Here is a 57,671-nt window from a genome sequence, read left to right on the forward strand (position 1 = left end):
GAGCTTTGTCAAACCTTTTTTTCGGTGACTCCCGAGCCGCGGCGCCGCTGCGCTGACAACAGAAAATATATTATCAAGTTTTCTCCGCTTGTGCAAGTACTTTTTTACAATTTGGGCAAATTCCTTTCACACTCAGCTCGATTTTATGAATTTTAAAGCCTGTTTCCTGGATTAAATAGTCATATAAATCCTGATAATGCGCATAATCCACATCATATACTCGCTGGCAATTCTCACAGACAGCGTGGAAATGATTATTATGAAAATAATCAAAATGAACCGACTTATCATCATAATTCAATTCGCGAATAGGAGTCACTCGTGATAAAAACTTAAGATTATTATAAACTGTCGCAATACTGATATTTTCGGTGGAAGATTGTAAATCATTAAACACATCTTCGGCCGTGGGATGATCATCGTGCGTCAACATATACTTCAAAATAGCTACCCGCTGATCAGTAATTCGGATCTTTTGTTCCCGCAATTGAGTGATGACGTTTTCTAATTCTTTATCAGACACAATAACACCTCCTAGTTGTCTAATTCTGGAGCATCTGTATGATACAAGTTCATTAATGACTTATTGCCATTTTTTGACATTAAGCTATTCTTTTTCTGTTTATTAGTTGCTTTTAACTGTTTAAGAGCTTTGGTTTTAGTATAATTATAATTCTTTTTATTGACTTTTTGGAAATTTTTTAATTTATAAAAGCGCAAGAGATCGCCGGTAATTATTTTGTCAGATAAGGACAGTTCTGTATCTACTTGATTAGATTTTTGTGCTAATTGCTGCTTTTGTTCCGGAGTTAGATTTTTCACAACTTCTCCAGTCTTAGTTTGATAATAAGTGCCATTAACTTTTGTGAAATCTGGCGACACAAAATCACCATTACGAAAAGCAACTAATTGGTTTCGCTTGGGTGCTAATAAATCCGAACCAAATTGAATAGTATTTTGATTAGAAATGCCCAGTAGATTCAAAATCGTCGGTAAAACATCTATTTCACCACCATAAGTATGATTAATACCACCCTGCAATCCAGGCATTTGAATCATAAACGGTACTCTTTGAAATTGTGCATTATCAAAATCGTCAAATTTTTTTAAATTTAATAACTTAGCTACGGCCTTTTTATGGTTCGCAGAGATGCCATAGTGATCGCCATAAAATACAACCATGCTTTTTTTATCTAAACCTGTAGCCTTCAGCCAAGCCATAAATTCGCCGATTGATTCATCTAGATATTTAGCTGTTTGAACGTAGCCATCAACCGTACTATCACCCGTATTGGTTTTTGAAATTGTTTGATTCTTTTTATCCAAAATGTACGGATAATGATTGGTTACTGTAATTAACTTGGCATAAAATGGCTGCGGCAATTGTTGAATATAGTTGGCAGCATCTCTTAAAAAGATCTTATCTTTCATCCCATAGCCAATATTGTAATCTTTTTTCTCTTTAAAATACTTGGAACTAAAGAAATAATCATAGCCCCAAGATTTATAAGTGTTATCCCGATTCCAAAAACTAGGAACATCTCCATGAAACGAAGCCGTAGTATAACCCTTTTGTCCCAAAATTGCGGGAGCAGCCTGAAAGGTATTAGAGGTTCCATCAGTTACCATAGCCGCACCTTCGGGTAAGCCAAATAAAGAATTTTCCAGCATTAACTCCGCATCGGCAGTTTTGCCTTGGCCTACTTGATTAAAAAAGTTATCAAAACTTAAGGTATTATTTGCATGATAAATCTTGTTAATGTTCGGAGTAACCTCTTGATTATCCCATTTGAAATCAATTAAAAATTGTTGGAAGCTTTCCAAATGAATAATAAAAACATTTTTCCCCTTGGCTACACCTGTATATTGAATATTAGGTTCCGTATGATTGGTATTAATATAATTGCGGACTGATTTCAAATCAGAACTATCTGCATTGGCCTTTACTGCGCTGGTTCGGGCAGCTTTGACAGCATCATAGACCGAAAAGGCATTTAAACCTAAATATTTGACAATATAATTATTATCAAAAGTGCGCGTTAATAATCCTGAACGATCTTGTTGGGCCATGGTTAAATTAATTCCGAATAACACTACAGCAATGGCGGAAATAGTCGTTGGAATTTTAAAATTTAATTTTCGAATGTCAATTTTTACTATTTTAAAAACTAGTAAAAGCACCAAAAAAAGCACATCGGCAAACGCAAAAAAATCAGTTGGCTTAATAATTCCCAGGATACTTTTTCCTAAGTTGTTAGAAGCCGAACCAGCTCCTTTAATCAGTGTCGTGGTTAAAAAATCGGAAAATTCGCGATAATATAAAATATTAGCAAAAAGCCAAGTCGAGGTCAGAAGATCAATAATTAAAAGATATACATATGATTTGCGGCCCTTCATGTAAATTGCAATGCTAAATAACAAAATTGTCGTCGCCAAAGGGCTTAAAAACAATAAAAAGCCTTGTAAGCTTCCCTTAACGCCCAAATTAAATTTAGTTAAATACATCAAATAGGTCTTAATCCAAGCTAAAACAATCGTCAAGGTAAAAAAGCCTAATTTGGTATTGCAAAAACTACTTACTTTGTTCCAATGATTCTTCATTTAAAGGTTTTCCTCCACGCACTGGTTTGTGCTGTTGTTCATTAATCGGTTTAAAAGCAACGGCAATAATGCCCAAGAACATGCCTAAATAATAAGTAATAAAGCGCCATAAAAACATTGCTAGTACTAATTTACTAGGGGTACTTACATAATTAGCAAACAAGGTTTTAAAACTATATTCTGCGCCTACAGTTCCTCCTGGAATCGGAAAAATCGAGGTGATCATTACAATCATAATTTGCATAATTAAAACATCCAAAATATTCATTTGACTCACATGCAAAGCTCGTAAAGTAAAATAAACAACCAGATAGTAAAACAAGAGTTGAAGAAATGTCAATCCAGTAGCCACTAACACTTTTTGCTTTTCTCGTTTTAAAACCAAACTTTCCTCATGGAAAGTATCAATTTTAGCAATTAGTTTTTCTGTCCGTCCTTGAACTTTATCCGGATTCATAAAAAAAGCCAATACTTTCATGATACTTAAAACCATGCGCCGCGTAAATTGATAATAAAACATCACCATGAGTAAAAAACCAATTGTCACAATATGGATCACAAATCCACCGACAATTAAAGTTGCTAAACCGGCAAAATGACTAGCGATATTCTCAAACTTAAACGCCATAGCGATAATAAAATTAAGTAAAACTATACTCTGAAAAATAATAAATTTCATTAATAAAACAGAAGTACTGCGTCCCACTTCTACTCCGGATTGTACCAATGCCACTAATTGTGCCGGTTGCCCGCCCGACGAAAAAGGAGTAATGGCATTAAATAACGCTTGAATCCAGGGAATGCGCAATAAATTCCACCAATTATGCAATTCATCGGTCCGATTTTTCAATAATACTTTTAAAACTAAGGCTTCAAAAAAGTACGACAAAAGCATCGAAGCAAAAGCCACAAAAAGCCAGAAAAAATCGAGTGTTTGCACTTGATGCCATAAAGCAGCTAAATTAGTAGTCCGCATTTCAAAAGCAATAACTCCAAAGCCTATTATTAACATTAGAAGTGCTGATAACTGATTCTTCCGACTCATGCTAACCCTCTTAACTTACCAATTTCTGATAATAATTTCGCCAAATTTGGCTTAAATGTTCCTCAGAATAATACTGAGCTCCTGCTTGTGCCTTTTCAGTTAAGTCCTGTAACACTGCGGGATCTTGCGCTAATTTTTTAAGGCAAGTATCCATCGCCTGAAAATCTGCTGCCGGTTGATAATAGCCAGTAATAATTGCTTGATATAAAGTTAAATCACGTAAAACAACCGGTGTATGCGTATTAAATGCTTCTAAGACAGACATTGGAAATAACTCATCATAAGATGGTAATAAAAAAACATCCGCAGCATTTAAATAATCATTTAATTGTGAGCGGGGAATAATATCCGTAAAACGCAAATTAGCCGGAGGTTGAGCAATCATTTTTTGATATCGTTCATATCCATCAGTCATTCTACCAAAAGAAAAACCACCCGCCCAAACAAATTGCAGCTGTGGATTGGCCACGGCTAATTTATAAAAATCATCAATCCCCTTGCGTTTTTGTACTTGTCCGTCACCAAAAACGATAAAATCTTGTGTCTGAAAACCTAATTGCGTACGAATTTTTTGACGCTCACTTGCCGTTACAGGATAAAATTCTGTTTTAGAAACAAAATTGGGAATATAAGTAATTCGGTTTTTCGGTATGCCATAAGCTGTGAGTTTTGGAATAAAGCTTGGATTAACTACAATGATTTGATCCATTCGTTTATAAAAAGCAATCACATATTTATAAACCAGCTGACGAAACAACTTGGGAATTTGTAAACTACCTTCTAAAGTTTCCGGCAAAAAATGAACATAACCTACTTTGCAACCTCTATTTGGTAAAAATGTAGACAAATAAAATTGAGGATCAATAGTATGATAATGACTAATATCACTGGCGCTATAATGGTTGACTTGCACCTCAAAATCATTTTTTAAATAAGTGCGCAATAATCGCATTAATTCAGCATATGCGCTCCCTACGCCTTGCCCTGCTACTTTTTGAGCCGAGGAAAACATCGTAATCTTAATCATTATAATATTGCCCGTCTTTCAATGGCTTATTAGCTAATTTTTTCTTCAAAAAATATTTATAAGAATCGCGATAAAATTCTAAAATGTGATCTCCAAAAGCATCAGAAGAAATGGTATATAGTTTTTTTTGCCGCGGTTGTACAGCATCGAATAAATGCGGATGATCCAGGTACTGAATAATAGCATTGACATACTGTGCAGGCTGATCATAAGTAACGCCTAAAGAGGGATCATCAAATAAATCATTGGTATAAGCATTAGAACGTACGACGCATTTGAGATCGGCCGCCATAGCTTCGATAAAAGTTAGCCCTTGAGATTCAGTATCACTGGCAGATACAAATAATTCCGCCATATGATAATAAGGTGAAACTTGATCATGTGGCACTTCGCCCACAAACAAAACATGTTGTTCAATTTGCAGTTTTTGAACCAATTTGTCTAAATCATCCCGATCGGGTCCATCACCCACAATTACTAACATGATTTCTGGGTATTTTTCAATTAAAGGCGGCATACTTTGTAATAATAACTCAATCTTTTTTTCATTAGCAATGCGACTTAAAGTTAATAGAATTCGCTGTTGTGGTTGTAATCCTAAATCTTGCCGTAATTTAACCGTATCTACCGGCTGCGTAAATGCCGATAAATCAACACCAGTCGGAATAATTTCCATGGGCGTAGTAATACCATAGCCCCGCAAGGTGTTGTAAACACGTTGACTAGGAGCGACCACCCCTGCTAAACCGGAGACAAAGAGCTTGGAAACTTGTTTAACATGATACGGTTTTAAAAGATGGCCATTCAATACATAATGCAGATAATCTTCATACATTGTGTGGTAAGTATGAACACAAGGGATCTTTAAACTGTGTGCTACAAATTTCCCAATTAACCCCAGTGAAAATTCAGTTTGTGTATGCACAATATCTAAATCTAATTCTTTTGCTAATTTTAAGGCATGAAACATTCCACGATAAGCAATACGTCGATCAGTAAATGAAATAAACGGAATACTACTGAGCCGAAAAATATTAGGTTCTAAGGTATTTTTGGAAACATTCGGATCGGTTGTTGTAAAAATATAAACCGTGTTTCCCTTACGTTCTAGATCATTTCTTAAAGTCTGAATTGATGTGGCTACCCCACTAACTTGTGGAAAATAAGTATCTGTAAATATACCAATATTCATTAACTAAGCTCCTCAAATCAGAATAATATATCTTGATTATAGCAAAAGACTAGTTTAAAACCCATGTTCCAATTTAAAAAGCAGTTGCTTGTTAAATTTAACCCTTCATAGATTGAACGATCAATCGCTAATCATTGATTAAATTGTAACCGCCAACTGCTTTTAAAGTTCGTCAGACACTGCCTGAAATATAAATATAACTAATACTTAATTCAATTGTGCTCACCATTAATTATCCAAAGTTTTACGTTCCTGTAATTTTTTATCAATTATTCGTAATACTGCTTGTCGATCCGCTAAATTATCCACAAAATCATATTTATCACAATCAATTTGCATTTTGGGGCCATAATGATAATCTTGATACCACTGCTGATAGCGATCTAGCAAATTATGATAATAATCCACCAAAGAAGCATCATTTTGCGGTTGTTCATACGGCCGACCACGTTTTTGAATATGTGCCAACATTTTATCATAGGAAATCACTAAATGAATTAATAAATCCGGAGCCTTTTTATGAGCGGCATATGGTAATTCTTCCATCATATTATCCAATAACTCATCATAGACTTGTACTTCCTGTTCGGTAGCCCGACCCATCTCTGCATTCATGTGGAAAAAAAGTGCATCTTCATAAATAGACCGATCTAAAACATTATTATCATCAGCTAAAGCCCGTTTGATCGAAGCAAAACGTTTATTCAAAAAATAAATCTGTAACAAAAATGCATATTTTTTCGGATTTGCATAAAACAAAGGCAAAACTGGATTATCATCTACTTGTTCGTAAAAAGCTTGGGTTCCTAGGTGTTCTGCTAGAATATTTGTCAAACTGCTTTTACCGGCGCCAATCATGCCGCTTAACACAATCATCATTTTTTCCTCCCCTAATATACGACTTTTCAATGATAGCATAATGCTTCTAGATATGGTATCCGCAAATTGGAAAAAACTAAATCTTGTATCTGCATCCTACACCAGTTGCTCATTTATCTTTTAGTATCTAATTTAATATTTAAAAAAATTATTATTTCCCAGGAAATAATAATTAATCTGCTGATTACAATAGTTAATTTAGAACATATTTTAAATATTGCCCTGTGTATGATTGCGGAGTAGCGGCGATTTGTTCCGGGGTCCCTACAGCTACTACCTGGCCTCCTAAATCACCGCCTTCGGGACCTAAATCAATTACCCAATCAGCTGATTTAATAATATCCAAATTATGTTCAATCACTACTACCGTATTACCCTGATCAACCAATCGTTGTAAAACCGTTAAAAGTCGTCGGATATCGTCCATATGCAGACCCGTAGTTGGCTCATCCAAGATATAAAAATTGGCACCTTCTGATTGCTTATATAATTCGGAAGCTAATTTCATTCGCTGAGCTTCACCACCAGATAAGGTAGTGGCAGATTGCCCCAATTGGACATAACCTAAGCCCACATCCACAATAGTTTGCAATTTCCGCTTAATTTTGGGTAAATTCCCAAAAAAGGTCAATGCTTCAGCAACTGTCATATTCAAAATATCGGCAATATTTTTATCTTTATAAGTAACTTCCAATGTTTCGGAATTGTAACGCGTCCCATGACAGACTTCACACGGAACATAGACATCAGGTAAGAAATTCATGGCAATTTTTATAATGCCATCGCCTTTACAAGCTTCACAGCGTCCTCCCTTGATGTTAAAGGAAAATCGTCCTTTAGAATACCCGCGCAGCTTGGCTTCGTTGGTTTGAGCAAATAAATCTCGGATATCATCAAAAACGCCAGTATAAGTCGCCGGATTGCTTCGAGGTGTCCGTCCAATTGGGCTTTGATCGATGCTCACTAAGGAACTTAAATGTTCATAACCGGTCAATTTTGTATATTGCCCCGCATGTTGCGAACTATGGTTTAATTTTTGTGCTAAAGCCTTTTGTAAAATCAAATTTACCAGCGAAGATTTGCCAGAACCCGAAACACCCGTCACGGTGATGAATTTACCTAACGGAAAAGCCACGTCAATTTGTTTTAAATTATTTTCTGCAGCGCCAAACACTTTGACAAAATGTCCATTACCTGCACGACGCTGCTCAGGTACCCGAATCTTTTTTTTGCCCGAAAGATATTGACCAGTTAGTGAATGCGGATTAGCTGCAACATCTGCCGGAGTGCCGGACGCCACAATGTGTCCACCAGCAGCGCCGGCACCGGGACCAACATCGATCAAATAGTCCGCTTGGCGCATAGTATCTTCATCATGTTCTACTACAATCAGCGTATTACCTAGATCCCGCATTTTTTTCAAAGACCGGATCAAGCGATCATTATCCCGCTGATGTAACCCAATCGAGGGTTCATCTAAAATATATAAGACACCTGATAAATTAGACCCAATTTGCGTGGCTAACCGAATCCTTTGAGCTTCACCGCCGGACAAAGTACCTGCTGACCGTGACAAAGTTAAGTAATCCAGACCAACATTTTGCAAAAAAGTCAACCGATCAATTACCTCTTTTAAAATTGGTTGTGCAATGACAGTTTTTTGCGGAGATAACTTAATGGATTTAAAAAATGGTAATGCTTTTTTGATGGCCAAATCCGATATTTGCGCAATATTTTGACCGTTAACTTGAACACTCAGTGCCCGCTCATTTAACCGTTGTCCATGACAGGTTTGACACACAGATTCAGTCATATATTTGCGCATGATATCACGCATAAAGGCACTGGAGGGCTTCCGATACCGATGATCAATATTCGGAACTACTCCTTCAAAAGTAGTTTCGACGTCGCGAACTTTGCCAAAATCTTTGGCAAAATGAAATTTAAATTGTTGTTGGGAATCACCATACAGCAAAAAATGCTGCTGTGCTTTTGTTAATTTATTAAAAGGAGTATCTAAATCAATCCCCTTTTGCTGGGCTACTTGGCGTAACAATTCCGGGTAATACTGGGAATGTTCCTCATTCCAAGGAACCAGTGCCCCCTGATTCAAACTAAGATTTCGATCGGGAATGACCAGGTCTAAATCAACTTCTAGTTTACTGCCCAGACCATCACAATCCGGACAAGCCCCAAAAGGAGCATTAAACGAAAATAATCTCGGTTCTAATTCACCAACGGTAAAACCGCACAAGGGACACGCGTAGTGTTCAGAAAAAATGATAGGTTCTCCGTCTATTACATCAGCTGTTAAATAGCCCCCCGACAATCTTAAAGCCGCTTCCACAGAGTCAAATAAACGGGAACGAATTCCATCTTTAATAACAATTCGATCAACTACGACTTCAATCGTATGTTTTTGATTTTTGGGGAGTGTAATTTCTTCTGCGATATCATGACGCTCACCGTCAATAATTACGCGCACATAACCTTGTTGAGCAATCTTTTGTAGAATCTTTTTTTGTTGCCCGCGTTTTCCCCGGACAACGGGTGATAACAATTGAATTCTGGTTTTGGGAGGTAATTGTAATAAGCGATCCACCATTTGTTCAACTGATTGACTGCTAATGATGGTCCCATCGTTGGGACAAACCGGTGTTCCCACGCGGGCCCAGAGCAATCGCAAATAGTCATTAATTTCTGTAACTGTGCCCACGGTAGAACGTGGATTTTTAGAAGTCGTTTTTTGATCAATCGAAATTGCGGGGCTTAAGCCGTCAATGGAATCTACATCGGGTTTATCCATCTGTCCTAAAAATTGGCGTGCGTAAGAGGATAAACTTTGTACATATCGCCGTTGTCCTTCGGCGTACAGTGTATCAAAAGCTAACGAGCTTTTACCCGAGCCAGATAAACCAGTAATGACTACTAATTTATTGCGCGGAATTGCTACGTCAATATTTTTCAAATTGTGTGACCGAGCACCATGAATTACGATTTTATCATTATCCATTAACTAATCTCCGCTTTTAATTCTAAAATTGTATCTCTCAAGGTAGCTGCTTGTTCAAAATCTAATTTTTTAGCTGCTTGTTCCATTTGAGTTGTTAATTGTTCTAATAACGCCTGCTGATCTTTCACTGTCATATCGGCAAAATCTAAATCATCGCTAGCTATTTGTTCAGTTTCATCTGCCGAATCGACCGCTTGAACTGCACTAATAGCTGCACGAATAGGTTTTTGAATCGTTTTGGGAGTAATATGATGCTTTTCATTAAATTGCATTTGTAATTGGCGCCGACGTTTAGTTTCGGCAATCGCTACCTGCATCGACTCCGTCAAACCATCCGCATACATGATCACATGTCCATGTTTATTTCTGGCTGCTCGCCCAATCGTTTGAATAAGTGGCCGTTCACTACGCAAAAAACCTTCTTTGTCCGCATCTAAAATGGCAACCAATGAAACTTCCGGCACATCAATACCTTCCCGCAAAAGATTAATCCCAATTAATACATCATATTTTCCTAAACGTAAATCACGAATTATTTCGGTACGTTCTAAAGTTTTGACATCACTGTGCAGATAGGCGACTTTCATTCCCAGATCTTTTAAATAATCCGTTAAATCCTCAGCCATTTTTTTAGTTAAGGTGGTGATCAAAGTCCGTTCATGCTGTTCAATTCGCGCATTTATTTCTCCCACCAAATCGTCAATTTGTCCCATAATCGGACGGACCTCGACATCAGGATCCAATAAACCTGTCGGTCGAATGATTTGCTCCACAACTTCGGAGGTTTGCTGCATTTCATAAGGCCCCGGAGTGGCCGAAACATATAAAATTTGATGCACATGCTTTTCAAATTCTTGTAGAGTTAAGGGACGATTATCTAAAGCACTAGGAAGACGGAAACCATAGTCAATTAACATTTGTTTACGGGCCCGATCACCGTTGTACATACCGCGGATTTGAGGCATCGTGACGTGTGATTCGTCAATCATAATATTAAAATCATCGGGAAAGAAGTCGAGTAACGTATAAGGTGGTTCACCTTGGGCACGGCCTTCCATATGCCGCGAATAATTTTCAATTCCCGAGGTATAACCCATTTCGCGCATCATTTCGATGTCATAATTTGTCCGCTGCTCTAATCGTTGCGCTTCCAAAAGTTTTCCCTGATTTTGCAACTCAGCGACACGCATTTTCAATTCTTGAGTAATTCGCTTTAAGGCTGCGGTCATTTGTTCTTCATTAGTCATGAAATGAGTAGCCGGAAAAATCGATACTTGTTCCCGTTCACCAATAATTTCTCCGGTTAAAGGATCCATTTCCAAAATACGATCAATTTCATCGCCAAAAAATTCGACCCGCAAAGAATTATCATCACGCGAAGCTGGGAAAATATCCACGACATCACCGCGTACCCGAAATCTTCCCCGTTGAAAGTCGATATCATTGCGTTCGAACTGATTGTTAACTAAATCTCGTAATAGTTGGTCGCGATTTACTTCTTGTCCTGTTCTCAAGGAAATCACATTGGCTTGATATTCCCGTGGATCCCCCAAACCAAAAATACAAGAAACGGACGCCACGACAATAACATCGTTACGCTCCAATAAAGCTGAGGTGGCAGAATGACGTAATTTATCAATTTCATCATTAATACTGGAATCTTTTTCAATATAGGTATCACTCGAAGGCACATAAGCTTCCGGTTGATAGTAATCGTAATAACTTACAAAATATTCAACGGCATTATGCGGAAAAAATTCTTTGAACTCGCCATACAATTGCCCTGCCAAAGTTTTATTATGCGAGATTACTAAAGTAGGTTTATTTAAATTTTGAATAATATTAGCCATGGTAAACGTTTTGCCTGTGCCCGTAGCACCCTTTAAAATTTGGGCTCGATTGCCATGTTGAAAATCAGCGGTTAATTGATCGATCGCTTGTTGCTGATCACCGGCTGGTTGATAAGGTGCCTGCAGGTCAAAATGATTATTTGTTATGCGTTTAAACACTATTATTCCCCCGTTAGGATCATCAAATAAAAAAGCTGGAACTCCTTCCAACTTTTACGACGTTAACATTTTAGCATAGCGAACATACTTTCGCGAGGATTTTAATATAGTTTTTCTAAAAATTTATTTTAAGTAATTATTTTTAAATAACAACAGGAAGACTAATACCAGCTTTCTACAGCTTCACTATACGCCGCCAGTTTTTCTGTGGCTCCATTTTGGGTCGGATCACTGACTCCCACATAATTTTTAATTTTCGGTTCAGTCCCGGAAGGGCGCACTGCAATCCAAGTATCATCTGCTAACCAAAACTTCAACACATTAGAAGTCGGTAAATTGAGCTTTTGCTTTGAACCATCTGCATTGAGCTGCTGCCCCAGTTGAAAATCTTGCACACTCACAACCTTGGTGCCATTAATTTCATGGGGATTATTAGTCCGAAACTCGGTCATTAATTGCCGCATATGCTTTGGACCATCCACTCCTGTAAAACTTTTCGAAAAGGTTTTTTCTTGGAAATAACCATACTTTTGATACAAAGCCTGTAATCCATCATATAAAGTTTGATTTTGACTTTTATAATAAGCAGCTACTTCCGCTAAAAGCAGACTGGCCTGGATGGCATCTTTATCGCGAACAAATGGTTTAATCAAATAACCATAACTCTCTTCAAAACCAAATAAAAATTCGTGCGCTTGGGTAGCCTCAAATTGTTCAATTTGTTCAGCAATAAACTTAAATCCAGTCAAAACATTTATCATTTGCACCTGATAATTTTGAGCAATTTTCGTGGCCATTTCTGTAGAGACAATCGATTTAACTACTACTCCGTTAGCCGGTAGTGTATGCAAACGTTGTTTGGCACTCAAAATGTATTCTAATAGTACACAGGCAATTTGATTTCCGGTCATTAATTGATATTCGCCATCAGGTTGTCGCACCGCTGCTCCTAAGCGATCTGCATCCGGATCTGTCGCAATTAAAACTGGTGCAGCTACCTGCTTGCCATCACGGATAGATAAATCAAAAGTTTCCGGGAATTCGGGATTAGGGAATTTAACAGTGGCGAATTCCGGATCCAAAATGGCTTGTTCTTTTACTAACTGCATATTAGTTAAACCTGCTTGTCGAAAAACCCGCTCCGCCAACATTTTACCGGTTCCATGCAATGGCGTATACACAAAACGCATTTGGGCATGTGTCTGCAGTAAATTGGTATCAATAGATACAGATTTAATTTCATGAAGATAGGCTTGATCCACATCTTCACCAATCATCGTCAATAAATTTTGTTGGCGCATTTCATGTAAATCACTGACAGAAATTGCAAATACGTTATCAGCAGCCCGAACATACTGCGTAATCAAATCTGATTCTTTTGGGGGCATTTGACCACCATCAGGTCCATAAATTTTAAATCCATTATATTGAGCTGGATTGTGACTGGCTGTAATCATAATTCCCGCATAAGATTGTAAATATCGTACGGCAAATGATAATTCCGGGGTCGGCCTTAAACTATCAAATAAATAAACTGGAATTTGGTGCTGCCCGAGAACCCGTGCTGCTTCTTCTGCAAACAGGGTAGAATTATACCGTGAATCAAAACTAATCGCTACTCCGCGCTGTTTATCACTAGTTGTCAAAGTATCCATAAAACGAGCCAAACCTTCTGTGGCTTGCCGGACAGTATAAATATTCATACAGTGGATTCCCGGAGCAATAACGCCCCGCATGCCCGCTGTCCCAAATTCCATGGGAGCATAAAAATATTCTTCTAATTGTGCCGGATTATCCTGCAGAGCTTGTAATTGTTGTTTCAAAGTTGGATCTAAATGCGGATAATCGATCCAATGTTGATAATTTGCCTTCCAACTCATGCTTCAATAAACCTCCATCGTTGTTCAATTCACTCCAATTATACCGTTTGCACAAAAAAAGACCAATAGCGCTCGGTCTTAATCAGTCAAGGTTTGTAAATAATTAAAAACTTCCTGTCCTGCTATACCACCATCACCAACAGCAGTCGTGATTTGTCGTAAATCTTTTTTACGAACATCACCCACCGCAAAAATACCGGGAACCGTGGTTTCCATATGATCATTAGTAGTGATCCAGCCAGCAGCATCAGTGATATTTAAATTAGATAATTCTTGCGTATTGGGTTGAATACCTACATAAATGAAAACGCCACTACCACTCGCAACTTTAATTTCGTTGCTGACTTTATCACGGTATTGGACGCCCGTTACGCCCTGTTCATTACCAATAATTTTTTGAACATCGGCATTCCAAATAAAATTCACTTTTTCATTAGCAAAAGCCCGTTTTTGTAAAATCTGTTGGGCCCGTAATTGATCCCGGCGGTGAATAATGGTGACAGACTTCGCTAATTGTGTTAGATAAACTCCTTCTTCCACAGCAGAATCTCCGCCACCAATAACTAAGACATCTTCATTTTTAAAAAAGGCCCCATCACACACTGCACAATAAGAAACTCCTCGACCAGAGTATTCTTGTTCACCTGGTATACCCAGTTTTTTATATTCAGAACCTGTAGCAATTATCACCGATTTGGCCGTGAAGGTGTCATCACTAGTTTGAATTTCCTTGACCAGACCCTGATCGACAATTTGTTTTACAGTGCCATATTGATATTCCACACCAAATTGGGTCGCGGAATGATACATCTTCTCACCTAATTCCGGACCTAAAATTGAATCAAATCCCGGATAATTCTCAACCGCTGCTGTATTATTTAGCTGGCCGCCATAAATACCGCGATCTAATAATAAAACTTTTAAATTAGCGCGTGAAGCATATAACGCTGCTGTTAAACCACCTGGACCAGCACCAATGATTGCTACATCGTATGTGGACATAACTTAATTGCCTCTTTTCTTCAAAATAATTTAATTATAAATACTAGGACTTATTTACTTAGGATTGATTAGATACATAATCCGACAATGCTTGCTGACGTCGTCGATAAATAATCATTAAAATTGCAGCTACAAATAAAATTCCCGATAAAATTTGCGAAACTCTTAAACCAGCGGCTAAATACAAACTATCAGTACGCATACCTTCAATGAAAAAGCGACCAAAAGCATACCAAATTACATAAGTTAAAAATACTTCCCCCTGTTTGAAAAGATGCGGTCGATGTCGCAAACTTAATAAAATGATTAAACCTAACAAATTCCATAGAGATTCATACAAAAAAGTGGGTTGGCGATAATGACCATTTATTAGCATTTGTTGAATAATCCAATTAGGTAAATGCAAATTTTCTAAAAAAGCCCGCGAAGTAATAGCGCCAAAAGCTTCTTGATTCATAAAATTACCCCAGCGGCCCACAATTTGTCCAATCAATACACTAGGAGATGCAATATCTAAGATCAACCAAACAGGTAAGTGGCGATGATGAGTAAATATAATAGTCACAAGCAAGGCAGCTATTAAGCCCCCATAAATTGCCAGTCCGCCATGCCAAATCTTCCAAATCTCACTGGGATGTTGCGCATAAAACGGCCACTGAAATAACACATAGTAACTCCGAGCTCCAATTAGCGCAAAGGGCACACCCCATAAAACTAAATCGACAATTTGATCAGGATCTACTTGACGTAAACGGGCTTCATGCAGGGCCAAACTAATCCCCAATAATGCTCCCACAGTAATCAAAAAACCATACCAGCGAATAGTAAAGGGGCCCCAGGTTAAGAAAATAGGATTGAACGCAGTGGAACTCATTGCTTTTTACCACTCTTGGAATTAGCTTTAATTAAAGCGGTCAAATCATGTTCGAAGCGGTCAGCTGCATTGTAACCTAATTTTTTACACCGATAGTCCATGGCCGCAACTTCAATAATATTGGAAATGTTCCGCCCAACTTTGACTGGAATTTCCAAAGAAGGAACCGCAACATTTAAAATAGTTTCAGTTTGATTCTTTAAGCCGATGCGTTCGTAATTAGTGTTTTCTGACCAGGTACTCAGATTAATAATTAAAGCTATTTCCATAGAAGAACGCACCGCTCGCGCTCCGAACAAGGTCATGATATCAATAATTCCAATCCCGCGAACTTCCATGAGATTTTTTAAAATGGCGGGGGCTTCACCTACTAAAGTATGTTCATTTTGCTGATAAATATCTACCCGATCATCAGCAACTAAGCGGTGCCCATTTTTGATCAATTCCAGGGCGGTTTCACTTTTACCAATGCCCGAATCACCTTTAATCAAGACCCCGATCCCATAGACATCTACTAAAACCCCATGGATACTTTGTCGAGGTGATAAAACCTTTTCCAAATACTGCGTAATTATGTTAGATACTCGCGTTGTGGTTAACGGAGAGCCCAAAATCGGAATTTGTGCTTCATTAGCCGCACGACACATCTCTTTGGAAGGTTGAATGCCGCGAGAAAACACAAAGGCAGGCGTTTTGGGGGTACACATTTGCTGTAAGACATGATATCGGTTATCTGACGTCATCATCCGGGCATACGAAGTTTCTGTTTGTCCAAACAATTGAACCCGTTCGGCCGGATAAAAATCAAAATAGCCGGTTAACTCCAAGCCAGGACGTGAAATTTCAATTTCAGAAACTGATCGCTGCGCCATATATTGGCTGCCCGTATAATTCACAACACTGGTATGATCAACAATATCTTGCACTGTAGCAGCTGTTTTATTCATTGCTTACTTCCTTTTCTAATAACGATTCTGAAATGCGCGATAACCTACGAACCAATTAGCCACCGACATAATTACTGACACAATCACCGCTGCACCAAAGCTGCGAAAACCAAATCCGGGAATCAGCAACGTAATAATTTCTAAAGTGAACGCATTGACAACTACCGAAAACAATCCGAAAGTCAACAAAGTGATGGGAAATGAAATAATGTGCAGTAACGGCTTAATCGTCATATTTAAAAGTACTAAAACGAATCCCGCCACAATCGCGGTAGTAAAATTATTAAGAAAAAACATTGTTGGCAAAACTTGCGCGAGAGCCATGAAAAGCAAAGTATTAATTATTGTCTGATAGATGACTTTCATGCATTAACCACTCCAAAAATAATAGTTGAAACCTGTTATACATTCGGTTTAGTTTTTTTTACATTTAACTCCGCCAATTTGCCGCGCTTTAAATAAACGACCCATTCGCACAAATTAATGACGTAATCACCCATTCGTTCCAAATAGTTGGCCACCGAAACGTAAATGGTGCCCACTTCGACCATCTTGGAATCTGTTTTCATTTTTTCAACACATAGGCGTTCAATTTGTTTAATCAACTGATCAATTTCTAAATCGCGTTGTGCAATCTTGGTGGCAGCCTTAGCATCTTCTTGCAGGTAGGCGTTAATTGCTTGCCCGAACATGGCTTCCACTTTTTCATAAACTTGTTGGATTAATTTTTCCACAGCCTCAATGGTAGGTTTTCCCTGAAGCTGTAAAACAGAATGAGCAATGCTGACAGCATGATCCCCCATTCGCTCTAAATCAGAACTGGCTTTTAAAACCGTCACAATCATTCGTAAATCACTAGAAACAGGTTGTTGCAGCGCGATCATTTCAAAGGATTTTTTTTCTAAATCCATTTCACGATTATTAATTCGTTGATCATTGTGAATTACTTGCTGGGCCAATTCCGGATCATGATTAATTAAAGCCATCACAGCTTTTTTAATAGCTTCATTCACCATCATTCCCATTTCGGAAAAACGTACATGTAAATTTTGGAGCTCTGTTTCAAATTCACTGCGCATAATTATCTCCTATCCAAATCGACCACTGATATAATCCTCCGTTTTCTGATCAGCAGGATTCATAAACATTTTTTTTGTATTATCCATCTCAATTAGTTCTCCTTGATAAAAAAAAGCTGTTTGATCGGAAATTCGTGATGCTTGATGCATACTGTGCGTAACAATCACAATGGTATATTGTTCCCGTAATTCTAATAAAGTATTTTCCACTTTAGTCGCAGAAATCGGATCTAAAGCGGAGGTGGGTTCATCTAATAAAATGACTTCCGGATGGACCGCAATAACTCGTGCAATACAAACACGCTGCTGCTGCCCGCCAGAAAGGGCCAGTGCACTTTGATCCAGTTTATCTTTGACATCGTCCCAAACTGCCGCCGCCCGTAAACTAGTTTCGACAGCTTCATCAAGTTTTAGTCGGTCATGAATCCCCGCAATTCTGAGACCATAAACAACATTATCATAAATGGAAAAAGGAAATGGATTGGGTTGTTGAAAGACCATCCCTACTTTTTTGCGTAATTGTACAGTATCCATACTGGGAGCATAAATATTTTGTCCTTCTAAGGACACATTACCGGTAATCGTTACCTCCGGAATGAGGTCATTCATGCGATTTAAAGTGCGCAAAAATGTTGATTTGCCACAACCCGAAGGCCCAATCATCGCAGTAATTTGATGCCAATTAATTGCCATGGTGATTCCCTTGAGGGCTTCTTTTTTACCATAAAATAGATGCACATCTTGGGCCGTCATTACGGGTTTTGTCATTATGATCCACTCCTATCCAAAATGTCCTGAAATATAATCTTCAGTTAATTGAATTTTAGGTCGAGTAAAAATTTTTCTGGTTTCATCATATTCAATCATTTGTCCCAAATGAAAGAAGGCTGTATAGTCACTCACCCGTCCGGCTTGTTGCATGCTATGTGTAACTATAATAATTGTATAGTGTTTTTTTAATTCTTGCATCGTATTTTCAATGTTCGCAGTGGAAATGGGATCCAAAGCACTCGCTGGTTCATCCATTAATAAAATATCCGGCTGCATCGCAATCGCTCGTGCAATACATAAGCGCTGCTGTTGCCCGCCTGACAAAGCCAAAGCACTTTTATTCAGATCATCTTTGACTTGATCCCACAAAGAAGCTTGCTTTAAAGTAGTCTCTACAATTTCCGCTAATTTTTGGCGATCATGTAATCCACGCCGTTCTAAAGCAAACGTAATATTTTCGCGAATGGATTTTGCGAATGGGTTGGGTCGTTGAAAGACCATGCCAATGTGTTTGCGCACTTCATAGACATCTACCGCCGGTGAATTAATATCAACATTGCGATACTTAATCTGACCTGTGACGCGGGCATCAGCGATAGTGTCATTCATACGATTTAAAGATCGCAAATAAGTTGATTTCCCCGAACCGGAAGCGCCAATTAACGCGGTAATTTTGTAACGTTCAAATTGTAAACTAACACCATGCAGAGCTTCTTTAGTGCCATAACGTACTCGTAAATCATTAGTAAATAGAGCAATTTCATGTTCTTGTTCGTCTAAATGTCGTGTAAATGTTGAAAATTTTTCTGTCAATTTATTCACCCGTCATATGTTTATACAATTTATTGCCTAAATAACGTGCCAATACGTTAAACACTAGCACCACCACCACTAAAACTAAAGAGGCTCCAGAAGATACTGCACTAGCATCCGGAATTAAACCCTCAGAATTAACTTTCCAAATGTGCACTGCCAAAGTTTCAGCCGGACGAAGAGGATTTAAGGGGGAGGTCAAACTCAAAACGTTCCAGTTAGTAAAATCCAAAGGTGGTGCACTCTGACCTGCAGTATAAATTAGGGCAGCGGCTTCCCCAAAAACACGCCCAGCAGATAAAATAATCCCGGTAATAATTGCAGGCAGACATTCAGGAATGATTACATGCACTACTGTCTCCCAACGCGATAGACCTAAGGCCAAACCAGCTTCTCGTTGACTCAAAGATACTGTTTGTAAGGCATCTTCCATGCTGCGCACTAATAACGGTAAATTAAAAATCGTTAAAGTTAAAGCTCCAGATAAGATCGAAAAACTTAACTTAAACTGGACTACAAACACTAAGAAGCCAAACAGTCCCACTACAATAGATGGCAAGGAACTAAGCACCTCAATGGCGGAACTAATCCAAGTAGTAACTCGAATATTTTGAGAATATTCAGATAAGTAAATAGCAATCCCCAAAGACAAAGGAATAGACACCAGCATTGAAAGTACTAATAAATATAATGAATTGAATAACTGAGCTCCAATGCCTCCTCCACTTTGAAAGCTTTTGGCAGCACTAGTTAAGAAATGCCAATTTACATAGGGCAATCCCGCCACTAAAATGTAGATTAAGAGGGCCATTAAAATCACAATGATTACACTGGACATTAAATAAATCACAAAAGTCATTAATTTATCAGCCTGTTTTGGATTCATGATAAAGCACCTCGTTTAGCCAAATATTTAATGACAATATTAAATACTAAGGACATTAACAATAATAATAAAGCCAACGTCCACAATGCATCATTTGAAGTGGTTCCCATGACTGTATTGCCCATATTCATGGTCAATACACTAGTTAATGTCGTGGAAGGGGAGGTTAAACTGCTAGGCATCAAAATAGCATTACCAATGACCATTTGTACGGCTAAAGCTTCACCAAAGGCCCGTGACATGCCAAAAATTACCGCGGTCATAATTCCTGGAGCTCCGGCCCGTAAAGTGACTTTATAAATTGTTTGCCACCGCGTAGCCCCTAATGCCAGCGAAGCCTCACGATAGTAACGCGGTACAGCTTTGAGGGCATCTACAGTCATGGAAGTGATTGTCGGTAAAATCATCACAAATAATACTAAGGCTCCTGCCAAGATACCAAAACCACTGCCGCCGGCAATTTTTTGTACAAACGGCACAATCACGGCCAAACCGATAAAACCATAAACCACGGAGGGAATACCCACTAATAATTCAATTACTGGCTGCAAAATTTTATTACCTTTTTGTGGCGAAATTTCCGTCATAAAAATAGCCGCTGCAATCGCGAAGGGTGTCGCCACTAAAACTGCTAATAAAGTAACAGTAAACGAACCTACAATCATCGGTAAAGCACCGATCACAGGTTGTCGGTGACTGTCGACTTTATCTGGAGACCAAGTGGTGCCACTAAAAAAACTCCACAAACTACCATGATCGTGAAAAAATAAAGTGAGTCCCTTCGTGGCAATAAACCCAAAAATAGCTAAAACTAAAAGAACAATCAATACCGTGCACAATTGCGTGATAAGTCTGCCTTTAGTTTCAATTTTAGCTGATAGTGAACGTTGTTTTAAATTTTTGGCAATCGGATCCATAACTACTCCTTACTGCTAACACGTCCGTGAGCATCTTGTTGATAACGCATTTGCTTCATGGGAATATAATGCATTTGACGTACTTCTTGTTCTTGAAATTGTTCGCTTAAAATAAATTTAATAAATTGTCGCGTTAATTTATTGGGATTTTTCGTAGTATATAGATGTTCATAAGCCCAGATTTTCCAACGATTTTGGGCTACATTAGCGGTCGTCAATTTGATTTGATCAATGGCTAATGGCTTCAAATCCTGAGTTAAATAGGGCCAAGCAACATAACTAATCGCCCCGGGGGTATTTTTGACAATTTGACGTACCATACCACTTGAATCTTGTTCTGGCGCTTTTTTAAAAGGTTGTCCTTGCATAACCTGTTGTTCAAAAATCATTCGAGTCCCGCTACCTTGAGCACGATTAATGATTGTAATCGGCAATCGCGGCCCTCCAACTTGTTGCCAGTTGGTTATTTTCCCCATAAAAATGGCCTGCAATTGAGTAGTGGACAAATTATTAAGAGGTACCTGCCGATTAACCACCGGCACTACCGCCACAACACATACTTTATGATCAATTAAATTTTGCGCCTGAATGCCCTTTTTTTGTTCAGCAAAGACATCAGAGTTCCCAATGGCCACAGCTCCCTGTTGAATTTGAGCTAATCCGGTTCCACTACCACCACCTTGGACATTGATATAGGCCTGAGGATTTTTTTGACTATATTTTTCACCACCAGCTTCAATTAAGGGCTGCAAAGCCGAGGAGCCCACCGCAGTAATGGTTTCTTGGCGATTATTAGCGTGGCTACATCCTGATAAACTGCTAATAACTCCCAGCAGCAATAATAGTTTCCCAAAGGTACGCAATAGTTTTAGCCTCCATCTACCCAGCTGAATAAAGCTGTAATACTAGTAGTAGTTTTCCTAACAAAATAACCTGCCTGAGAATGCCTAACAAGTTGCGTAATCTTATTTATAAAGGCAAATGAACTTGCACTGTTGTGCCCTGATTTAATTGACTAGTCAGGTTAATTGTCCCATTCAAAGCGGTCACTGCCTCGTGCACAATGGCAAGACCTAAACCAGAACCAGTGGACTGTTTGTTAGCCCGATAAAAACGTTCAAAAACATGTTTTTGATCCGCAGGTGCAATGCCACATCCTGTATCTTGGATCTTAATTTCTAAATAGTTTTCCACTTCGTTATGATTAAGCTGGATTTGTAATTGCCCGTGGGCGCGATTGTACTTTACACCATTACTAATTAAATTATGAAAAATTTGCGTCAACGCACTTGTATAAGAGCTAACCCAAACATTGCCTTGATAATCAGTTGTCACTTGCAAGTCTAATGCTGCTATTTTCGCTTGATAATGTTTTAATTCTTGGTCGATTAATGCTTGAGTATTAATGCGATCCGGTAACGCATTGTTTTGTCGATCTAAAGTGGTTAATGTTTGTGAATCGGCTATTAACTCATTTAAATTGTCTGCCGCACTTTTAATTTCTTGAACCTGCGACTCGCTGGCGGCAATGGTTTTCTCTGGTTGTTTTAATAATGTCGTACTCAAATTGATAATCTGCGTTACAGAGGGCTGTAACTCTTGACTAACATTGTCTACAAAATCAAGTTGCTGTTGTTCAATTTGACGACTAGGAGTTAAATCATACAGGATAACAATCACTTGACGTTTTAAATCTTCATCGGAATGAGTTAACCGAATGACATTGGCATCAACATAGTGCTCTGAATCACCGTATAACTGAATTTGGCGATGATGATTGCGATTCTTGCGTAACGTATGTTCAATCATGCGACTTAAGGCGTAAGTTTGAATATCTTCAACAAAAGGATGTGGTTCATTAGAAATATTCACTCCTAAAATCAAAGCCATGGCTTGATTATGCAAAATGACATTGCCATCAGCATCCAACAACATAACTCCCACGGGTAAGTGGGCCATAAGTCCCTGAAAACGCCGTTTTAACAGCGCATTGTTTTCTACTAGACTGGCATTATGATGATCCAGTGCATTAACAGCATGAATTAATTCTGCGTAAGGAGTGTTGTCTTGAGTGACTAAAGAATCAGTTTGTTCATTTGCCTCAATGTTTTTCAGTTTACGAATAATGAGCTTCATATAACGCTCTCGCCGATACATTAAGCGACCCTGAACAATTAACAAGATACCAGATAACACCCAATAAATTAAAGTAAAAATGACTACTAGATTCAGATTTTGACCGAGAGATTGGTATTTTTTGACTATAATTTTTTGATGATTGGTCTGCAAATTGTCAAGTAAATAAAAAATATATTTACTTCCCTTAAAAGACTTAATTTGATAGGGATTGTTATTGGATACTTGTTCTTGTAACACTAAATCATGCACCTGATGTTGTAAAGCACCTTGAGGATGACGGGAATCTACCACAATTTGCAATTGATGATTTTGTGCCCAGGCATGCAAATAACGCTGATTATTTTCTTGATGTAAGTCTTGATAATCCTCCTTTAAAGTTTGTAAATGATGAATTTGAACTTGGGTCATAAAACGACTCAAAATAAACATCGATAATAAATACAAAATTAATTGAATAGTTGCGGTTAAAACGACGATTCGATGCCGATATTTCATAATTCTCACTTCCTTAATTGGGATGAGTCCATCGTTTATCCAGCCGCCAACTCATTGAGAATGACTTTGCTGTAACTGCCATTGCAAATAGGCATAAATAAAAGGATCCAACGCGCCATCCATCACTGCTTGACCATTACCAGTTTCGTAATTCGTCCGATGATCTTTGACCATAGTATATGGGTGAAAAACATAAGACCGGATTTGTGAGCCCCAGCCGATGTCTAATTGCTCGCCCTTCAGTTCTGCCTTATGCTGTTCTTGGGCGACTAATTGGCGCTGATATAATTTCGAACGTAACATTGACAAAGCTGTTTCACGATTTTGCAATTGTGAACGCTGCGCCTGTGAACTGACTACAATGCCTGTCGGTAAATGCGTAATCCGCACTGCTGAGGAGGTTTTATTTATATGCTGTCCTCCCGCACCGCTCGCTCGAAAAACATCAATCCGTAAATCTTCAGGATGAATTTCGACTTCAATATTATCATCTAATTCAGGCATTACTTCAACAGAAGCAAAAGAAGTATGGCGTCGGCCGGCCGCATCAAAGGGTGAAATCCGCACTAATCGATGCACACCATGTTCTGAACGTAATAAACCATACGCATTGTGTCCTTTAATCAGCAGTGTAACACTTTTGAGACCAGCTTCTTCACCAGGCTGGTAATCTTCAACTTCGATTTGAAATTGATGATGTTCCGCCCATCTTTCATACATTCTTAACAACATTGCCCCCCAATCTTGGGACTCGGTGCCCCCAGCTCCGGGATGAATTTCCAATAGCGCATTATTTTGATCATAAGGACGATTTAACAACATCGAAATTTCATAAGCTTGCAAATCTGAATTTAACTTAGTTAAATTATGGGTTAAATCTTGTAGTAAATCTTGGTCCTGCGGATCACTTTCTAATAAATCACAGGCTACCTGAGCATCTGCCACTTGCTGGCGCAAATCTTGAAAATCATCATATTGTGATTTTAAAAGATTAGTCGTTTGAATCACCTGTTGTGCTTGCGTAGGATTAGACCAAAAATCAGGCTGCATCATTAAATGTTCATTATTGGCAATTTTTTCTTGTAGGCTATCGAGGTCAAAGAGACCTCCCAAATTGTTGAATTTTGGCCGCTGCCTGAGTTACTTGATGTTTCATTTCTGATAGTTCCATAATAACTGTACCCCTTTTTATGAAAAAAGGCCGTTACAAAAACTTGTTTTGTGATCGACCTAATTATATTAATGTACCGCACTAGCGTTGCGCATTTTGCCGAATTTCAGCTTTCATAAATAGCCGCGTTACGTCATACTCAATGTCCGCGATCATTTGCTCAAACTTCTGAAAGCCTTCTTCTTGATACTCTACCAGCGGATTCATCTGCCCATAGCCCCGCAGGCCAATGGATTGTCTTAATTGATCCATTTCATCAATATGATTGGTCCAGTGCTCATCTACCACTCGTAAAATTACAACCTTTTCAAATTCTAGCATTTGGGCATCATTTTGTAATTGATTCTGTTTTAATTGGTAATTATTTTGTACAAAGTTTTCAAAGAGACGATAAAGTTGCGGAATGGATTTTCCATTTAAATCCGCGCGCCTTAATTCTTTGGGACTCACTAACGCCGTAATTGCAAAATCATATAAACCATCTAAATCCCAATTGGCGGGATCCCCATTAGTTCGAGAATCGACTTGACTTTTAATAGTCCGTTGAATCATTCCCAATAAGACATCTTTTAAACTATGTTCAGCGGTTATGACTTGCATCCGCTGCTTGTAAATTACTTCACGCTGTTCGCGCATGACATCGTCGTATTGTAAAGTATTTTTCCGCGTATCGTAATTGTTCCCTTCAACCCGCTTCTGGGCACCTTCTACTTGACGACTAATCATGCGGCTTTGAATTACCGCATCTTCATCTTCAACCTTCATAGCACTTAAAACTTTTTTGATACGTTCAGAGCCAAAACGTTTCATTAAATCGTCTTCCAGTGACATATAAAAAATGGTTTCCCCGGGATCACCTTGCCGTCCAGAACGACCCCGTAATTGGTTATCAATCCGTCGAGATTCATGCCGCTCTGTTCCGATTACGCACAAGCCACCCAACTCTTTCACGCCTGGGCCTAATTTAATATCAGTTCCCCGTCCAGCCATATTAGTAGCAATCGTGACCGCTCCCCGCTGACCGGCGCGGGAGATAATATCGGCTTCTTTAGCGTGATTCTTAGCATTTAAAACTGCATGTGGAATGTTTTCTTTTGTTAATCGTTCGGATAAATATTCGGAAGTTTCTACTGCCACTGTCCCCACTAAAATTGGCTGACCTTTGGCATGACGTTGTTTGATATCTTGGACTACCGCATCAAATTTAGCTTTGAGAGTCGGGTATAATACATCGGGATGATCGATTCGGGCAATCGGCTTGTTGGTGGGAATAGAAATGACTTCCATATTATAAATTTCCCGAAATTCTTCTTCTTCAGTTTTGGCAGTTCCGGTCATGCCAGCTAATTTATCATACATCCGAAAGAAATTTTGATAAGTGATATTGGCCATGGTTTTCGTCTCATCTTGAATTGGTACCCCTTCTTTGGCCTCAATTGCTTGATGCAGTCCATCCGAGAACCGACGTCCTTCCATGACCCGTCCGGTAAAAGAATCCACAATAAGAACTTTTTTATTGGAAACCACATAATCTTTATCACGTTCCATAATATAATTAGCCCGCAAAGATTGGTCAATATGATGGTTCAATAAAGTATTGTCAATATCGTACAAGTTATGAAGGCCAAAAGTTTTTTCACCTTTTTGAATACCACTTTCCGTTAAAACAATTGATTTAGTAGGCCAATCAATTTTATAGTCATCTTTTTTCAGCGATTTCACAAATCGATCAGCTCGTAAATACAAGGCGGTGGACTGTTCCGCCTGCCCTGAAATAATTAACGGGGTTCGTGCCTCATCAATTAAAATAGAGTCTACTTCATCCACAATGGCATAGTTGAGCGGGCGCTGTACCATTTGCTCCTGGTAGACCACCATATTATCACGTAAATAATCAAAACCTAATTCACTATTGGTAGAATAGGTTATATCACAATTATAGGCGGCTCTTTTTTCGTCCGAATTTTTGGAATTTAAATTTAAACCCACACTTAAACCTAACCAATTATATAAGCGACCCATTTCCGTAGCATCCCGTGAAGATAAATATTCATTCACAGTTACAACGTGTACTCCCTTGCCGGTCAAAGCATTTAAATAAACCGGTAAAGTGGCCGTTAAAGTCTTTCCTTCACCAGTCTTCATTTCGGCAATATTACCTTCATGCAGTGTAATACCACCAATTATCTGAACGTGAAACGGATATAATCCTAAAACTCGCTTTGCCGCTTCACGTACTGTTGCAAAAGCTTCCGGTAAAATATCATCTAACGTTTCACCATTTTGTAAACGTCCTTTTAAGGCGGGCGTTTTTGCCTGCAAATCTGCATCCGAAAGCCGGGCATATTCATCACTATAAGCTTCCACCTTATTAGCAATTTTGCCCATACGTTTTACTTCACGTTTATCACTTTCGACCCATTTTTTAATTGGATTCACCATTTATTTAAACTTCTCCCATACATTCACAGAGTCTACCATATCGATAATATCTTATCATTTTAACACTAATAATCAAACTGCTAGTATCATAAAAAAAGCTGGAACCGTTATATTGGTCCCAGACTTAATTGCAATGTTTAATTATTCTCCCGTTTCAATTAAACCATAACGGCCATCTTTACGCCGATAAACAATACTCGTTCCATTCGTATCTGCATCTTCAAAAACGAAGAAATTATGACCTAACATATCCATTTGTAAAACTGCTTCTTGTGCATCCATTGGTTTTAAAGAAACATGTTTTGTCCGCACAATTGATAAATCACTGTCAGATGCATCATTGGCATCATCGGGACCAATTAAATTAAAATCTTTGAGACCTTTTTCTCGCGATTTCCGATTTATTTTAGTCTTGTATTTTCGAATTTGTCGTTCGAGTTTTTCAAATACGTCATCAATGCCTTTATACATATCCGCTTCCATTTTCTCAGCCCGCAAAATCAAATATGGTAACGGAATTGTTACTTCAACTTTGGAATTTTTATTACCATAAACCTTTAAATTAACATGAGCAATAGGATTATCTGTTTCATTGAAATATTTATCTAAATTGTGTAACCGTTTTTCTACATAACTACGAATAGCTGGTGTTACTTCAATATTTTCACCACGAACATTAATCTTTAACATTAAAATCGCCCCTTTACACTTCAGGACCAACTGTCCTTCTAAAATTATTATAGATGCTTTAGTTTCCAAGAACAACCCAAAAACTTTTACCCCACCCGATCTTTAGCGTGCTAATGAAAAAGTATAAATCTTCCCCTGAAAACCGGCCGCTATTAAACAATCACGGGCATGAAACAAAGTTCTACCAGTTGTATAAATATCGTCTAGGATAGTTAATTGGGGTTGGGCAAGTAATGCCGTGTACTGGCGATCAAATTGTAAAAATTGAGGAGTAGCTAGGCGCTCAGCACGATTCTTTTGAGCTTGGGCTTGCGTTGTTGGCAATTTAATGAGTGCTGGTATTAAAGCCGCAATATTTTGAAACAAACCTACAACTGGATCAAACTGGCGTAGTTGCAAATGTTGCGCTGAACTGGGAATATATAAATAAGGTCCGGGTAATTGACCAATAGCTCGCTGCAGTTGAGCCTGAAAAACGAAACGTAACTGATAGTCACCATAACGCTTATATCTTTTAAAATAATCATGCATGGCTGCATTATATTGGTACAATGCGATATGCTGAAATGCCTGATATCCGTGTTGGGTCCAATATTGACAATCCCAGCACTTTTGGGAAGATCCTGTTTTAAAACATGTAGGACAATGTGGTGGGGCAATTTCTTGAAATTCCTGTTGACATCTCGCACAAATTTCAAATCCAGAGACTTCATCCCAGCCTAAAAGTTCCCGCAAGGTTAATTCATGAACCAGTGGCTGCTGACATAACAAACAGGCCTGATTATCCATGATTTAATTCTATAATGGTTGTGATTGCTTGTTGTATCGCCCGAGTATATTTGTGACCATAAAAGGTCACTTGATTATTACTATATTGCGCACTACGCCCGGCACGACCGGCAATCTGCACTAAAGTTTGCATGTTGAAACGTTCATTATCTGCCTGCCAAACAATTACATCTATATTATCAAAAGATACTCCCCGCTCCAAAACCGTTGTAGTAATCAAAGCTTGCCAGTGACCACGTCGAAAAGCAGCTACCTTGGCCACTCGCTGTGGGTCTTTAGCATGGACAAAATTTTGTGATAAAGTCGGCAATACATAAGTTAATTGCCGCGAGATTTTTTCGCTGCTGGCAATACTGGGGACAAACAATAAAAATCGTTGCTGTTGCTGGACTAACTTCTTTAAATGTTGCTGCAAGGTCCAATTAGTCGTAATTGTTTTACCAAAGCCGACAGTTTGATAGCGGGGAACGGGCAAATCATGCCCATGAAAGCGCCGGTTTAATAAGCTATAATTTAGCTGTTGTTGCTGAATACGTTGCTGATATTCAAGACTTGGTGTGGCTGAAAGGTAAATTAAGGTATGATGTGGTTTAACTGCTTGTTTTACTGCTGCATGCAACATTGGATTATTTAAGTAGGGAAAAGAATCACATTCATCCAAAACCAAAACATCAAACGCCTGACGAAATTTTAATAATTGATGCACCGTACACACTAAAATTTGTGTATATTGATATTTTAGCTGTCCCGATCCGTAAAGCAAACCACAACTAACCCCAGGAAAAGCTGCTTGAATACGTGGATATAACTCCGTACACACATCTATTCTGGGGGCCGCTAAAGCAATTCGATCTCTATGCAAGACAGCCTGCTGTAACATGGGAAACAACATTTCAGTTTTTCCACTGCCAGTCACCGCCCAAACTAAGTGTTCTCCTTGTTGGCGCCATACCTGACACAATTCGCCCGCTACCTGACGTTGAGCTGATGTTAATGTACCTTGCCAAGCTAAGGGTTTGGCCACTGGTGCAAAAGCATTAACTTCAGGATAAGCGACTAACCAATCCTGACTAGTTAATCGTCCTAACCCTATACAATGAGGACAATAATAAACATGCGAAGGCAGCCAATAAATTTGGCGCGAATTTGTCATTTGACAACGTTGACAAGTAAAGGAATTTTGAGCACCGCTTATTAAAGCCGGAAACTTGTTTGGATTTGGATCGGCTGCTGTCGTCACGAACAAACGTCCAGATTTCAAATTATTTGGTTGCAATAATATCACCCTTAAAAAATTACCCGAAAGGAATGATTTCTATCGCTAAATATCTAACTATTGCTCAAAATACCCACCAAGAAATGATAATAAAAAAATCCCGTTTTATTACCCGTCTATATCGTATCCACACAGTGGCCGAAGCCCAAGAAAAGATTCAGCAAGTAAAAAAAATTGAGTATAAGGCAACTCATAACTGTAGTTGTTATCGAGTCGGTAATCAACTGCAACAAGCCCACGATGATGGTGAACCCCAAGGCACGGCCGGATTACCTATGCTGGCAGCTTTACAGCAAATGCAAGTTCAAGATGTAGTCGCCATTGTCACGCGCTATTTTGGGGGGATTAAACTAGGTGCCAGTGGTTTGATTCGTGCTTATCGAAACAGTGTCGTTCAAACCATTCAACAAGTGGGCCTCATTCAAAGAATCCCCCTACGCCAAATCACGCTTATTTTGAATTATCATCAGTATGAGCTTATTAAATTGGAAATAAATCGTCAGGCAACGAAAATTCAAACTACTTATACGGATCAAGTTCAATTAAAATTATGGCTTCCTCCTATCCAAGTAGAAAATTTACAACAAACTCTACAAAACAAATTAAGTCAAAAAATAGAACTTCAAATAGGTGATCTCACCTACCAAGAAGTTCCATATTCTACCACCGAAAAACCAGTGTAACTTCGGCTACTAGTGTTTTTCTAACCGCTGAACAACTTGTTGGATAAAATGTAGTAAAGGTTGTCGCTTTTCGCCAACCAATCCAATTGACTCCACAAATAATTCTAAGCCAATTAAAAGAGCAATGGTCAATAAAATATTGCCCCATAGGGTCGAAATAGGATACAGTAACGAGATAAAAGCAAAAATAAGTGCTAAACCATAAATGACTAAGACTGTTTGTCGATGGGACAAGCCTAATTGCATGAGGCGATGATGCAAGTGATGTCTATCCGCTTGGGATATAGGCTTGTGATTTAAATAACGCCGTAAAATAGCATAAAAAGTGTCCGTGATGGGGACTCCTAAAATGACGATCGGAATAATTAACGTTAAAAAGGTGACGTTTTTTAAACCTTTCAATGAGAAAATAGCAATCATGAAGCCAATAAATAAGGAGCCTGTATCTCCCAAGAAAATTTTTGCAGGATGGAAATTATGCGGTAAAAAGCCTAATAAAGAAGCTACCATGGTAAAAATCCAAATAGCAATATAGGTATCACCTGTAGATAAAAAGAAATAAGCAATAATACCCATGGTAGTTAATGAAATAATAGAAACCCCTGTCAATAACCCATCTAAACCATCAATTAAATTAACCGCGTTGGTAATGGCTACAATCCAGAGAATAGTAGCGGGAAAACTTAACCACCCCAATTGAAAAGAGCCAATTAAAGGCAGCGAAACATAAACAATCTTCACACCAGCTAAAAAATAAGCTACTAAAGCCGCCAGTAAAATGCCAGACATCTTTTGCAAAGGTTTCAGTTCACGAATATCATCAATTAAACCCGTTAATAAGATAATACATTCTGCTAAAAAAACACTGAATAATTCATGTGTGGGAAATTGAGGACGCAATAACACAAAAGTTGCAAAATTAAAAGCTAAAAAAACAGCCAAGCCACCTAGAGTTGGCATTGGTTTTTTATTCACACGCCGTGCATTAGGATAATCCACAGCATCTAAAACAAAGGCTAATTTTCGAATAAATGGAGTAATGATCGCCGCAATTAACATTGTCAAAAATAACTTAACAATAATATTAAACATCGAAGTATTTAAACTCCCTTCGTCTACCCTTGAATTATAATATTTAACTGGGCTTTATACAACATTTAACAAAACCCCCTCCCATAAAAAAAGCTTATGCTATTTTGCATAAGCTATTTTTCTTGTTTCACGAATCACAGTTACTTTGATATGTCCTGGATATTCCAACTCAGTCTCAATTTGTTTTTTAATCTGACGCGACAAGATAGTGGCCTGATTATCTGAAATCTTTTCCGGCTGCACCATAATTCGTATCTCTCGCCCAGCTTGGATTGCATAACTATGATCAACGCCATCATAACTATTCGCAATAGACTCCAATTTTTCTAAACGATGAATATAATTTTCCATTGATTCTGACCGTGCTCCGGGACGTGCTGCAGAGATTGCATCTCCTGCAGCTACTAAAACCGCAATCATTGAGGTAGGTTCCACATCCCCATGATGTGAAGCAATTGTATTGATTACTACGGGTGGTTCTTTATACTTAGTAGTTATATCTACTCCAATTTCGACATGTGAACCTTCAATCTCATGATCTAAAGCTTTTCCAATATCATGTAATAGTCCGGCACGTCTTGCTAAAGTTTCATCTTCACCTAATTCAACCGCCATGGTACCAGCAATCTTCGCAACCTCGATTGAATGACTTAAAACATTTTGACCATAACTAGTCCGAAAATTTAAACGACCAATGATTTTTACTAAATCCGGATTAACATTATGAATACCCAAATCATAAATCGTTTGTTCACCGATTTCCCGAATACGTGTATCCATTTCTTTGCGGGCCTTATCAACCATTTCTTCAATGCGCGCGGGATGAATCCGACCATCAGAAATTAATTTTTCCAAGGCCAGACGGGCAATTTCACGTCGAATAGGATCAAAACCACTTAAAACCACCGCTTGCGGTGTATCATCAATAATTACATCGATACCCGTAAGCGACTCTAATGTTCGAATATTGCGACCTTCTCGACCAATGATCCGCCCTTTCATTTCTTCATTCGGTAACGCGACAGTGGTGACTGTTGTCTCGGAAACTGTATCCGCAGCACTCTGCTGAATAGCTTCAACGATTAATTGCTTGGCCTTACGTTGGGCATCTTGTTTGGCAGACTCTTCAGTAGCTCGGATTAATTGCGCTTTTTCTTGCACTAATTCTGAATTCAATTGTTTTAAAAGAAAATCCCGCGCTTGCTCATGGGTCATACCGGCAATTTCTTCAAGTTTTTCTTGTTGTTGTTTTAAGGTGGAAGTTACTTCTTTTTGCTGACTATCTAATTTTTGTTCTGTATTATCAATTTTTTGTTCGCGTTTTTCTAAAGAATGTTCGCGTTGATCCAACGAATTATCCTTACGATCTAAGGATTCTTCTCGTTGTAACATTCTATTTTCTTGACGCTGAAGCTCTTTACGCCGATCGCGCAAGTCATCTTCTTGCTCCTGGCGATACTTATGACTTTGCTCACGTGCTTCAACCAGCGCTTCTTTTTTAGCTGAAGCTGCATCCTTTTTGGCTGCTTCAATAATATCTTCAGCTGATTTACCAGCTTGCTTCAAACTAGATTCATAAGCGCTTTTTCTCACAAAAAAACCAATTACAGCACCAACTACTACCAACAAAACTGCGACCGCGGGGAATATCAAAACTGCTGACACTTGAATACCTCCATAGTCACATTAATAAAAAATGCTTCATTATTAAATTAGGTACATAATAATATTATGGTTTCTAAAGGCAACTGTCAACGATGTTATGTTAATAAAAAACAGAAAAACCTTTAAGGTTTTTCTGTAGTCGATTGGGGATCAGCTTCCATAGCTAATTCCACTTCTTCAGGTTCAGAATTCTCAGGATCCATATTATAAGCAGCGCGGACCTTCTGACGAATTTCCTGTTTCATATCAGTATGTTCATCTAAATATTTCTTGGCGTTCTCCCGACCTTGGCCAATGCGTTCATCTTGATAGGAATACCACGAACCACTTTTATTGACAATATCTTTTTCCACTGCCATATCAATAATTTCCCCGGTTTGAGAAATACCATGGCCATACATCATATCCACTTGAGCAACTCTAAAAGGAGGAGCAACTTTATTCTTAACAACTTTAATTTTTACTCGATTACCGATAACTTCCGAGCCATCTTTAATTTGCTCGCCGCGACGAACTTCTAAACGAATTGTTGAATAAAATTTTAATGCTCGACCTCCCGGAGTAGTTTCAGGATTACCAAACATAATCCCCACTTTTTCACGGATCTGATTGATAAATAGAGCAATGGTTTTGGTTTTATTAATGGTACCTGACAATTTGCGCAAAGCCTGCGACATTAAACGTGCTTGTAAACCAACATGCGCATCGCCCATTTCTCCTTCAATCTCTGCTCTAGGCACTAAAGCTGCTACAGAATCAATCACCACAATATCAATCGCACCACTGGAAACCAAAGCATCGGCAATTTCTAGACCCTGTTCCCCAGTGTCGGGTTGAGACAAAAGTAAATTATCAATATCGACTCCTAGAGCGGTGGCGTAGGTAGGATCCATCGCATTTTCCGCATCAATATACGCTGCAGTCCCACCGTTTTTTTGCACTTCAGCCACCGCGTGTAAAGCTACGGTAGTTTTACCAGAACTTTCAGGCCCATAAATTTCTACAATGCGCCCGCGAGGATATCCACCTACTCCCAGTGCATTATCCAGACCTAACGATCCCGTTGAAACTGCTGAAATCTGAGTTTGCGGACTATCACCCATGCGCATAATTGAGCCCTTACCAAAATCTTTTTCAATCCTTTTTAAGGCTGAGTCTAAAGCCGCTTGACGTTCATCCTTGGCCACAAAAATACCTCCTCATCGAACGTATGTTCCCGCAATATTATAAACTATTTAGCAGCATAATAAAAGCTGCGATTACACTTTTTTCTCGAATTTGCTGGCGCTGACCAGCAAAACTAAATTTATTCACTATACAAGTGTCGGGGGTTTTGAGACCCACAAAAACGGTACCGGCAGGCTGTCCTTCTAATTGTTCGGGTCCTGCTACACCAGTTAATCCCGCGGCGTAATCTGTCTCTAATAAATTTGCAGCTTGATTGGCCATTTGTTGTGCTGTCCAAGAGCTGACCACTCCGTGTTGTTGTAGAGCAGCCGAAGGAATCTGCAAAAGGCGCGCTTTCATCGATAAAGAATACGTTACAAATCCTCCTGCAAAAACCGTGGAAGCCCCGGCCACACTAGCAACAGTAGCTTGAAATAACCCAGCTGTCAAACTCTCTGCCGCTGTGATTGTCAAATGCCGTTGCTGTAAGGCCTGAATTGCTTGGGTAACTAACGTTTGATAATCTGACAAGCGAAATTGGGGTTGTTTTATTTGTTTTTGAAATTGCCGATAAAGATCATGCATTCTAACACCTTCTATATATAATTACAATTTCACTAGCAAAATTATTTTACCAAATAAAAAAAGTGACTTGGGTTACTAAGCCAGCGTCACTGAATTAATCTTCTATTGAAAATCGGAATAATATTTCTGATTTTGTTTAAGGTAATCATAGGCTGAATAAACCGTAAAAATGAGACAAATATACAACATAATGGTGCCAAACGAAATCTGCCAATAACTAAACAACGGATCATTTAATAATAAAAAGACAATGGCCAGCATTTGTGTGGCAGTTTTAATCTTACCGGGCATCTGCGCAGCCATGACCGAACCACCTTGCTCGACAATCAACAACCGTAAAGTGGTAATCAACAATTCTCGACAAGCTATGATAGCTACCACCCAAGCTGGAGCTTTTCCAACAGCTACTAAATAAATAAATGCTGTTAGAACTAACATTTTATCAGCCAGTGGATCCATAAACTTGCCAAAATTAGTCACTAAATGGCGCTTTCGGGCAATTTTACCATCAGCTAAGTCAGTCAAGGAGGCACCGACAAAAATCACCGCCGCGATTAAATATTCCCAACGAATCGTTGCCCCGAAAAAGTTCACAGACCCCCATTGAAAATTAATGGACATAAATATCATAAAAATGGGAATCAAAAATACCCGGATCACCGTTAACTTATTTGGTAAATTCATACTAGTTCTCCTTAATTAACATTGTATAATTGTGCACTGATCCGGTTTGATTAGTGGGAATAGGTAAATCAACATCATTTATTTTAATCTTGGTCACTGCTGCATTGCCTGTTTGTACTTGAAACTGAGTTAAGTTAGCATCGACTGGAACATCGTGTTCTTGATTCGGCTGCAAGGTACCTTGCCAGACAGTAGCATTATTTAATCCCCGGACAGTTACCCAGGCAGCCGCAGTCGTTGTACTTATTTTAACAACGTGTTGCGTTTGATTTTTCCAATTGTGGATCTCAAAGCTATTGGCATTATTAGCTACTTGGTTAATTTTTAGTTGCTGGTTGGCTTCAGATGTTGCAGGTGATTTGTGATGAGAAGCTTTTTTAGTCGATCGCTTAACTTTGGGATGAGTTTTTTTAGTGACCTTTTTTTCCACATGATTGGTTTGTGGAATAGGATTGGCGGTTTGCTGATGAGCCTGAAACATTACAAAAGCCACCAAAGCCACGATTACAATCACAATCGTCAAGATCCCTATTTGAGGTAAATGCTTACGAAAATTATGGGATACTTTCTCTTTCGGTAACGAGGTTGGTACGGCAGGCACTTCCTCTGGTTGTACCTTGGGAATATCTTGTCCATACTCTGCCAAAATTTCGCTACTATTTAAACCTACCGAATCTGCATATTGTTTAACAAAGGCCCGCACATAAAAATCACCAGGTAATTGATCTAAATGACCCTCTTCAATGGCGGTTAAATATCGCTTTTGAATCTTAGTTTTCTTTTGGAGGTCATCAATGGAATAACCCTTTGCTTCACGTGCATTCCGTAATTTTTGTCCTAGTTCAGTCATTCTAAATCACCATTCATTTATTTAACTTGAGTATAACATATTATTTCAACCACCCACCGGTTATATAAAAAGTTTGCCCCGTGACATATTGCGACTCCGGTTTTAACAAGGTTTGCACCCAATAACTTATATCTTTTGGATTGGCTAAACGACCGGCGGGAATCTCTGCGATTAATTCTTCTTGCGCTGCTTGAGAAAATTGTTGATTCATTGGTGTGGCCACAGCTCCCGGAGCCAAGACATTAACCGTAATATTCAGACTAGCCACCTCTTGTGCATAAGCTTGAGCAAAAGCTGACAGTGCTCCCTTAGTTGCACTATAAGTAACTTCTAAAGCACTGCCTCGACTGCCATACACCGACCCTAACAAAATTATTCGACCATTGGCACTTTGAGCCAATTTATCTTGTAGATGTTTAATAATCAAAAGCGGTGTCGTTAAATTTATCCGAATTAAACGTTCCACCTCCCCATCACTTTGTTGGTTAAACCAAGCATAATTAGTAATGCCTTGTGCTGCTATAATGGCATCTAAAGTAAAAATATTATTCAGTAGCGAGACTAGGGCATCGGTTTGGGTAAAATCACTTGCAATCACTAAAAATTCCTGTTGCGGGTATTTTTTATGCAATTCTTTGGCTTGGTGTTGTAAATGTGCTACTTGATGATTGCCTTGTAAGTAGAGCGACCAGCCGCTTTGCGCTAAATCTTGAACCAGCTGTTGCCCAATGCCTCCGCTAGCGCCTAAAATTAAAGCCCATTTCATTACTTTATTGCGGATACAAAAAAGTTTGTGTCCAATTCTCCTTTTTAAAAATTTCTTCAGCTAACTGTTTTAAATCCCTTAACTGAATTTGTTGCAAAATTTGTGGCATTTGTCGTACATCCAGATCATAAAATGCCAATTCAACCGCTTCGGTTGCTAGATTTTCTAAATAATCTTGCAGAAACACATACGAGCCTAAATTCTCCCGTTGGACCATTTGTAAATTGGCTCTAGTCAGCTCTGAAATAAATGCGCCTTGAAATAAATAATTTTCCAAAGAGTGAGCTACAACTTGGGGCTGATCTGATTCGCCGCTAATTAAAACCAAAGCATAATAACGTTCGACAATAATTGTATAGCCAAAAGAGTCATCGATTAAACCTCGACGAACCAGGGTTTGATGGATTTTAGAACTATCTCCTAAAATTATGGCAAATAAAAACTCTAATTGATTTTGCAGAGTAATCATTGCACAGGATTGCTTGATTGTGGGAATTAACCGCAAGCCTAACATGAAGCGTGGACGTTGAGCTATCGTCCTTAAAGTCGTTTGCGGTACCACCGGTAATAAGTGCGGATTTTGATGTAACTGCGGCCGTCCATGTCGCTGCGCAAACATTTGTAAATGGTGATTATGATCCGCCAAAGTTTGTAATTTGGCATTAATTTCTGCTAAATCAACTTTGCCGGCTAAGTATATACAAAAATTTTGAGGTAAATAATAATGTGTATAAATTTGATTCAATACAGGTGCAGTGATTTGTGCAATTGAATCGGTAGTTCCCGCAATATCAAAATCAATAGCATCTTGAGGATACAATGCCGCCAAAGTTGCTTGTTCCACAATCCAATCTGGCATATCGGTATACATTTGAATTTCCTGGGCAATAATTCCCCGCTCTTGAGCCACATTGACCGTTGTAAAATAAGGTTGACTAATCAAATCCAATAAAATTTCCAAATTGTCGGCCACATTGGTGACAGTTTTAAATAAATAAGCGGTTTTTGTATAGGTGGTAAAGGCATTGGAACTAGCACCAGCTTGAGCGAAACGTTGAGCACTATCATAATGCGGCTTAGCAAATAGTTTATGTTCTAAAAAGTGCGCACTGCCCGCCGGAATTCCATCAAAAATGTCAAGTGATCCAAAATCTGTCATTGCAATTGCAAAAGTTTGATTAAATTTTGGATTAATAATCGCGCGTATAGGTATTTGCCAAGGATTGTCAATTTCACAAAATTTCACTTCTTATGATTCTCCTATCAATGTATAAGTGGCTAAGAGTTGTAATTGTCCGGCCACTGCTTGAACTTGCTTTAAAGTCACCTGATTAATTTTTTGTTGATATTGATCATCTGTTACGATCATTGCAGGATTCAAATTTTTTAACAAAAGCCGATGTGCATGAACGGCTAACCGGTCTGAGGCCAATAAATGTTCACTAATTAAAGTTTGCTTGGCATGCTGCAATAAATCTGATAAATTTTGCGTTGCCAAGTGTTCAATTTGTGCTGCCACCAAGTTTTGAACGGCCGTAATTTGCTGGGCATCCACCCCCGCTTGAATGGTCAAAAAATGTTCGTAAAAATTGTAATTACTGTAAATCGAATAAGCTAAGCTTTGCCGCTCCCGAACCTGCTGAAACAATAGTGCCTGATCATCGCCCCCTAACATCATATTCAATACTTGACTCACCGGCCAAGAAGTATCATCGGGCAAACGATAGGCGATCACCAATTGACTCTGCTGTATCGCTAATTGATCACTTTGAGCTACTGGTTGCGTCGGTAAACTTAAAAGTGCTTGCTTTTGCAAATGTATGGCTTGGGCTTGATAAGCAAAAACTTGACACCTCTGAGCTAGATCATCAACCACTGTTGCGGGTAAATCCCCTACTACTGTAACAATTAAAGGTTCTTGTGCAATCACTTTTTGATAATAGGAACAAGTCTGCATCGAAGTCAAGGCAGTCAATTGTTCCGCCACACCAAAATCTGGAATATTTAAATCAGGATTACTTTGATATAGAATTTTTTTCATTGCTAATTCCGCTAGCAAGGAATAATTATCTTGTAAACTGGCATAGGCATGGGCTAAATTAGTTGTTTCTAATTGCCAGGCATTATCGACAAATTGTTCTTGCTTACTGTCTATATTAGGAGCCGTTAGTGTCTGTAATAATAAATCTATTGCTGCTGGAACAAGTGCCGGTAAATGATGAGCTACCGGCACAGTTAGCGCCAAAGATAAAATATTCAAATTTTGATATATTATGGATTGCCCAGTTAACTCGGTTCCATATAAATTCGCTAGTTGCCGATTGAACTGGGCTGCAGTAGGCAAAAAGTGATTGGAACGTTGAAGTAAATTAATTAATAATCGGCGTTGCGTAGTCTGGGCATAGCGTTGGGGCGCCAAAAAATTAAATTCAATTCGTACACTTTGAAATTTAGCAATGGGTAACCATAAAATTTGTACTTGCGGAGCTGCTAATATTCGATGAATCTTAATCATCTTGTTTATCATCCTCCGAACGAGATATTAAAACTTTGCGTGGTTTAGAACCTCTTGCAGGTCCCACTAAACCGCGTTCTTCCATATAGTCAATTAAGCGGGCAGCTCGATTATAACCAATCGCAAAGCGTCGTTGCAACATCGACACACTCGCTCTTTGCTCATGAATCACTAATTCTACTGCCTGCTGCCAATAAGCATCGTCTGGATCTTGATTTTGCTTGGCATCAGGTTGATCGCTCGGAATCATCGTTTCATCGTACTCTGCTGCTTGCTGAGAGCTGACAAAGCTAACTACTTGTTCGACATCTTGGGAAGAAATATAGGCTCCTTGGATCCGCTGCGGTTTGGACGCTCCTAATGGTAAAAACAACATGTCCCCTCGACCTAACAATTTTTCAGCACCGGTACTATCTAAAATCGTCCGCGAGTCAATATTACTTGAAACTGCAAATGCCATGCGAGAAGGAATATTGGCCTTAATTAAGCCTGTAATGACGTCCACCGATGGACGCTGAGTAGCAATAATTAGATGCATCCCCGCTGCCCGCGCTTTTTGGGATAAACGCACGATAGACGTCTCTACATCTTTGCCGGCTGCCATCATTAAATCAGATAACTCATCCACAATCACTACGATATATGGTAAACGATCCATGGGTGGATTATCGGGATCCTGATTATTCTGATCGACGGCCGTGTTATATTCCTCAATTTTGCGATGCCCGGTTTTTTCAAATAATCGATACCGTCGTTCCATTTCATCGACTGCTTTTTGTAGTGCACCGGTTGCTTTTTTAACATCTGTCACTACAGGAATTAAAAGGTGAGGAATCCCATTATAAACACTTAATTCAACCATTTTGGGATCAATTAAAATCATTTTTACTTCCGATGGTCGAGCTTGCATTAAAATACCAGTAATAATCGTATTAATCGCCACTGACTTGCCGCTGCCAGTAGAGCCTGCAATTAATAGATGTGGCATTTTGACTAAATTACACATAGCAATCTGCCCATAAACATCTTTGCCTAAGGGCACCGTTAAAATCTCGCCTGGATGAGCTGGTTCATGCTCAATCACCTCACGAAAAGAAACAATAGAAGCGTGCTGATTAGGTACTTCAATTCCGACATAAGGTTTGCCAGGAATCGGGGCTTCAATACGGATATCTTTAGCCGCCAAAGCTAAGGCTAAATCATCAGCCAGGTTAACAATGCGGCTCACCTTAACGCCAATTGCTGGCTGAATTTCATACTTAGTCACCGTGGGACCCAAGGTTGCCTTTTTGACATCAACTTGCACCCCAAAACTATCAAATGTTTGCTTCAATTTTTTGCGATTATAATCTATTAGTTCATATTCCTGAGATTGATCGGCCGGCGGCACATTAGTCAATAAATCAATTTTCGGTAATTGATACTCTTGATCTGAAGAAGTCTTAGCAGTAATTGGAGCTTTTTCAGAACTGGTCAAAGACGAAGGCGGCGTTGACGATTTAGGTGATTTCGTAGATGATTTAACTGGTGGTTGCGGACCTTCAATAGTAAAATCATCATCAGCTGTAACAGAATCAGATTTAACTGGAGATATTTTAGGTTGTTTGGCAACCAAAGATTTAGCCCGTTGAGATGGACTCCGTTTTTTAAATTTGGGCCAGTGAAGCAAATGTAATAGCCGCACCAGCCAACTTACCAACGTTCGACAAAAATTGACTACTTGTTGCCATTGCACCTGACACAACATTAAAAACCCACTCAGCGTAATCAAACCATTAATTAAGTACGTTCCTTGAATAGATAACAACGGACGTTCCCATACCAAACAGAAAGCGCCAATTAATCCGCCCCCCACACTATTAGCTACTTGATTATTATGCATTTCATTCATTAGTAAGCGCCACGTAACGCCTATCAAATCATTTTTTAAATTTAATTGCTGAAATAGCATGCCATGCATAATGGTTAAGCTGCCTATAATAAGAAAAGCCAAACCCAAAGTCCGTTTCCAACCTATGTGTGGAACTCGACCGAATAAAAATAAAAAGATTCCCAATAAAGCTAACAACAGAGCCACAATTAAGTAACTATCGCCTACAAACACCCGATAAACATTAGCTAAAAAACGTCCAGCCAGTCCTAATTTACATCCCGCAAATAACGAAATGAATACTAAGACCAACCCGACAAAGTTCAAGACATACTTCTTATTCTTTTTGGTTGTTTTATTTGTTTTCTTAGTGCTTTTTCTTTTACGTTTGGTGGACATTATTACTCCTGCAATTAATTACATTGAACAGATTGAAACCGGAATAGTTCAGGTACTATTCTATCAAATTCACTGAGTCAATGAGTGCAATTTAATAAATTTTCATATCGTTACAGATTTTGACAGAACAATATATAAAACATGAGAAATATCCTGTTTTACGATCAAAGACTGCGTCAAATAATTTAGCTTAAAGCTAGTTTTCATTTTTATCAAGTACACAACGTCCAATAATTCATAAACATCCAAAAATATCGTAAGCAAGAGAATAGTTGGCATAGCGCTTAAGAGTATCATATTTTTAAAAAATTCATAATAGCTCGTTTCGTAATAACAAATGTTATTTTTTTATTATTTGTTGAAATAACAAAGTACTGGTACAAAAACTAGTTTATACTTTGTTGTATTAGAAATATAATATTCTTTGAAATACATTCTTATTATTTAAATATATTCAGACGGAAACTCTGAAATTAAAATCAACAAATTTTCAAGTGGCTATTGTTTTATTTTTTTTATAATCGCAACAGGTAATTTTATAGTGGCAATAAAATACAAGGCAACTACAACAATGGATAAAACAAGCTTTAAACTCAACGAAATCTGCCAAAATTTTATTAACATTAAAAATGTCAAAAATAAACAAATAGCAATTGATAAAATTATCATTATATTCGCACAATAATTAGAAATTTTCAAAAGATCTTTACAAAAGAAAAATTGTGATATTGCCACAACGCTCTCAGAAATAATTGATGCAATAGCCGCCCCTTTGGCATTTAATATGGAAATTAACGGATAACTTATCAGTAGATTTATTATAGCCCCAATAAAAACAGAAATAGTATAACTTTTAATTCTATTCATAGGAACTAAGAGCTGATTACCCAAGATGTTAGCTATGGACATAGGCAGCAATATGAACGCTGATAAACATAAAACACTTATCATTAAGAGATATTTTTTGCCTAAAAGTACTAAAACAATCAATTTGGCATTTACAATTATTCCAAAAATGATTGGCAGAACAATCCAAATACTAATCAACAAAATACCCTGCTCAATTGCCATGATGAAATCTATCTTTTTTCTAGAATACAAAGATGATATTCTCGGTAACATTACAGATGATGCAGCTGTAAAAATAGAAAAAATTAATCTAACAATTTTATCAGAAGAATCAAAAAAACCCGTTTCAATAGGGCCGGATATATATCCTAAAATAACTTTATTGAGTGTTACATATAAACTTATAGCTATTTGTGGTAAAAAATAAAAAAAACTATTTTTAATTCTAAAAATAATATTAACGGCTTGAATTTTTACTGGAAATTCTAAAATTTTTAAGGCAACAGGCCATAAAGAAATATTCGACATTAGAGTTGCCATTGACTGGATGACAATATATTTCCACAAATCATTAGGATTACGCACAAATATAAAGATCAAAAGAATCGATGCAGTTTTAACTATAAAATTTCTCAAGGTTAAAATAGAAAAACGTTCTAGTCCCGCAAAGAACCAAGAAATATCGAACATCGCAGCCAAAATTGTTACTGAGTAGATTAAAAGATATATTTTATACTTACCAATAAATAAAATAGCGATAAAATAAAAAAACAAAGAAACTAATGTGGTAATTACAGAAGCTATTTCAATTTCCCAAAAAGCCCTTATTATCTTTTCTTTTTTTTGGTTGCATACGGCAATTTCTCTTTGACCATAAGTAGTCAAACCTAACACCGCAAATAAAGAAAAATAAGAGCTGAAAGCATTGACCCATGAATTAATACCGACTCCATGGGGTAATAATACTCTTGTAATATAGGGAAGTGTTATTACAGGTAAAATCATCAGAAAGATTTGATAGCCAAGTACGTAGATATAATTATGAAATAGTTTTTTTGTCAATATTTAATTTTCCTTGCGAATATAATGCGAAACTCCAATACTGGACTTACTGTTAAAAAACACTACTAAAATGGCATTGGTAACTGTAAATAAAAAAATTCTACTAATATTGAGTGGAAAAAGAGTTAGCCATTGACCGAAAATGTAACAAAAAGAAATTCCAAATGCTTCCATATTAAAATGAGATCGTTCCAGCTTAAAAAACTGATATATATATGACAACAAAAAAGGTAAACCTAAAAATCCAAATACTCCCAAATATCCTATTACTCCAACATCGGTAAATGAATATTTACCCCCTAAATAGTTATTTATACCGCTATAAAGTAAAGACGCATCATCTGTAAACCCGATGCCCCAAAAACCATGCAATGTCGATTGAGTAATATAATAAATAGATTCATAAATTCTGACTAATCCACTAATTGACCGTGAACCGGAAAAAAATTCCATTTTTTTTATAATAAAGTAAAAAGCACCTAAGACGATAGACAAACAAAGAACAATGGTTAAAAGCTTATGCTTGTTAGATTTCTTATTAATATAAGATATAAAATACACAAAGACCATCAATAACAAGATTAATAGTGATACTCTTCCCTTAGAAAAAAAGCTTTGGTGTAAAATTAAAAATAATATGTAAATAATTTCAAAAGTATCTAATTTTTTTGCATTGTATATTGCTAGTATAAAAATACAAAAAGCAGCAAAAACTAAAAAATCTCCATCCACCACAAAGCGATTATTAATAACTAACATGTTAGTCGAAAATTCATCAAGGTAGATAAATAGATTTTTACCGGTAATAAGAAAAAAATCTTGTATCAATAAGATCAATAAATCAATGTACGAAACCCACTTAATAATTCTCAGCATTCGATCAAAATTATTTTTAAGTACAAATAATGCTGACCAAAAATAAAAAATAATCCAATAATAATAACTGCTTTTCAAACAAGAAAACCAACTTATTTGATAATATCTATGTGATAATAAGGTCAGAATTACTAAGGAGATTATAAAAACCACTATACTAAAACTGAAAGAATATCTGTAATGATCCGTATTTCCTGTCACTATTAAAGGAAATAGTAAGATAAATGCAAAAAAAATAACAACTAAAATTAATTGCTTATTTATATCTGAATTTAAAGATACTAGAGGTTGAGCTAAAAAAGAAAAAGTATGAAAAAAATTAACTTGCAAAAAAATTAATAAAATGAATATTGAGGTTTCAACTTTTTTTAGATATTCTTTTAACATATTATTCCTATTCTTTTTTGATTTTTAAGGCTTTTTTCATCAAAACCGAGTAAACAAGAGGCATCAAAATAAAATGTTTTGGAGAAACTAGATGTCTATATTTCATAAAAAAAAGTAGTTTCTTTAAAAAGGAAAAGTTTCCAGCCGAGATATTATAAATTTCAGAAGAAAATTTACTTTTTTTATCTGAAATATAACCACCAACTGCCATAGCCATTTGGACATCAGATACTCTGTTTTTAATATGTTTTAGGCGCCAAAGATAACTTTTTTTATTTGTATTTCTTGCTCCAATTAAGTTTTCCCCGGTTTGTCTATAAAACAAGGTAGGCGTATTAATAAAATAAAGTTTACCATAATAGCTAATAATGAGCGCAATCAAAAAGTCATGAGGTTCTAATTGAGATAATAAGTTTAAATTATAGTTCAGTATTTTATTTCTTGCTAATTTATTGATGCATAGCGACGAACCTGGCACAAAAGTTTCAAAGATTTGTTGTTCAAATTTCAACTCTCCATTGAAAATTTGATTGCTTCTAAAGGCTAATAATCTTTTTCCAGTACTTATAGCTTGTTCATCGGCGATCCATGAATCAGAAAAAACACCACAAATGAACTGATCATTATTATTTTTAGTTATCATATCAAGAAATAATTCCACCTTGCCAGGCATCCAAACATCATCTTGATCTGAAAAAAAATAATAATCTGCACTTATCTGTTTTAATAAAGTTAAAAAAGATAAGGAAAAACCTAAATTTTTGTCGGAATCCAGTAAAAAAATATTTGAATATTTTTCAGAATAATTATGTATTATGTTGACAGTGTCATCACTAGAACCATCATCTCGTATAAAGATATTCATACGATAATTAGCTTTTGAAAATTTTTGAAGTAATATACTATCTAATTGTTCTTTTAAATATTTTTCACCATTATATGTCGAAATTAAAACTGCAATATCTTTCATTATAATAGGTTCCTTTAGTTATTATATCTCAAAACTAGATTTCTTTGGATATCTTCTTGAAAAAGTATCTTGAATTTCTTTTTTTACTTTGTAGAAGTTGTGAATATTTGGTTGATCATTTAAAACAATTACTTTATGTTTTTTTTTCAAAATATCTGATATTACAAGATCATTATTGTCAGATAAATTATAATATTTACCAAAACCATAACTTCTTGGTTGAAAATCACCATTTATAAGCTGCCAATACCGCATCAGAAATATATTTAAATCATTCTTAGTCCTAAATTTGTTTTCTTCTGTTTCTTTAAGCAAGTGCCCGTATCTCTCCCAAACCATTTTAAAGGTTTCTTTTTTAAAAGATATTGGTATATGCAAATCATTAAAGCCTAATATCATTGGCCACATTAAAGATACTAAAGTTTTTATATTCTGTTTACCATATCTAATGTTTAGAAATTTGTGTAAATGTTTCAAAATATTTTTTCTGCTATAAATATCATTGATGATCTGCATATTATTAGTAGTGATATGAGTTATAGAATTATTAATAGGAAGTTGAGGAGAAACAATCCCGGAATCAAGTGGCAGACCTTTTGTACTGAAAAAGTTTTCTGGAACGACTTCATCATTTAAAAAAAAATCATCATTAAAAAATACAAAATGGTTAGAAAGTAAGTTGATTTTGTGAATAGATAATTCAATCGCATTGCTATTAAACGTTGGCAAATAAGATCTATCGATATACGAGGTATGATCAACTAGATTTAATTTAGAATTATTTATATCCAACCAATTAGGTACTTGACTATCCGTTATTAAATGTACATACCGAACCCATGGCGCATTAACATCAACAGATCTAAACCAATATTTCAACCAACCCCAATCACGGAATCGAGTGCTTAACCTTTCACTTTCGGGCAAATAATCATTCCGCTTATTAATCCATCTTGGATCACTATCATCCACCCAATCAATTACAAAATCAATGGGAAAAGTCATATTATTACCGCCTTCAAAATTGTGGTCATTGAAACTTTACATAAGAACATTCCATAATATATGTTATCTATTTTTTAAATTAATACTTCTTTTGTTTACTAAAATTTTATTTTTATCAACCGAATGATTAACTAGTGTTCCTGCGCCAATAACTGCTCCACTATTAATAACAACGCCATCTAAAATAGTTACATTAGCACCTATCCAAACATTATTCCCAATGATGATTCCCTTTTGAGCTACGCCTTGTTCTTTAATTAATTTATTAGAATCAGAAAAAATATGATTTTCAGCGATTAACATACTTCTAGGTCCAATCATTACATTCTTTCCAATTTGAACTTTTCCAGCGCAACCTATAAAGCCATCGGGGCCAATAGAACTATTGTCCCCCATTTCTAATCCATATCCTATATGCCCTACTCCATAATAACTACTGGGCCTTATCATTACATTGCGCCCTATCGTGACATTATTACCTAATTTTATGCCATGGCTTGATAATCCCTGTATTTCAGAACAGTCTTCAAATTTTACGTTTTTTCCTACTGAAATATATTGTTTATTTTGCAAAGTAACATGTCTGCCTACAAAAAGTAATCCCTTCGAACGTCTTAAAAAGATTTTTTTAAAAAATCCCCTAAATATTTTTAATAAAGCAGAAATAATTATTTGGGACTTACTCCATGTCGATACGTCTCTATTTATCAAAACCATCTAGCTTATCATCCTATCATAGATAATCTCAATATTTTTCACAAATGTGACCTCAGAAAAATTATTTTTAATAATTCTTCTAGAATTAATACCATAAAGAACTACTTTATTAGGATCATTGACGAGACTTTCAATAGCTTCACTCAACGAGTTTACATTCAAAAAAGGAACTAAAATACCTGAGTACCCATTTCTAATGATCTCCGAGGGACCGCCTTGATCATAAGCTATCACTGGCTTGTAATGTTTCATTGCTTCAATCGTGACCAAAGAGAAGGGCTCGGGTCTAGTACTGCAACTCACAAAAATATCAATTGTTTCAAAAACTTTATCAATTCTTTTTTCATACCCCAAATAATGAATTCTAGTTTTTAAATCGTGTAATGCATTAATTCGATTAAGCAAATTTTTTTCGCGCCATTCCTGCCCTTTATATGGATTACCGCTAAATAAAATATGAACGTTCGGATGCCTTATCATTACTGGAATACTTGCTTCTAAAAAATCATTTTGTCCTTTCCAGGCATTTATTCTCCCAACGTGGCCAATAACAATATCCGTTTTTTTTATATTTAAATGGTTTCTAAGATTGGTCACCTGTAAATTTTGAGATAAATCAATGCCATTGTATACGATTTTAACTTTGCTTTCTGGCACAAAACCCGAATTAACTAAATTTTCCTTGGTAGCATTGGATATAGCTATAACAATATCGGAAAATTTACCAACCAGATAACTAGTTAATCTATAAATAAATTTTGGATTTGTTAGGATTTCATGAATATGCCAGACAACGGGAACCGTCGTAAATAATTTCAAGAATACGCCTTCCAAAACCGCGATAGTGTTAATATGAATTAAATCGATATTTTTGTCTTGCACATACTTTTTTAAGCGAAAACCATACTTAAAATAATTAAATATGTAATTCAGAATACCATGAAAAGTTAGATACTCTCTTCTTAGAATAGGATAAGGAATAATACTTACTTTAACATTGTTTTCTTTTAATTTATTTTCCAAAATTCCATGCTCTGGCAAAAGTACTATGGGTCTAAATTTCTTTTTATTGAGTTTTGTAACCAACTGCAATAAAACTTTATCAGAACCATACATCTCCGCACCTGCATGTAAATAGAGTATATTGATCATTTATATAAACCAAATTTCGTTTCGTATTTTGCAATTATTAGTGGCCAAGTGTATTCTTTTTTTACTATATTTTGAGCTTGGCGACACTTTTGATTCAATTGTTTCTGGGAGTATTGATCTGCCTTATCAATTGTATTGGCTAAACTATGTGATTTTTTGGTCCAATACAAGGCAACATCGTGTGCCACATCATGGTTAAATCCCACATCAATTAATAAATTTAATTGCGTACTAGAAAGAGCTTCCAATAAACTGGGATTAGTTCCTCCAACTTCATGTCCATGAATATAGCCATAAGCATTTTCTCTGACGAATTTCAACAATTCTTGATCATAAATTGTACCAACAAATTTAATCCGTGCATCAGAAGTAAAATTAGTAGCCTGCAAAAGTTTATGATAAAATTTGTTACGTTTTACATTTGTGACAATAACTAAATCTTTTTTTGTTTTAGAAAGCATAAACTCTTGCAACATAATTTCATAGTTGTTTTCAGGAACAAAACGCCCCACAATTAAATAATAATTATGTAATTTCACATCTTGCGCTGCATACCATTTTTTAACTATTGCGCTTTTTGGCGTTAGTTTCGAACTTCCAATCGCTGTTCCATAAGCGATAAAAGTAGTTTCAGGATGATATTTAGCGTAATCATGCTTTATATACTCTTCAATTTTGCGATTATCACAAATTACCAAGTCTGCATATTTAACCATTAATTTTTCTGAATATTTCCAGTACTTTCTAACCGGCCAAGACCATTTGGCCCGCTTCCATTCATGTCCATCGGGATTAACAAAATAAAAACCGCCTATTTGATGAATCTTTTTAATATAATGTTTCATAAATGGTCCAATGCGGCAAGTTAAAATATAAAATATTGGTTTCTGATAATTATTATTTTTTGCGTCTTGTAAAGCATATGACAAAGCCTTTAAATCATAAACAATTGCTTGAGCCGGTCCTATATTGGGAACTGTAATATTAAATATTTCCGAATTATTGTAGTAAAAAACTGGCTGATGACCATACTGGGAATTATCGCTGCGAGAAGCAACATGATAATAAATATTATTATTTTGCTTACCAGCTGTTAAATTCTCCACAAAAGTTTCATAGCCACCATAGCGAGCTGGAATTCCCTTGGAACCAATGATATAAACATGCTGCATCATATAAATCAATAATCTCCCAATTAATTTGTAATTTCTTCTTTAAATTCGCGCAAGGCGCTTTGCCAAGTAGGAATTAAAAATCCGGTGGCTTTTACTTTATCTAAATTCATGATGGAGCGCTGAGGCCGCTGGGCTTTTTGGGGATAGTCAGCAGAACTAATGGGTATCAGTTTGACCTTTTTATCAGTTAAAATTTCTTGTGCAAATTGATACCAAGAGCAATAGTTATCATTAGATAATTGATAAATTCCATAACTTATTTTTTGCCTCCAAGCATAAATCATAAACTGGGCTAAGGTTTTAGCCCAAGTAGGCCGGCCTATTTGATCAGTGACGACCTTGATTTGACTATGATTTTCGGCTAACTGCAGCATAGTGTAAACAAAGTTATGACCATATTGACCAAAGACCCAAGAGGTACGAATTATATAATATTTGCTCATTATGTTTAAAACGCTAGTTTCTCCCTCAGCTTTAGTACGACCATATTCACATTGCGGATGAGGCCGATCTTCGGGTAAATATGCTGTTATTTTGTTTCCATCAAACACATAATCTGTACTAATATAAAAAAGCGTGGCTTTGATCATTTCCGCAGCTTGTGCTACAAATTTAGTACCTTCTGCATTAATTTTGTGATCTAAAGTTTTACCTGGTTCGTCTTCTGCACCATCAACATTGGTATAAGCGGCACAATCAAAAATGATAGTTGGTTGATATTTTTGAAAATATTGAGTGACTAGATCAGCGTTAGTAATGTCCAGTTGCTTGGAACTAGGTGCTAAATAGTCCATCGCTTGACTATCTAACAATTCACGTAATTGCGAACCTAGTTGTCCAGTTGCTCCTAAAATTAAAATTTTATCATTGATCATTCGCTTCGTACTCTCTTTCTACACTTTCTTTTTGATCAATCCACCAATCTCGATGCTGAGAATACCAGTTAATTGTCTGAGTTAATCCTTTTTTAAAATCAGTGAATCTAGGGTGCCAGCCGAGTTCAGTTTCTATTTTTGTGGGATCAATCGCATATCTCAAGTCATGTCCGGGTCGATCTTTTACAATGTCATATGCATCTTGCGGTTGATGCATTAATTCCAAAATCCACTCTAAGACTTCCCGGTTATTTTTCTCACCATGCGCCCCAATTAAGTACGTCTCGCCAATTTTTCCCTGAGTTAAAATCGTCCAGACCGCTTCCGAATGATCACTAGTATGGATCCAATCGCGTACGTTATTGCCTGTACCATATAGCTTAGGCCGTCTTCCGCATAAAATGTTTGTAATTTGCCGAGGAATAAACTTTTCAATATGCTGATAAGGACCGTAATTATTTGAACAATTAGAGATCGTTGCCTGTAAATTAAAAGAACGAACCCAAGCACGGACTAATAAATCTGAACTAGCCTTGGAAGCAGAATATGGACTACTGGGGTTGTAGCGACTCTTGGAAGTAAATTTTTCTCCTGGGCCTTCACCATGATGAGGTAAATTTTCTCTCAATGGCAAATCTCCATAGACTTCATCAGTCGAAATATGATGATAACGGACATTATAATGACGGCAAGCTTGGATCAAAGTATAAGTTCCGACTATATTGGTTTGAATAAAAGGATCTGGATTAGTTAAAGAATTATCATTATGACTTTCAGCTGCATAATTAACTACCGCATCAACTTGTGCTACTAACTGGGAAACTAAATTTTGATTACAAATATCGCCCACTATCAATTGGACTCGGCTGCTCGGTAAATCTGCCAAATTGGCCGGATTACCGGCATAAGTTAATTTATCTAAAACAATGATATGTTTTACCTCTGGGTGTTCACGAACTAAATAATGCACAAAATTAGAACCAATAAAACCAGCTGCTCCCGTCACTAAAATATTTTTAAACATTATTTCTCCTAAATTTTACCATAAATAAAGGGATTATCTTTTTCAAATTCCCGCAGCAATACTTGATGTGCATCTTTCTCAGAAATAATAGCTTGTTGGAGATCAATGGGCCAATTAATATTTAAATCCGGATCACAATAACTAATCCCACCGTCAGCCGCAGGGTCATAATAATGATCGCATTTGTAAAGAAAATTAACATTATTTGTTAAAGTAACAAAACCATGCGCAAAGCCTCGCGGCACTAAGAGCTGACGATGATTGCTAGCTGAGATGATAAAGCCTTCCCACTTTTTATATGTAGGTGATCCTTGCCGTAAATCAACGATGACATCCCAAACCACACCAGTAACAACGTGAATAAGTTTTGTTTGGGCAGACTCACCGCGTTGAAAATGTAGTCCCCGCAACACTCCGGCTGTTTGTGATAAAGACTGATTGTCTTGAATAAAGTCAAAATTAAGGCCCAGTTTTTGATAATCTCTTTTGGAATAGGATTCTGTAAAAAATCCCCGTTGATCACCAAAAACTTCGGGTTCAATAATTTTCGCATCTTGTAATTGAGTTGAAATGATTTTTAATTTACCCACTATTTTCCCACCAATCTTAATAAGTATTTACCATAATCATTTTTTTGCAGTGGCTGTGCCAATTCCAATAATTTTTCTGGGGAAATATAACCCATGCGATAAGCAATTTCTTCCAAACACGCAACTTTTAAATTCTGATTTTTTTGTATAGTTGCAATAAATCCACTTGCCTCATGTAAAGAATCATGTGTTCCGGTATCTAACCATGCATAGCCTCGCCGCATAATTTTTACATCGAGTTGTCCTTGATCCAAATAAGCTTGATTAATACTGGAAATCTCCAGTTCCCCACGTGCTGAGGGACGAATATTTTTAGCGATATCAACTACATGATTATCATAAAAATACAATCCCGTAACTGCATAATTACTTGCTGGATGTTTAGGCTTTTCAACAATTGATTTTGCATGCATTTTTTCATCAAATTCGACAACCCCAAAACGTTCGGGATCATTAACATGGTAACCAAAAATAGTGGCGCCAACTGTTTTTTGAGCACATTCTTGTAATAAATGTGATAGTCCACTGCCGTAAAAAATATTGTCCCCAAGTACTAAACAAACTGCATCTGAACCAATAAATTTTTTCCCAACGATAAATGCATCCGCTAGTCCACGAGGTTCCTTTTGAACTGCATAAGAAATATTCAGCCCCAAATCACTACCATCAGCAAACAAATCTTCAAAACGTGAAATATCCATTGGAGTGGAAATAATCAAAATTTCCCTGATACCAGCTAGCATTAATACTGACATCGGATAATAAATCATGGGCTTATCGTAAATGGGAATTAATTGCTTAGAAATTGCCCGTGTAATCGGATACAAGCGAGTGCCCGAACCACCTGCTAAAATTATCCCTTTCATTACAATTGACCCCCCATTTCCCCTTAAAATGCATTATTAGGAAAAATAATAATCTTAATAGTTTGTAAAATTATTTTAAAATCGAAATAAAGTCCGCGCTCTTTTATATATTTTAAATCCAGCTCTACCATTTCGTGAAAACCAACATTATTACGACCACTAACTTGCCATAAACCCGTACAACCAGGTTTGACAGAAAGTCTTTGTTTGTCATAATCAGTGTATTGGACTACTTCTCTTTCTAACGGCGGTCGCGGACCAACTAACGACATATCACCTTTAAAAACATTCCATAATTGAGGTATCTCATCTAAACTATGTCGCCTTAAAAAATGTCCCACTTTCGTAACTCGTGGATCATGCTTCATCTTAAACATCGCCCCATCTACTTCATTTTGCGACTTTAATTTGGTGATGATCGAGTCCGCGTTTTCCTGCATCGAACGAAATTTGTACATTTTAAAAAGTATTTGGTATTTCCCTACTCGAGTCTGCGTATAAAAAATTGTTCCTTTTGGATTTTCCCATTTGATAGCACACGCAATCAAAAATCCCGGAACAAGAAAGATTAATATTCCTAACAAGCTAAATAAAATATCACACGAACGTTTAATAAATCTATATACATACCTGCTATTTTGTTGCGAAATTGTTAGAGAAGTATCTAACTTTTTGGGTATTCTGTTTTCCCCCTGCAAAATAATTCCCCCAAAAATTATTTTTATTTATAACTTTATCTTAATCATACACTTCCAATAATATTATATTAACATACATAATCGCAAAAATAATTATACTTTTAACGATATAATTTACTTTAACAATCCACTAATATCCCAATTTGAAATAAAGCGTATTCATTACTAAGTTTCACCAAATCATCGATTGATACACGGAATTAAAAACAAGAATTGAATAGATTACTGAAAATATCTTACCTTTTATCTTATTATCAATCCAAGGTCTCTACTATTATAAATGTTTAAAACAATCAGTTATGTGTGCTGCTGTTATTTAAATAATGTCTAGCTTAAAATCAAAATATCTTGACTAAAATAGTCCCCCCAAATTTATATCCATAATTTATTTTGATTTAATATCAGATATTTTGAGCAGCAATATAAGCAGATAATCCCTCTTGAATGCTATATTCAGGCTGAAAACCTAGTTTTTGAATTTTGCTAATATCTGCTCCGGAATCCTTTACATCCCCTTTACGAGCAGAATGTCTAACAATTTTTAAATGTTTTCCATAAACATTTTCAAAGATCTCAATGACCTTGTTTAAAGAGATCGATTTTCCTGTGGCAATGTTATAAACATTATTGTTAGTATTGCTGTTGTGCAATAACAGCAGCACTGCCCGAATGACATCTTGAACATAAACAAAATCCCTAGTCTGTTCTCCATCACCAAAAAGAGCAAACTCAGAATCTTCGGTCAAGGCTTTATTAATTATGGATAAAACCCCAGAATAGGGAGAATTCGGATTTTGTTTAGGGCCGTACACATTAAAAAATCGCGCGGCTACTGTATTTAAGCCGTACAACTTACCATAATTCAGTAAATAACGCTCAGTCGTGAATTTATCAATTGCATATGGAGACAAAGGATCGATTAAAGAAGTTTCCTGTTTAGTAGTAGGACCTCCATTACCATAAACCGCCGCCGAAGAGGCAAAGAATATTTTTTTGATGTTAATCTGATGTTTCCTTATAACATCAAAAACATTTAAATTAGCTTCACAATTAATAGCATGAGTTTCGATGGGTCTCACTACTGAGTCAGCCACACTAGCCACCGCACCAAGCAAAACCAGATAGTCAAAATGATTATTAACTAATAGCTTACGCATAAAGTCATGATCAGTAATTGATTTTTGATAAACAGTTACTTGCTCAGGATTTAGTTTATTGATATTTGCCAAACTACCCATCGAAAGGTCATCCACGATTACTACTGTGTCACCATTTTCAACAAGTACTTGTGCTAAATTAGAACCAATAAAACCAGCACCGCCCGTTATTAAATAATTAGCCACGATTTTTTCCACCTACTATTTTAAATTTAATTGCTGTTTTAAAGTTTGAGTTACTGCACTAACTTCATGAGCATCCATTACTTGATATGATTGACCATCAATCATTTGCCCGTGTCCTCTCAGTTGTAAAGTTTGAAAATTCAAAGCTTTACGGTATTTTTTTTGAATACTTAAAACATCCTTTAAAGTGAGATTGGTCTGTAAGTTATCCTGCATCGCTGTTAAAAACTCATTATAGTGCGTCAACATATTTAGGGAAACAGCTTTTCTTAATACCGCTTGGATTATTTGTTGTTGTCGACGTTGGCGGCCAAAATCATTATCCGGATCACTATAACGCATACGGGAATATTTTAGAGCATCAGATCCATTTAAATAGATTACACCTTTAGGAAAATGTTTGCCCTCGTAATTAAAAGTAAATTTATTGTTTACTTTGACCCCACCGACTGCACTCACTAATTGCTCAATACCCCGCATATTCAATAAAACATAATAATCCACAGGGACATCCAAAAAATTTTGGACAGTATTAATGACGTTAGAAACACCACCATACTCATAGGCGGAATTGATTTTAGCTAGTTTATTAGTTCGAGCAATTTTGACACGGGAATCTCGAGCAATACTCAACATTTTCGTTTGCTTAGTTTGAGGATTTACCGTTGCCAAAATCATGGAGTCCGTACGTCCCTGTTCCTTGCGTCCCAAAGCACCTGTATCCGTACCTAACAAGAGAATCGAAAATGGTTTTTGTCCATCTAAATGAATAGCTTGTTGGCCCCGCAGGTTTTTAATCGACTTATTTTTCTTTTTATAAACGGATTGCGCCGTATGATTGACATCGTAGTAAATACGACCAGCATAAGCACCTACTCCTGCCAAAGCTAAAAATATCACAATTAGTCCAATTTCCAGAATTGTTTTTTTTCGTTTACTGTGGCGCCGTTTTTTCTTATCTTGTACCATATGTAATAAAGCCTTTCCTCTTAAATTAATTTCCACCAAGGTTTTTTCTTTGTAATAGAGGTGTAATTCGTCACTGAAATCTCATCTCCATTAACTAAAGCACGAGCGGTTTTTAAAAATTGAGTCACCTTAGTTTCTCCAAAATCTTGATGAATGGCCTGCAAAGCTTCTTGTAAATAAAAATTACGCCGCTGCAAACCGTGAGCGTCAGAAGCTATACATTGAACTAAATTATGCTGGACCATTAATTGGGCAGTTTTTTGAATTTGCTTGCCAAAGATTCCCAAATAACTGGGTGCCGTTAACTGGGCCAAGCAACCCATATCCAAATATGTGATTAAATCATTGGGATCTTTAATAAAATGAGCGTTGCGTTCTGGATGAACAATCACTGGTATCTTTCCTAAGGCTAAAATTTTTGTAAATAATGGTTTTGCATAAATTGGCACTTCGGAACTGGGAAACTCCAGTAACAGATATTGTTCTTGTAAATCGGTATATAAAACTTCATCTCGTGCCATACAATCCACTAAATCCCCACTAATATGGGTTTCTTGGCCAGGCAACAAATGTAATTGAATTTGCTGGACATCTAATTCGTGTTGCACGCGCTCTACCAAAGGGATAATATCGCTTTTTTTATTATTATATTGACCATTATTATAGTGGGGGGTACATAAAATATGAGTAATCCCTTGGTCGACAGCCTTGTGCGCCATGGCTAACGTATCTTCCATAGTTTGGGCACCATCATCTACTCCCGGCAAGATATGACAATGTAAATCAATTACTGGTTGAGACATTATTTATCACTATAGTAGTAATAACCCGCATCGTTGGCTGAATCGACGCCATTATATACTACCCCTAAAATACGGGCATGAGCAATTTCTAACAGTT

General features: G+C 37.1%; 52 protein-coding genes (1 of these 52 cut by a window edge). 1 reads left to right on the forward strand and 51 read right to left on the reverse strand.

The features are described 5' to 3' along the window. Positions 1–73: 73 nt before the first annotated feature. From JG30_RS05560 to JG30_RS05680, 25 genes are all read right to left on the reverse strand, one after another. A complete protein-coding gene (locus JG30_RS05560; protein WP_046316866.1) occupies positions 74–523 on the reverse strand; it encodes a Fur family transcriptional regulator in 450 nt (149 codons plus the stop codon). Between the two features lie 11 nt (positions 524–534). Next, positions 535–2,601: an LTA synthase family protein gene (locus JG30_RS05565; RefSeq protein WP_046316868.1), complete on the reverse strand. Its 2,067-nt coding sequence runs from the start codon at positions 2,599–2,601 to the stop codon at positions 535–537. Continuing rightward, positions 2,573–3,646 (reverse strand): lysylphosphatidylglycerol synthase transmembrane domain-containing protein, encoded by a 1,074-nt coding sequence (locus JG30_RS05570; protein ID WP_046316870.1) that lies wholly within the window; start codon positions 3,644–3,646, stop codon positions 2,573–2,575. Before JG30_RS05570 ends, JG30_RS05565 begins: the two co-directional genes overlap by 29 nt. A 10-nt stretch (positions 3,647–3,656) precedes the next feature. Beyond that, entirely contained in the window at positions 3,657–4,673 is a 1,017-nt protein-coding gene (locus JG30_RS05575; protein WP_046316872.1) for a glycosyltransferase family 4 protein, read from the reverse strand. Continuing rightward, positions 4,666–5,865: a glycosyltransferase family 4 protein gene (locus JG30_RS05580; protein WP_046316874.1), complete on the reverse strand. Its 1,200-nt coding sequence runs from the start codon at positions 5,863–5,865 to the stop codon at positions 4,666–4,668. The genes JG30_RS05575 and JG30_RS05580 overlap by 8 nt, the downstream gene beginning before the upstream one ends. 228 nt (positions 5,866–6,093) lie before the next feature. Then, positions 6,094–6,741 carry a deoxynucleoside kinase gene (locus JG30_RS05585; protein ID WP_046316875.1) on the reverse strand — a complete coding sequence of 216 codons (648 nt, stop codon included), beginning with the start codon at positions 6,739–6,741 and terminating at the stop codon, positions 6,094–6,096. A gap of 196 nt (positions 6,742–6,937) precedes the next feature. Next, complete coding sequence (gene uvrA, locus JG30_RS05590; protein ID WP_046316877.1) at positions 6,938–9,757, reverse strand: excinuclease ABC subunit UvrA; 2,820 nt, start codon at positions 9,755–9,757, stop codon at positions 6,938–6,940. Next, positions 9,757–11,766 (reverse strand): excinuclease ABC subunit UvrB, encoded by a 2,010-nt coding sequence (uvrB, locus tag JG30_RS05595; protein WP_046316879.1) that lies wholly within the window; start codon positions 11,764–11,766, stop codon positions 9,757–9,759. Before uvrB ends, uvrA begins: the two co-directional genes overlap by 1 nt. Positions 11,767–11,927: 161 nt before the next feature. Continuing rightward, positions 11,928–13,646, reverse strand: a complete 1,719-nt coding sequence (locus tag JG30_RS05600; protein ID WP_046316881.1) for a phospho-sugar mutase — start codon at positions 13,644–13,646, stop codon at positions 11,928–11,930. Between the two features lie 78 nt (positions 13,647–13,724). Continuing rightward, positions 13,725–14,648 carry a thioredoxin-disulfide reductase gene (trxB, locus tag JG30_RS05605; protein ID WP_046316883.1) on the reverse strand — a complete coding sequence of 308 codons (924 nt, stop codon included), beginning with the start codon at positions 14,646–14,648 and terminating at the stop codon, positions 13,725–13,727. A gap of 58 nt (positions 14,649–14,706) precedes the next feature. Next, positions 14,707–15,522, reverse strand: a complete 816-nt coding sequence (lgt, locus tag JG30_RS05610; protein WP_046316885.1) for a prolipoprotein diacylglyceryl transferase — start codon at positions 15,520–15,522, stop codon at positions 14,707–14,709. Continuing rightward, complete coding sequence (gene hprK, locus JG30_RS05615) at positions 15,519–16,469, reverse strand: HPr(Ser) kinase/phosphatase (RefSeq protein WP_046316887.1); 951 nt, start codon at positions 16,467–16,469, stop codon at positions 15,519–15,521. The genes lgt and hprK overlap by 4 nt, the downstream gene beginning before the upstream one ends. 15 nt (positions 16,470–16,484) lie before the next feature. Next, positions 16,485–16,835 (reverse strand): phage holin family protein, encoded by a 351-nt coding sequence (locus JG30_RS05620; RefSeq protein ID WP_046316888.1) that lies wholly within the window; start codon positions 16,833–16,835, stop codon positions 16,485–16,487. Between the two features lie 35 nt (positions 16,836–16,870). Then, positions 16,871–17,548 (reverse strand): phosphate signaling complex protein PhoU, encoded by a 678-nt coding sequence (gene phoU, locus JG30_RS05625; RefSeq protein ID WP_046316891.1) that lies wholly within the window; start codon positions 17,546–17,548, stop codon positions 16,871–16,873. Positions 17,549–17,557: 9 nt separating this feature from the next. Then, entirely contained in the window at positions 17,558–18,316 is a 759-nt protein-coding gene (gene pstB, locus JG30_RS05630) for a phosphate ABC transporter ATP-binding protein PstB (protein WP_046316893.1), read from the reverse strand. Between the two features lie 12 nt (positions 18,317–18,328). Next, positions 18,329–19,132 carry a phosphate ABC transporter ATP-binding protein PstB gene (gene pstB, locus JG30_RS05635; RefSeq protein WP_046316895.1) on the reverse strand — a complete coding sequence of 268 codons (804 nt, stop codon included), beginning with the start codon at positions 19,130–19,132 and terminating at the stop codon, positions 18,329–18,331. A 1-nt stretch (position 19,133) separates the two neighbouring features. Then, positions 19,134–20,018, reverse strand: coding sequence for a phosphate ABC transporter permease PstA (gene pstA, locus JG30_RS05640; protein WP_046316897.1), 885 nt, complete (start codon positions 20,016–20,018; stop codon positions 19,134–19,136). Then, complete coding sequence (gene pstC, locus JG30_RS05645; RefSeq protein WP_046316899.1) at positions 20,015–20,935, reverse strand: phosphate ABC transporter permease subunit PstC; 921 nt, start codon at positions 20,933–20,935, stop codon at positions 20,015–20,017. Before pstC ends, pstA begins: the two co-directional genes overlap by 4 nt. 2 nt (positions 20,936–20,937) lie before the next feature. After that, complete coding sequence (locus JG30_RS05650; RefSeq protein ID WP_046316901.1) at positions 20,938–21,798, reverse strand: phosphate ABC transporter substrate-binding protein PstS family protein; 861 nt, start codon at positions 21,796–21,798, stop codon at positions 20,938–20,940. A 106-nt stretch (positions 21,799–21,904) separates the two neighbouring features. Then, positions 21,905–23,569: a sensor histidine kinase gene (locus JG30_RS05655; protein ID WP_046316903.1), complete on the reverse strand. Its 1,665-nt coding sequence runs from the start codon at positions 23,567–23,569 to the stop codon at positions 21,905–21,907. A 51-nt stretch (positions 23,570–23,620) separates the two neighbouring features. Continuing rightward, positions 23,621–24,740, reverse strand: a protein-coding gene (gene prfB, locus JG30_RS05660; protein WP_143443896.1) for a peptide chain release factor 2 whose coding sequence is annotated in 2 segments (ribosomal slippage) — positions 23,621–24,667 and positions 24,669–24,740 — 1,119 coding nt in all. Because the reading frame shifts where the segments join, the coding sequence is not laid out codon by codon here. Positions 24,741–24,821: 81 nt separating this feature from the next. Further along, positions 24,822–27,182 (reverse strand): preprotein translocase subunit SecA, encoded by a 2,361-nt coding sequence (gene secA, locus JG30_RS05665; protein ID WP_046316905.1) that lies wholly within the window; start codon positions 27,180–27,182, stop codon positions 24,822–24,824. 141 nt (positions 27,183–27,323) lie between these two features. Further along, positions 27,324–27,872 (reverse strand): ribosome hibernation-promoting factor, HPF/YfiA family, encoded by a 549-nt coding sequence (gene hpf / locus JG30_RS05670; protein ID WP_046316907.1) that lies wholly within the window; start codon positions 27,870–27,872, stop codon positions 27,324–27,326. 102 nt (positions 27,873–27,974) lie between these two features. Next, complete coding sequence (locus tag JG30_RS05675; RefSeq protein WP_046316908.1) at positions 27,975–28,661, reverse strand: ComF family protein; 687 nt, start codon at positions 28,659–28,661, stop codon at positions 27,975–27,977. Next, the gene (locus JG30_RS05680) at positions 28,654–29,901 is read right to left on the reverse strand and encodes a DEAD/DEAH box helicase family protein (RefSeq protein ID WP_143443897.1); all 1,248 of its coding nucleotides are present in this window, start codon (positions 29,899–29,901) and stop codon (positions 28,654–28,656) included. Before JG30_RS05680 ends, JG30_RS05675 begins: the two co-directional genes overlap by 8 nt. Positions 29,902–29,969: 68 nt before the next feature. Here JG30_RS05680 and JG30_RS05685 point away from each other — a divergent pair, with 68 nt between their 5' ends. Beyond that, on the forward strand, positions 29,970–30,620 hold the full coding sequence (locus JG30_RS05685; RefSeq protein WP_046316911.1) for a YigZ family protein: 651 nt from the start codon (positions 29,970–29,972) through the stop codon (positions 30,618–30,620). 9 nt (positions 30,621–30,629) lie between these two features. On the opposite strand, the gene JG30_RS05690 is transcribed toward JG30_RS05685, so the two are convergent. The 26 genes from JG30_RS05690 to JG30_RS05815 all read right to left on the reverse strand — a co-directional run. Continuing rightward, complete coding sequence (locus JG30_RS05690) at positions 30,630–31,712, reverse strand: glycosyltransferase family 4 protein (RefSeq protein ID WP_046316912.1); 1,083 nt, start codon at positions 31,710–31,712, stop codon at positions 30,630–30,632. A gap of 99 nt (positions 31,713–31,811) precedes the next feature. Next, positions 31,812–33,383 (reverse strand): ribonuclease Y, encoded by a 1,572-nt coding sequence (rny, locus tag JG30_RS05695; protein WP_376856701.1) that lies wholly within the window; start codon positions 33,381–33,383, stop codon positions 31,812–31,814. A gap of 116 nt (positions 33,384–33,499) precedes the next feature. After that, entirely contained in the window at positions 33,500–34,564 is a 1,065-nt protein-coding gene (gene recA, locus JG30_RS05700) for a recombinase RecA (RefSeq protein ID WP_046316914.1), read from the reverse strand. 37 nt (positions 34,565–34,601) lie between these two features. Further along, positions 34,602–35,129 (reverse strand): nicotinamide-nucleotide amidohydrolase family protein, encoded by a 528-nt coding sequence (locus JG30_RS05705; RefSeq protein WP_052725218.1) that lies wholly within the window; start codon positions 35,127–35,129, stop codon positions 34,602–34,604. A gap of 102 nt (positions 35,130–35,231) precedes the next feature. Further along, on the reverse strand, positions 35,232–35,813 hold the full coding sequence (gene pgsA, locus JG30_RS05710) for a CDP-diacylglycerol--glycerol-3-phosphate 3-phosphatidyltransferase (protein ID WP_046316918.1): 582 nt from the start codon (positions 35,811–35,813) through the stop codon (positions 35,232–35,234). Position 35,814: 1 nt separating this feature from the next. Then, on the reverse strand, positions 35,815–36,663 hold the full coding sequence (locus JG30_RS05715; protein ID WP_046316921.1) for a helix-turn-helix domain-containing protein: 849 nt from the start codon (positions 36,661–36,663) through the stop codon (positions 35,815–35,817). A gap of 40 nt (positions 36,664–36,703) precedes the next feature. Then, on the reverse strand, positions 36,704–37,429 hold the full coding sequence (gene ymfI / locus JG30_RS05720; protein ID WP_046316923.1) for an elongation factor P 5-aminopentanone reductase: 726 nt from the start codon (positions 37,427–37,429) through the stop codon (positions 36,704–36,706). Between the two features lie 4 nt (positions 37,430–37,433). After that, positions 37,434–38,675: an EF-P 5-aminopentanol modification-associated protein YfmH gene (gene yfmH / locus JG30_RS08670; protein WP_052725220.1), complete on the reverse strand. Its 1,242-nt coding sequence runs from the start codon at positions 38,673–38,675 to the stop codon at positions 37,434–37,436. Positions 38,676–38,678: 3 nt separating this feature from the next. After that, a complete protein-coding gene (gene yfmF / locus JG30_RS05730; protein WP_046316924.1) occupies positions 38,679–39,944 on the reverse strand; it encodes an EF-P 5-aminopentanol modification-associated protein YfmF in 1,266 nt (421 codons plus the stop codon). Beyond that, positions 39,937–42,213, reverse strand: a complete 2,277-nt coding sequence (locus JG30_RS05735) for a DNA translocase FtsK (protein WP_046316926.1) — start codon at positions 42,211–42,213, stop codon at positions 39,937–39,939. The genes yfmF and JG30_RS05735 overlap by 8 nt, the downstream gene beginning before the upstream one ends. Positions 42,214–42,711: 498 nt before the next feature. Next, the gene (locus tag JG30_RS05740; RefSeq protein ID WP_052725222.1) at positions 42,712–44,124 is read right to left on the reverse strand and encodes an oligosaccharide flippase family protein; all 1,413 of its coding nucleotides are present in this window, start codon (positions 44,122–44,124) and stop codon (positions 42,712–42,714) included. 3 nt (positions 44,125–44,127) lie between these two features. After that, a complete protein-coding gene (locus JG30_RS05745) occupies positions 44,128–45,387 on the reverse strand; it encodes a hypothetical protein (RefSeq protein WP_046316927.1) in 1,260 nt (419 codons plus the stop codon). Between the two features lie 7 nt (positions 45,388–45,394). Continuing rightward, positions 45,395–46,357, reverse strand: coding sequence for a glycosyltransferase family 2 protein (locus JG30_RS05750; protein WP_046316928.1), 963 nt, complete (start codon positions 46,355–46,357; stop codon positions 45,395–45,397). 21 nt (positions 46,358–46,378) lie between these two features. Continuing rightward, positions 46,379–47,362 carry a stealth family protein gene (locus JG30_RS05755; protein WP_046316929.1) on the reverse strand — a complete coding sequence of 328 codons (984 nt, stop codon included), beginning with the start codon at positions 47,360–47,362 and terminating at the stop codon, positions 46,379–46,381. A gap of 63 nt (positions 47,363–47,425) precedes the next feature. Then, positions 47,426–48,079, reverse strand: a complete 654-nt coding sequence (locus tag JG30_RS05760; RefSeq protein ID WP_046316931.1) for an acyltransferase — start codon at positions 48,077–48,079, stop codon at positions 47,426–47,428. Further along, positions 48,080–49,195 (reverse strand): glycosyltransferase, encoded by a 1,116-nt coding sequence (locus JG30_RS05765; RefSeq protein ID WP_052725225.1) that lies wholly within the window; start codon positions 49,193–49,195, stop codon positions 48,080–48,082. It lies immediately after the preceding gene. A gap of 32 nt (positions 49,196–49,227) precedes the next feature. Then, entirely contained in the window at positions 49,228–50,403 is a 1,176-nt protein-coding gene (gene cps2T / locus JG30_RS05770; protein WP_046317284.1) for a beta 1-4 rhamnosyltransferase Cps2T, read from the reverse strand. A gap of 23 nt (positions 50,404–50,426) precedes the next feature. Continuing rightward, a complete protein-coding gene (gene rfbD, locus JG30_RS05775) occupies positions 50,427–51,281 on the reverse strand; it encodes a dTDP-4-dehydrorhamnose reductase (RefSeq protein ID WP_046316933.1) in 855 nt (284 codons plus the stop codon). After that, positions 51,271–52,305 (reverse strand): dTDP-glucose 4,6-dehydratase, encoded by a 1,035-nt coding sequence (gene rfbB, locus JG30_RS05780; RefSeq protein ID WP_046316935.1) that lies wholly within the window; start codon positions 52,303–52,305, stop codon positions 51,271–51,273. Before rfbB ends, rfbD begins: the two co-directional genes overlap by 11 nt. An 8-nt stretch (positions 52,306–52,313) precedes the next feature. Further along, positions 52,314–52,895, reverse strand: coding sequence for a dTDP-4-dehydrorhamnose 3,5-epimerase (rfbC, locus tag JG30_RS05785; protein WP_046316936.1), 582 nt, complete (start codon positions 52,893–52,895; stop codon positions 52,314–52,316). Next, positions 52,895–53,761, reverse strand: coding sequence for a glucose-1-phosphate thymidylyltransferase RfbA (gene rfbA, locus JG30_RS05790; RefSeq protein ID WP_046316937.1), 867 nt, complete (start codon positions 53,759–53,761; stop codon positions 52,895–52,897). Before rfbA ends, rfbC begins: the two co-directional genes overlap by 1 nt. Positions 53,762–53,784: 23 nt before the next feature. Continuing rightward, complete coding sequence (locus JG30_RS05795) at positions 53,785–54,459, reverse strand: sugar transferase (protein WP_046316941.1); 675 nt, start codon at positions 54,457–54,459, stop codon at positions 53,785–53,787. A 401-nt stretch (positions 54,460–54,860) separates the two neighbouring features. Then, positions 54,861–55,802, reverse strand: a complete 942-nt coding sequence (locus JG30_RS05800) for an NAD-dependent epimerase/dehydratase family protein (protein WP_046316942.1) — start codon at positions 55,800–55,802, stop codon at positions 54,861–54,863. A gap of 15 nt (positions 55,803–55,817) precedes the next feature. Beyond that, positions 55,818–56,771: an LCP family glycopolymer transferase gene (locus JG30_RS05805; protein ID WP_046317285.1), complete on the reverse strand. Its 954-nt coding sequence runs from the start codon at positions 56,769–56,771 to the stop codon at positions 55,818–55,820. A gap of 20 nt (positions 56,772–56,791) precedes the next feature. Next, positions 56,792–57,574, reverse strand: a complete 783-nt coding sequence (locus JG30_RS05810) for a tyrosine-protein phosphatase (RefSeq protein WP_046316944.1) — start codon at positions 57,572–57,574, stop codon at positions 56,792–56,794. Then, positions 57,574–57,671 carry the final stretch of a CpsD/CapB family tyrosine-protein kinase gene (locus JG30_RS05815; protein ID WP_046316946.1) on the reverse strand. It continues 616 nt past the right edge of the window, so 98 of the gene's 714 nt are visible here — the last part of the coding sequence; the start codon falls outside the window, past its right edge; the stop codon is at positions 57,574–57,576. Before JG30_RS05815 ends, JG30_RS05810 begins: the two co-directional genes overlap by 1 nt.

Origin of the sequence: Bombilactobacillus mellifer (assembly GCF_000970795.1) — a bacterium.
Lineage (GTDB): Bacteria > Bacillota > Bacilli > Lactobacillales > Lactobacillaceae > Bombilactobacillus > Bombilactobacillus mellifer.

Bases quoted from the DNA above. Each gene is read 5' to 3' on its own strand.
- pstA (WP_046316897.1), bottom strand. From the start codon at position 20,018: ATGAATCCAAAACAGGCTGATAAATTAATGACTTTTGTGATTTATTTA.
- JG30_RS05585 (WP_046316875.1), bottom strand. From the start codon at position 6,741: ATGATTGTGTTAAGCGGCATGATTGGCGCCGGTAAAAGCAGTTTGACA.
- JG30_RS05690 (WP_046316912.1), bottom strand. From the start codon at position 31,712: ATGTTTAATATTATTGTTAAGTTATTTTTGACAATGTTAATTGCGGCG.
- JG30_RS05580 (WP_046316874.1), bottom strand. From the start codon at position 5,865: ATGAATATTGGTATATTTACAGATACTTATTTTCCACAAGTTAGTGGG.
- JG30_RS05600 (WP_046316881.1), bottom strand. From the start codon at position 13,646: ATGAGTTGGAAGGCAAATTATCAACATTGGATCGATTATCCGCATTTA.
- phoU (WP_046316891.1), bottom strand. From the start codon at position 17,548: ATGCGCAGTGAATTTGAAACAGAGCTCCAAAATTTACATGTACGTTTT.
- JG30_RS05685 (WP_046316911.1), top strand. From the start codon at position 29,970: ATGATTTCTATCGCTAAATATCTAACTATTGCTCAAAATACCCACCAA.
- uvrA (WP_046316877.1), bottom strand. From the start codon at position 9,757: ATGGATAATGATAAAATCGTAATTCATGGTGCTCGGTCACACAATTTG.
- JG30_RS05565 (WP_046316868.1), bottom strand. From the start codon at position 2,601: ATGAAGAATCATTGGAACAAAGTAAGTAGTTTTTGCAATACCAAATTA.
- JG30_RS05620 (WP_046316888.1), bottom strand. From the start codon at position 16,835: ATGAAAGTCATCTATCAGACAATAATTAATACTTTGCTTTTCATGGCT.
- JG30_RS05715 (WP_046316921.1), bottom strand. From the start codon at position 36,663: ATGACTGAACTAGGACAAAAATTACGGAATGCACGTGAAGCAAAGGGT.
- JG30_RS05570 (WP_046316870.1), bottom strand. From the start codon at position 3,646: ATGAGTCGGAAGAATCAGTTATCAGCACTTCTAATGTTAATAATAGGC.
- JG30_RS05735 (WP_046316926.1), bottom strand. From the start codon at position 42,213: ATGTCCACCAAACGTAAAAGAAAAAGCACTAAGAAAACAAATAAAACA.
- yfmF (WP_046316924.1), bottom strand. From the start codon at position 39,944: ATGATTAAGATTCATCGAATATTAGCAGCTCCGCAAGTACAAATTTTA.
- JG30_RS05805 (WP_046317285.1), bottom strand. From the start codon at position 56,771: ATGGTACAAGATAAGAAAAAACGGCGCCACAGTAAACGAAAAAAAACA.
- lgt (WP_046316885.1), bottom strand. From the start codon at position 15,522: ATGAGTTCCACTGCGTTCAATCCTATTTTCTTAACCTGGGGCCCCTTT.
- rfbB (WP_046316935.1), bottom strand. From the start codon at position 52,305: ATGTTTAAAAATATTTTAGTGACGGGAGCAGCTGGTTTTATTGGTTCT.
- pstB (WP_046316893.1), bottom strand. From the start codon at position 18,316: ATGACAAAACCCGTAATGACGGCCCAAGATGTGCATCTATTTTATGGT.
- pgsA (WP_046316918.1), bottom strand. From the start codon at position 35,813: ATGAATTTACCAAATAAGTTAACGGTGATCCGGGTATTTTTGATTCCC.
- JG30_RS05655 (WP_046316903.1), bottom strand. From the start codon at position 23,569: ATGAAATATCGGCATCGAATCGTCGTTTTAACCGCAACTATTCAATTA.
- ymfI (WP_046316923.1), bottom strand. From the start codon at position 37,429: ATGAAATGGGCTTTAATTTTAGGCGCTAGCGGAGGCATTGGGCAACAG.
- pstC (WP_046316899.1), bottom strand. From the start codon at position 20,935: ATGGATCCGATTGCCAAAAATTTAAAACAACGTTCACTATCAGCTAAA.
- JG30_RS05745 (WP_046316927.1), bottom strand. From the start codon at position 45,387: ATGTTAAAAGAATATCTAAAAAAAGTTGAAACCTCAATATTCATTTTA.
- JG30_RS05750 (WP_046316928.1), bottom strand. From the start codon at position 46,357: ATGAAAGATATTGCAGTTTTAATTTCGACATATAATGGTGAAAAATAT.
- rfbA (WP_046316937.1), bottom strand. From the start codon at position 53,761: ATGAAAGGGATAATTTTAGCAGGTGGTTCGGGCACTCGCTTGTATCCG.
- JG30_RS05755 (WP_046316929.1), bottom strand. From the start codon at position 47,362: ATGACTTTTCCCATTGATTTTGTAATTGATTGGGTGGATGATAGTGAT.
- trxB (WP_046316883.1), bottom strand. From the start codon at position 14,648: ATGTCCACATACGATGTAGCAATCATTGGTGCTGGTCCAGGTGGTTTA.
- JG30_RS05760 (WP_046316931.1), bottom strand. From the start codon at position 48,079: ATGGTTTTGATAAATAGAGACGTATCGACATGGAGTAAGTCCCAAATA.
- JG30_RS05810 (WP_046316944.1), bottom strand. From the start codon at position 57,574: ATGTCTCAACCAGTAATTGATTTACATTGTCATATCTTGCCGGGAGTA.
- hpf (WP_046316907.1), bottom strand. From the start codon at position 27,872: ATGTTAAAGATTAATGTTCGTGGTGAAAATATTGAAGTAACACCAGCT.
- JG30_RS05575 (WP_046316872.1), bottom strand. From the start codon at position 4,673: ATGATTAAGATTACGATGTTTTCCTCGGCTCAAAAAGTAGCAGGGCAA.
- JG30_RS05705 (WP_052725218.1), bottom strand. From the start codon at position 35,129: ATGCATGATCTTTATCGGCAATTTCAAAAACAAATAAAACAACCCCAA.
- JG30_RS05765 (WP_052725225.1), bottom strand. From the start codon at position 49,195: ATGTATGGTTCTGATAAAGTTTTATTGCAGTTGGTTACAAAACTCAAT.
- JG30_RS05675 (WP_046316908.1), bottom strand. From the start codon at position 28,661: ATGGATAATCAGGCCTGTTTGTTATGTCAGCAGCCACTGGTTCATGAA.
- rfbD (WP_046316933.1), bottom strand. From the start codon at position 51,281: ATGATCAATGATAAAATTTTAATTTTAGGAGCAACTGGACAACTAGGT.
- secA (WP_046316905.1), bottom strand. From the start codon at position 27,182: ATGGTGAATCCAATTAAAAAATGGGTCGAAAGTGATAAACGTGAAGTA.
- hprK (WP_046316887.1), bottom strand. From the start codon at position 16,469: ATGAATAAAACAGCTGCTACAGTGCAAGATATTGTTGATCATACCAGT.
- cps2T (WP_046317284.1), bottom strand. From the start codon at position 50,403: ATGCAGCATGTTTATATCATTGGTTCCAAGGGAATTCCAGCTCGCTAT.